The sequence below is a fragment of the Halarsenatibacter silvermanii genome, assembly GCF_900103135.1.
Taxonomy (GTDB): Bacteria; Bacillota; Halanaerobiia; order Halanaerobiales; family Halarsenatibacteraceae; genus Halarsenatibacter; species Halarsenatibacter silvermanii.
Window position 1 is genome coordinate 57672 of sequence record NZ_FNGO01000008.1, and the last position, 56798, is coordinate 114469.

The window sequence follows — 56798 nt, forward strand, 5'->3', positions numbered from 1 at the left end:
TGCTGGTTCGGGTTACGGCGGCGAAATTGAAGTTTTGGTTGGAATGGATGATGCCGGTGATATAGTCGGCATAAACGTGCTTGAGCATTCCGAAACACCGGATCTGGGAGATAGAGTTTTTGAAGATGATTTTAAGGATAGATTTTTGGGATTGGGTTACAATGATCCCATTGAAATCGGAGATGATATTCAGGGCGTGACCGGAGCGACGGTTTCTGCTGAAGCTCTGGCCGAGGCAGCCCGGGAAGCAGTTGATGTCACCTTCGACGCTCTGCGTTCGGGAGAGTACTAATTCCAGGGAGGAATGTTATCAATGGAACTGTTCAGATCAGAATTCTGGCAGGAGTCGAGGAAATATCTGGTTCTGGTGGCGCTGGCTCCCATTCTGGGAGGTATGACTGATATCCGCAGCGCCATCTGGTTGGGCAGTTTGACACTGCTGGCCATCATAGGAGCCGGACTTATAAATATTGCTCTTAAAGGTATAGTTACCAGAAATACCAGGGCTCCTTTCACCGTTATAATTACCATCACTTTAATCTCTCTTTTCCAGATCTATTTAAGCATTGTGGATACAGCACTGCTGGAAGAATTCGGAGTATATCTTCCTCTGATAGCTCTCAATGTGCTGGTTCTGAGGCAGACAGTTCTTTTTGAAGTTGAAGATGCCAGCCGTGAATTCAGAGGCAGCGTCTGGTTTGGGTTTAAACTGCTGGTGCTGATGATCTTTCTGGGCGGTCTCAGAGAACTCTTTCTGACCGGCCAGATAAGTAATATCGAAATATTTGCCAGCGATATAGCTTTCTTTGGAGAACCCGGGGGCATTTTGATAGTTCTCGGTTCTTTAGTCGCGCTTTTCAAAGCTGCTTTTTCTTCCGGGCCTGCTGCTGAAGAGGAGGTAAATTAGGATGGTGGAGTTACTGCAGCTGTTTCTGGGCGGAATTTTCTGGAACAATATAGTACTAAATAATCTTCTCGGATTGACTCCGTTTTTAGTCGAAAGAAAAAGTTCTTTCAGGGATTCGCTGGGAATAGGAATAACTACCACTTTGCTCATGATTTTCCTGGCTATGATAACCTTTATTATCCATGAGCATGTTTTGATACCTTTAGAGCTGACATATCTCAACAACTTGATCTTCGTCCTGTTGATTATGGGATTGATATTCTTTATGAGGATGAGGCCAGAGAATCCCGAAAAAATATATTCCTGGCATTATTATCTGCCTGATATATTTTTTAATGCAGCAGTTTTTGGTATGATTCTTTTGGAGATAGCTGAATGGGAAACTCTAATAGAAGCTGTAGTCAGTGCAGCCGGTTATGGTATTGGTTTTACCGCGCTGCTGCTGATAGTAGACGGTATGAATAATAGAATGGAAAAGACGGCCGCTCCTGAATGGTTAAAAGGTGTCCCTATCCAGCTGATTATTCTGGGTATACTGGCGCTGGCAGTTTCAGGACTGGAAGGGATTTAAAGCTAGATCTTCCTGTTTTCGGTTGGTAAATAGGTGGGCTAAAAAATTACGAGTATCACTTCGTTTTATATCTTCCAGCCATTGTTATCATGATAGTGATCTTATGCGATATATATAGGCTGATAACAGGAAGAACCTTAAATATTTGGAGGTGTTCTATCATGGCTGAAAATGCAGCTGAACTCGAAAAGCTCGAAGATATGGATATCGAGGAACAATCGTTTGAAAAGGGGCTTTATATCCCCCATCACAAATCTTACACCGACGATCTTCCGATCACCAGACTTTCTTATCCCGGCAGGGTGATAATCCCCCTCAATCAGCACATCGGCGAGACGGTAACACCGGTGGTAGAGGCAGGAGAGAGGGTGGAAAAGGGACAGCTGATCGGAGAGTTAAATGAATTTTGGGCTTCGAACGTTCATGCCAGTGTGAGCGGTGAAGTTGCGGCCATAGAAGAAAGACAGATGGCCGGCGGTGATCGGGTTCTTTCCGTCGTCATAGATGTCGATGACGAACAGCAGGAATTTTCTGAAGTTATCAGAGAGGACTGGGAGGATCTCGAGATCGATGAGATGAAGTCCATGCTCCAGAAATATGGAATCGTCGGCATGGGGGGAGCAGCCTGCCCCACTCATATAAATGTGAGCACCGATGACCCGGTTCCCAACCTTATCCTGAATGGCGCTGAATGCGAGCCTTTTCTAACCTGTGATCACCGCATGATGGTGGAATGGGCAGATAAACTTATCAAGGGAGCGAAGATTTTATTCAAAATTATCAAAGCGGATAACTGTTATATAGGCATCGAAACCAATAAGCCCGATGCCATAGAGGTTTTAACTGAAAAGACGGAAGATCTGGAGAACTTTGAAGTGATTCCCCTGGATACCAAGTATCCACAGGGTTATAAGAAGAGTATGATCAAGGCTATAACCGGTAAGGAGCCTCCTATGGGAGCCCGCTCGGCCGATGTAGGCTGCATTGTGAGAAATATAGGAACCACGATCGCCATTTATGAGGCTATAGTCAAAAACAAGCCGCTCTTTGAAAGGGTGGTTACAGTCAGCGGCCCGGAGACTGTACCGGAAGCGGGCAATTACGTTATGCCTGTAGGAACCCCTATAAGGCACGTAATGGAGGCAACCGGAGTGGATATTAGCTCTCTTTCCGGCTGTAAAATAATTCTGGGAGGAGCTATGACCGGTACTGCCGTCAGTTCCCTCGATGTGCCCGTAACCAAAAGCGATACCGGTGTAATTCTTCTGCCGCCCGATATGGCCGACCTGGGACCCTCTCAGGATGAAAAACCATGTATACGCTGTGGTAAATGCGTGGAATCCTGTCCCATGAAGCTTTATCCCAATGAGCTGAGTCTGGCGGCCGAAGCTGAAAATTACGAAGAAGCTGAAAAGCTGCATGCCACCGAGTGTGCTGAGTGCGGAATCTGCAGCTTCGTCTGTCCCTCTCAGCGAAAAGTTGCCGAAGCTATCACCAGTGCCAAGCCTCATGCCAAAAAAATCCGCAGAAATAAATAGAAGCTCTGACTGATTCTTTTGCCTGAGCACTGAAAAGAGGGTTATAATCAGCTGAACCGCCGGACATCCTGCTGTCCGGCTTTTTTATTTGCCTATTTAACAAAGGCCTCTGCTGATGATATAATTCATTATAACTGTATCTGCTGCTGAAGTAATTCAGGTGAGGGGGTAAACCTTTCGATAATAGATGCTCTGGTTGATACTGATTTACTCAGTGCTGGTGGGATTTTCAATCGGATTGATGGGAATGGGAGGGGTTTTTTTAACTCCGGTATTAATTCTGATCATGGATTTATCGCTGTCGGAGATCATGGGGACAGTTCTATTGAGTTTTACCGCTACAGGAATGATGGGCAGCCTGATGTATCATCGTAGAGGCAATATTGACTGGTCGGCAGCACTTTTGCTGGGATCTTTCAGCGCTCTGGGCAGCATTTTTGGCGCCAGTACAAATTTAGCTCTTGATGAAGAGATACTGAAAACAATTCTCGGGCTTTTCCTGGCTGCGATTGGAGTTTTTACCCTTCTGCGCCATAAATTTACTCTGACTTTAGGCGGATTCAACAATATTGAGTCAGCGGTTTTTTCCGTTATAATTTTTTCCCTTACCGGGCTAGGCGTAGGATTTGCCTCCGGTCTTCTGGGGGTGGGCGGTCCGGTTTTACTGGTTCCACTGCTGGTGGCTGCAGGCTGGCCCATTCTTCTGGCGGTGGGAGTGAGCCAGGTGGTTAGTGTCTTTGCTTCTCTTGCGGGGGCTGCCGGATATCTGCAGGCCGGAAGTCTGTCTCCTCTGCTGGCCTTCTGGTTGGCGGGAGGGCAGCTGATCGGTGTGGTTTGCGGCTCCATTTCCGCCCATTCACTGCCAGAAAATAAAATTAAAATTCTGCTCGGCACGGCCCTGATATTTCTGGGATTTTATTTTACCGTTTAAAGATCAAAGTTTCCGGGAGGTTTCTAACATGGTAAACGATGGTGTGAAGGGGATCAGCAGCACCATAAATGAAGTCGTTTCCGGCCGGCCTTCGACGGTGGCCGAAACAGCGCCTGCCAGAAAGAAAAAAAAGGATAAATCCCGGGATAGAGGAGATCTGATCTACCTCTCCGATCTGGCCCAAAACCTGCATGCTCTCATAAAATTTCTGGAAGAGAGGGACTGGCCGGAAGAGCAGAATGGCTTTGATTTTATAATGGAAAAATTTATAGAAAATCCCGATCCTTATCCTGTACCCGAGTTTGTGGAGATGCTGGTGGAATTGAGCGGCCAAAATCCGGGCTGTTTTAAAGAGCTGCTCTTTCAGGCCCGCATGCTGCAGAAAGATGATTACAACCCAATACTCTGGCTGGGCGTTCTTACCAGGCTGTCAAGGTCGGAAGCTGAAAGTTTCATTGAATGCACCGCGGAAATATTCTCGTTTTATGAAGATAAAGATCTGGTCAAAGAGCTTGTGGCTTATATCGAAGAAGTTCGAATAATATTAAACGAGCATCAGTTTCGGGAGGCAGCGGAGAGATCAGCTTTCATAACTTCTGCCTGTCAGCATATCAATTCCGATAAAAAAGCGTAATACATTATAAATAATGAACAATAAACAATGAATAGTAAAATTATATCATTGCTGTTAATGGACTTTTGAACTATTTAATGATACAATGATAAAAAGTATTATTAATAATAAATTTGATAACAGTTCTACCGGGGCTTAAGCTTTTTGTCTGTTCAGTTTTTTAGGCCTTAAAGAAGTTCTTTAGGGGGCTGAAAAATTTGAAATCGGTTTTGATAGTGGATGATGCATCCTTTATGAGGTTGAATTTAAAGAACATACTGGATGAGGATTACGAAATCCTGGGCGAGGCGGAAAATGGAAAAGAAGCAGTGGAAAAATATCAGGAGCTGAATCCTGATATCGTAACGATGGATATAACAATGCCGGAGATGGATGGACTCGAGGCCATAAAAGCTATAAAGGATATCGATCCCGATTCAGATATTGTCGTGGTCAGCGCTATGGGCCAGCAAAAAATGGTCATCGATGCTATCGAAGCCGGGGCGGAAGACTTTATTGTCAAACCCTTTGAAGACGAAAGGGTGCTGGAAGCGCTGCAAAAGTTAGGTTAAAAACTTATTTGAGGAAGCTTCTGCCAGTTTGTTAAGAAAAACAGTACTATTGTATCAGAGCTTTTTTCTCACAGCTCTTTCATTTGCAGATAATATTATGGTAGAATGCAGTATGTCTTATCTAACCAGTTTAAGATTTGAAGTAAATCTTTTCATTTGAGGTGGTTTCTGGATGAATGAATACCTGAATTTCTTACAGACCGGCCTCGATGGCGCCTCTGAAAGACAATCAGCTCTGACCAATAACATAGCCAATGCGGATACTCCTGGCTATAAGCGCGAGGATGTTGACTTCCGCTCTACTCTGCGGGGAAAAATGGAGGGTGACTCTTCCGGCGGCGGTCGAACCGGGCTGAGCAGGACTCATCCTGGCCATCTTGCCGGCAGAAGAACGGAAGAAGCGGGCGCTGAATTCAAACGTTATAAAGAAACTGATACTTCCTATAGGTACGATGAAAATAATGTCGATATCGAAAGAGAAATGGCCGAATTGTCCAAAAATGAAATCTACTTCAGCACTCTCTCCCAGCAGATCAATGCTAAGTTCAATAATCTGGGTACCGTACTGGAAAGAGGTGGATAAACATGTTTGAAAACATCAACACCAGCGCCTCTGGACTGACCGCTCAAAGAACCAGAATGGACGTCATCTCGGATAACATAGCCAATGTTAACACCACCCGGACTGAAGATGGCGACCCCTATCGACGCAAAACCCCTGTTTTTCGCAGTCGAGCTTCCCGGGGGACGGGCAGCTTCTCGCAAATTTTATCTGAGAGAGCCTCGAGTTTTTCACAGAGTGGAGATAGCTCCCGCAGGGGGGTTGAGATAGCCGAGATTGCTGAAGATGATAGCCCCTTCAAAACGATTTATAACCCAGAACATCCTGATGCTGACGACGACGGTTATGTAGAAAAGCCCAATGTTGAGATCACCATGGAGATGGTCGATATGATAGATGCCTCGCGGGCCTATGAGGCAAACATCAATGCTCTGGAAACCGCTGAAAATACCGCTCAGAGAGCTCTCGACATCGGAGGCGCCTAAATAAGGAGTGATGGTCAATGATCGGACCTATTTCTGACAGGCTGGATCTGCTTTCCGGCGGGGAGATTGAAACCACTGAGTCGGAGGGCAGCGAACATCCCATAGACGATTTTGCTGAGCTGCTGGCCAGGAATGTTGAAGAAGTAAATCAAATGGAGAGAAGCGCTCAGGATCTGAGCGAGCAGTTTGCCCTGGGGGAAATAGATAATATTCACGAGGTAACAGTTGCCACCGAGAAGGCCAGACTGGCCCTGCAGCTGACCACAGAGATTCAAAATAGAGTGGTTGAAGCTCATGACGATATAATGAGAATGCAAATTTAGTGAGGTTACAGTGATGTTTGCAAGAATCAGAGATTTTTTCAGCCAGCTCCAGGAGCTCTGGGGAAAACTAAATAACAGAGCTAAAATAATCATAGGGGCTTCTGCTTTTATTGTTTTCACTGCTCTGGTATTTATGATTTTTGTGCTGGGAGATGCCAATTATCAGCCCCTTTTTGAACAGCTGGCTCACGAAGATGCCGGCGAAATAGTCGATGAATTGGAGAATCGAGGAGTGAGTTATCGGCTTGAGGATGGCGGCAGTACGATTTTGGTGCCGGCCGATCAGGTTCACGATATGAGGCTTGCTCTGGCGGGAGAAGGTCTGCCTGCTTCGGGGCAGGTCGGTTTTGAAGTTTTTGATGATGTACAATTTGGTACAACCGATTTCGAAAGAAGGGTAAACTTATATCGGGCCATGGGGGGAGAATTGAGCCGCTCCATCGAGAGTATGGAAGCAATAGCAAGCGCCCGGGTGCAGATAACTGCCCCCGAGGAAAGCCTTTTTGTTTCCGAAGAAAGGCCGGCTGAGGCTTCAGTTATGCTGAATTTGGAGCCCCGACATCAGCTCGATGAAAGTATGGCCCGGGCAATCGGAAATCTGGTGGCCAGCGGTGTCCCCGATTTAAGTCTGGAAAACGTGACCATCGTCGATACCGCGGGCAACATGATCGCGGCCGGTGATCTGGCGGATGGAGATGATTTCAATGCCAGGGAGATCAGCACCAACCAGAGAGAGATGGAACGAGATTACGAGGAGAAATTGACCGAAAGATTGCAGGGGATGCTGACCAGAATTCTGGGCCCGGATAATTTCACCGTTCAGGTCGAAAGCAGAATGAATTTTGACCGCAGAGAACGGGAGAGTCACACATATTTACCCATTATTGATGAAGAAGGGCTGCCGAGAAGCAGAGAGGAACTGAGAGAAATATATTACGGCGGAGAAACTCCTGAGGAAGCAGGAGCCCCTGGTACGGATAGCAATATTCCCGGTTATCTAACCGTGGAGGAAATGGAAGAAGAGGGGTATTACGAAAGAACTGAAGAAACCATAAATTATGAGATGGATGAGATCGTGGAGCGCGAGGAATTTGCTCCCGGCCAGCTGGAACATCTTTCTATTTCTGTAATGGTCGATGATGAGATGGCCGAGGATGATCTGTTAATTCTTGAGGATTCAATTCAGGCTGCGGTCGGTTTTGACCCCGAAAGGGATGACACCATAAATGTTTCCAGTCTGGAATTTGATCGAACCATCGAAGAGGAGATAGAAGCTGCCAGGGCCGAAGAGGAGGCCCAGCGCCGCAGACAGCAGATAATATACAGTGTTCTCATAGTTGCCATCCTTCTGATAACTCTGACAGCAGCTTTAATTCTGCGCAGACGAATGAAAACTTCGGAAGAAATGGCCGTTCCTCAGGGCGCCACCGTCGATGAGATGGTCGAAGATGAAGAGGAAGAAGAGGTGGAGCTGCCCGAAGAGGAGCTTTCCGAAGAGGAGAAAAAAGCCCGCAAGATGCGCGAGGAACTTCATGAAATGGCCGAAGATCAACCGGAAGAGATGGCCGAACTCATTAAAAGCTGGATCATAGAAGAGTAAGAGGTGATATTTAATGCCCACAGAAATAGATGGGCGTAAAAAAGCGGCCATTTTGCTAGTAACCCTGGGATCTGATGTTTCCGCACAGATTTTTGAGCATTTGAGCGAAGAGGAGATAGAGGAATTGACCCTGGAGATAGCCAATCTTCAGGAAGTAGAACAGGAGACCAAGCAGGGGGTTGTCGAGGAGTTTTATCAGATGGCCCGGGCCCAGGACTTTCTTGACAGGGGTGGAATACAGTATGCCCGTGATGTCCTGGAAAAAGCAGTGGGGAAGGAGAGAGCCAAAGATATACTCGGGCGATTGACAGCGTCGCTCAAAGTTCGCCCTTTTGACTCCATCCGCAAAACCGATCCATCTCAGCTGATAAATTTTATTCAGGATGAACATCCGCAGACCATAGCACTGGTGCTCGCCTATCTCAATCCCGATCAGGCTTCAGAAATTTTGAGCTCGCTGCCGGAGGAAATTCAGACCGAAGTCTCCAAACGTCTGGCCACCATGGATAGAACATCTCCCGAGATCATCAAGGATGTGGAACAGGTTCTCGAGCAAAAAATTTCTTCCGTCGTCACCGAGGAATATGCCCGGGCTGGCGGTATAGAATCGATAGTTGATATATTAAACAGCGTCGATAGAGGAACGGAGAAAAATATTCTCGATGAAATGGAGCAGGAAGATCCGGAGCTGGCCGAGGAAATCAGACAGAGAATGTTCGTATTCGAAGACCTGACGCTTCTGGACGATCAGGCCATACAGCTTACCCTGCGGCAGGTTGAAACAGATGATCTGGCCCTGGCTCTAAAGACGGCCAGCGAAGAAGTCGAGGAAAAAATTCTCAGCAATATGTCGGAAAGAGCTGCCGAAATGCTGGAGGAAGATATGGAATATATGGGTCCGGTCAGGATACGAGAAGTGGAAGAAGCCCAGCAGCGCATAGTAAATGTCATCAGAGAACTCGAAGAAAGCGGCGAGATAGTTATAGCCCGCGGCGGGGAGGAAGAAATAGTTGTCTGATTTTAGAGGTTCAAACTCCAGTTCCAACTTAATAAAGTCTTCCAGCATAACCGGGGAGTATCAGTTGAGCGAAAAGGAAACCCGCGAGAGGTATGAAGAAGAAAAAAGCAGAAAAAACGATGAAAATCGGCAGCAGGATGAAAAAAATGAGAAAAGTGAAGAAGCTGAAAAAGCGCTTGAGCAGGCCAGGAGCGAGGCGGATGATATTTTAGAAGAAGCCCGCCAGAAAGCCGATGAGATTATCGCCGCTGCTGAAAACGAGGCTGAAAAAATAAAAGAGCAGGCCGAGGAAGAAGGCTATAAAGAGGGGTATGATAAAGGATTGGCAGAGGGCAGGGAAGAAGCCCGTGAGAACTTGAGAAAGGAACATCAAAAATCTCTGCAGACGGTAACAGAGGCCGCTGCCAGAACGGATGAAAGGCTTGAAAAGGAAGTTCGGGATACTTCGGAGCGGATAGTCGACTTTGCTGTTGATATAGCTGAAAAGATAGTGCAGACTGAAATTCATTTCAATCCTGAAGTTATAGTTCCTATTGTTGAGGAATGTCTGGAGGAAATCAGCTTAAATAATAATGAGATTACCATTCGGGTAGCTCCCGAAGTTGAGGAATACCTGCGGGATCTGGATTACGAAGGCCGGCGGGATACCGAGATCAAAATTGTAGCTGATTCCGGTTTAAAACCGGGGGATTGTCTGGTGGAGACCGACTTCGGCGGTCAGGATGCCACCATCGAAAGCAAGCTCGAAATTTTGCGAGACCAGCTCACCGATGAAGTCAAAAATACCGTGGAGCAGTGATAAAAATGAGCATAATCGATTATGACAGGCTCAAAAGCACCCTGGAAATTTCCGATACAAGGAGAAATTTTGGGCATATAACCCGCGTGGTGGGGTTGATTATCGAATCGCGCGGACCGGAGGTCAGCATCGGTGAGATCTGTCTGATCAAAAATCATGACCGCACCGTGCGGGCAGAAGTGGTCGGCTTTGATGATAACCGGGTGCTTTTGATGCCGATTGGAGATATAAAAGGAGTGAATCCGGGCGCCAGGGTGGTGGCGACCGGCGAAAAGTTCAGGGTGAAGGTAGGAGAAGGCCTGCTCGGCTGTGTGCTGGACGGGCTGGGTCGGCCCGAGATGGGCGAGATAGATTCCCGGAGGGATCTGACAGATGTTCCGGCTACCCGGCAGCCGCCTGACCCCTTAAAAAGACAGCGGATTAGCGAACCCTTAAGCCTGGGAATTCGCAGCATAGATGGGCTTTTAACCTGCGGCCGGGGGCAGAGGATCGGGATTTTTGCCGGGAGCGGTGTCGGCAAAAGTACCCTGCTGGGAATGGCCGCCCGCAACACCGAGGCCGATATCAACGTCATAGGACTTATCGGCGAGCGGGGAAGAGAGGTCAGAGATTTTATCGAAAAAGATCTGGGCGAAAAAGGCCTGGGAAAATCCATAATAGTGGTGGCCACTTCCGATGAGCCCGCTCTGGTCCGTTTTAAAGCTTCTCAGGTAACCACCGCCATCGCCGAATACTTTCGCAATCAGGGGGAAGATGTGCTGCTGATGATGGATTCTCTGACCCGGGTTGCCCGGGCGTTGAGAGAAATAGGTCTGGCCGTGGGAGAACCCCCCACAACGAGAGGATATCCTCCCTCTGTTTTCAACAGACTGCCCCGTCTGCTGGAAAGAACGGGAGCGGGCGAGGAGGGGACCATCACAGCGCTTTATACGGTGCTGGTTGAGGGCGATGATTTTAACGAGCCCATTTCCGATACCGTCAGGGCTATTCTCGACGGTCATATAGATCTCTCCCGGGATCTGGCCTCCCGCAATCATTACCCGGCTGTAGATGTGCTTTCAAGCGTCAGCAGGGTCATGAAGGATATAGTGCCCGAGGAGCATGAAGAATCGGCAGGGGAGTTAAAAAAGCTGCTGGCGGATTATAGAGAATCGGAGGATCTCATCAATATAGGTGCCTATGAAAAGGGCAGCAACCCCGATGTCGACAGAGCTATAGAGCGAATTGATGACATCAATGATTTTTTGCAGCAGGATATAGAAGAGGATGCCAGCTATGAAGGGACCATCTCGCAGCTGAAAAATATTGTAAGTTAGCCGGAGGGTGATCCTGCTTGAAAAAATTTGATTTTGATCTGAAGAAAGTTTTGAAGGTGAGGACTATCAGAGAAGAGCTGGCTCAGGCTGAATTTCTAAAAGCCCGGCAGCAGGCCCGGCAGCTGGAGGATGAGGTCGATAATCTGGCCTGTGTACAGGAGAAAGTTTACGATCATATCAGAAAAAAATCCAATCCTGATCCTGAAATGGCACTGCAGGCCCGCCGATATTTAAAGCATAATCGCCAGGAAATCGATAATCTTCAGGAGAATCTTTCCCAGCAGAAAGAGGTAGTCTATGAGCGGCGGGAGGAATTGAGGAAAAAATCGCAAAAAAAGCAGGCCATGGAAAGGTTAAAAGAGAATCAATCAGAAGTATATTATAAGGAGCTGCAAAAAGACCAGCAGAAAATAATAGATGATCTGGCCCGACATTTTACGGGCAGTCTGGATGAGGACGAAGATGTTTTTCCGCTTTAAGGGGGAAACTGAATGCTGCGCAAATTATTACTGATAGCTATTATATTATCTTTTCTGGCCACGATTTCTTTAGTAGCATTAAATTTTTTCGGAATAATTTCTATAAGATCCTATGCAGAAGACATAGTAACCGGTTTGCCCGTGCTGGAGGACCATGTTCGCACCGGGGAGCAGTATTTTGAATTACAGGGTGAATATGAGGCTCTGCAGGAGGAGCATGCGGAGCTGCAGGAGGAGCATCAGAACCTCCAGAATGATTTTGATGAGCTGGAGGCCGAACTGGAAACAGTCCGCAGCGAAAAAGAAGAACTGGAAGCGCTTTATCAGGAGATGCAGGAAGAGGAGATGACCAGAGAGGAAAGAATGGAACAGCTGGTTAATATCTATTCCAATATGGCGGCGGCTCAGGCGGCGGAAATTTTTGAAACTATGAATCGGGAGCTGGCCGTGGCTATTCTGGCCAACATGGACGATCGCGATGCAGCCGAGCTTCTGGAAAATCTGCCGGCCGATCAGGCGGCGGAGCTTTCAGGAGAATTACAATAGATGAATGATGTTATGTGTAAAAAACAGGCTGAAAATAAAGGGAAGGGGGTGAATAAATGAGTTCGGGAGCTGTCAATATTTTGCAGGGGATGTTCAACGCTTCTCTCGATGCTGATGCCGGCGATCTGGACTCCGAAGCCAGCAGCGATTCTCTATCGGAAAGCCCTGAGGATTTCAGCGAGGTTCTGAGCAAGATTCAGGATAAAAATCCGGAAGCCGCTGACTTTGAGATCGGAGAGCTGGAGGCTCTGCTGGAGGAAAAGGAGATGATTTCAGCAGGAGCCGGTTTTGCAGGACCGCTTGATCTGCTGGAGAGGCTGGTTCAGACAAATGCCATCGATATTGAAATCTCTGAGGGAAAGCTGGTTTTTTCCTCGGAGGAGCTTTCTGACGAGCTGGTCGAGCTGCTCAACGAAAGCGAGATGGATCTGGAAAGCCTTCTGGAGATGAAGGAAGCGAGCTCGGGAAGTTTTCCGGCCCTTCACGGCGAGCTTATGACAGCCGCCAACTTCGCGGAGGAAGAGATCGATGCTCTGCTGGAGGAAACTCTCTTTCGCTTCGAGGACCGCTGGCAGAATCCGGAGAAAATTCGCAGTCAGATCAGGCGGGCCATGAGGTCTGCAGCGCTGCAGGGTGTAGATACCTCCGAGCTGGTGGAAATGTTCGGCGAGCTCGAGCCGGGTGAGGCAGAAAATATGCTTTTCAGGATGATGCTGGTAGAAGCTGACGCCGAAGAAATTTCCGGGCTGGCAGAGAGCGACAAAAATTACATCATGCATGCTCTGCTGAATTCTGAATCGACCGAGGAGTCTTTTTCCCAGCTCAGGGTGGATCAGGATCTGGCCCCTCTGCTGGAGAAAATTGCCGAACATTATGATCTGAGCGATGATCAGGTTGAAAAGCTCATCGACAGGGTCAGGCAGAAGTATGCCGATGGGGAAAACCGCTCGCAGCTATTATCCGAGATGATCGCCAGGCTGGATAGCGAGGCGGCTGATATAGAGCTCGAATCCAGACCGGCCCGACATGCGGCGGAACTCTGGAATGAGGTGCTGTCAGAAGTTTTGAGCCGGGAGCTGGATTACCGGTCAGAAGAGGTCGACATCAAGGAATTTCTCAGGGGATTGGATGATTCCGAATCCGGAAGAGCTGAAATCGACAGCGAGCTGCTGCGCGATCTGCTCTTCGGCGAGGAGGATTCACGTCCGACTGCGAACTGGCAGGAACTCACCGCCGAGCTGTTAAATTTCGATTCTCAGGAGGAAGTCGGCGAGTTTGACCTGGAACTTGATCTGGATCTGGACCCGGACCGGGAAGGATTAAATCCTGCGGATTTATCTGATATACCCGGGACAGCCAGTGATGAACAGCAGCTTAATGCACTGGGAGATTACGAACTGGCCCAGCTGATGATGAGCGGCGGGGCTGAAACTGCAGCTGCCGAAATCGAATCCGACTGGTCGGGCTGGCAGCAGAGCGCTGTGGATCAAATAGTTGAGTCGTTCACACTGCTGCAGGGCCAGGAGCGCGACACCATGCTTTTACAGCTGGAGCCCGAAAATCTGGGCAAAATCGGTATTGAGATCTCGGTGGAAAGCGGTGAAGTGCTGGCTCATCTGGTTGTCGAGGACAGCGCTGTCCGCAGCGAGCTGGAAAATAATCTGGGAACTCTGCATCGCAGTCTGGTCCGCGAGGGCTTTGAGGTGAATCAGATCACCCTGGAAGGCAGCGATGAGGAAAACCCACTGCTCTCCCAGGAAGAAGGCGGACAGCAGCGGGAGGATGATTCCGGAAGTTCTGAGAGAGAGGGCTCTTTCGAGGAGGAATTTTCTTCGGAATGGCCCGGCAGAATATCAAGACTGGATGACTTTGAGAACGGCGAGATCGATGAAGAACTCAGGGGATGGCTCAGGTGGAAGCAGTATCAGTACACCTGGATTTAATCTGTCTGCCTGTTCTCAGGAGGTGAAATAAAAGATGATGGAAGGAACCGTGCCAACACCGGCCGGCCAGGAAGTTGCCCTGGCGGAGGAGGACATGGAAGCGCCGGACGAGATAGACCGCGTAGAAGGCGATGAGCTGGGACGCGATGCTTTTCTGGAACTGCTGGTCACCCAGCTGGGCAATCAGGATCCTCTTGAACCGATGGACAATGATGAATTTATCACCCAGATGGCTCAGTTCAGCGAACTGGAACAGATGGAAAATCTCAATACCACGATGGGAGATTTTGTCGAACGTCAGGAGCTGGCTGAAGGTTCTGCTCTCATAGGCAGAGAAGTAGAAACTGTGCACCCTGAATCGGGCGAAAGCGTTCTCGGTGAGGTGAACAGGATCAGCCGCGAAGACGGTGAAATATATCTGCAGCTGGAAGGTTATGAGGAAGAATTTGCGATGTCGGGAGTAAGCGCAGTACAGGCGGCGGTGGAATAAACCGCATTCCGGGAGGTAATAGCAGTGGATGATAGAATGATGGTCAACCAGCCAATTCAGCGACCTGGATCGGCTCAGCCCACCCGCCAGGATCAGACCGGGCGGGAAGTAGAGGACAGTCAGGCCGACTTTGGCGAAATTCTCGAAAAGAGGCTGGAAGAAAAAGATGATATCGAATTCTCCCGGCATGCCCGCGAGAGACTGGAATCGCGCGGCATTAATATAACTCCCCGCACGCTCAACAGGCTGCAGGAAGGTCTGGAGAAGGCCGCAGATAAGGGAGCTCAGGAATCTCTGATCATGGTGGACGATACCGCCTATATCGTAAGCGTGGAGAACAAAACTGTCATCACGGCCGTAGATGAGGCCAATGTCAGGGAGAATGTCTTCACCGATATCGACAGCGCGGTTCTCATGTAAAGCGAAAAGCAAAAACTGAAAAAATATATGTCGGTTATGGGCTGGACCTCACTGTGAGGAGGCCCGGGAAGTCTGCCGATTGCAGGTTTCCGCCGACAATCACAGGAGGTTAGTATATCATATGATGAGATCTATGTTCTCCGGTGTGTCAGGACTCAGAACGCATCAGGAGAGAATGGACGTAATCGGAGATAATATTGCCAATGTAAATACAGTGGGATTTAAGGGCAGCACGGTAAATTTTGCCGAGATGATGAGCCAGACTCTTCAACCCTCCCAGGCTCCCACCGATGCCAGAGGTGGAACCAATCCCCAGCAGATAGGCCTGGGTGTCGATGTTGCCAGCATAGATACCGATGTAACTCAGGGAAGCTTAGAATCGACAGGAGTTTCTACCGATCTGGCGGTGGACGGCGACGGTTATTTTGCTGTCAATGATGGAGCGCAGGAGTTTTATACCAGAGCTGGAAATTTTGATGTAGATGAAAATGGAGATCTGGTCAGTTCGACCAACGGCTTTAAAGTTCAGGGCTGGCAGGCTGATGGAGATGGCAATATTCCCGAAAGAACTGAGCCCAATATTGAAGATCTTTCCATCCCGCTGGATGATGAGATGGAGGGCGATGCAACAACTGAGGCCAGTTTTTCCGGCAATCTTGACGCCCGCGCCAGCGAGGCTGATGGTACTGAGGATCCCAGCCGAACTGTGACCATGGATGTATATGATTCGCAGGGAGAAAGCCATTCCGTTCAATTTGAGTTCGCTCGAACTTACACCAATGATGAGATATCATTTGAGGGCAGTTTAGGCGAAGATTTGGATGAGTCTGAAAGCGTGGATATAGAAGCCGTAGATGCCCGGGGAGAGACCCATGTGGCGGAAGATGGCATCGAATTTGAGCGGCATGAAGTTGATTTAAGTTATGATACCGAGGATATTGGTGATGAAGTAACTGACCAGGCTCTTGAAGAAGGTGTAGCATATGACGTTGCTGATTTAGAAGGAACTACTGAAGTTCAGACAGCTAATGAAGACCATGATGTTCAAGCCGAATATGCATTACAAAATGAAGATGAAAAATACGTGGCAGTAAGTGCTGATGGAGAAACTTGGACACAGCTTACTGAAGCTAAAGCTACAGATGATTTAGACGCTGCAGAACTTGCTGCTTATGCAGATGATGGAGAAGAATTAAGTGATTTTGAGAATATTGCTGAAATATCTAATGATAACACCGTAACATCAGGTGAAATGACTTTTGATGAAGTAACCTGGACCGATGATGGTATTGACATCCAGGCCACAGCAAATAAAGGTGTTTGGTCTGCTGGAATAAGTGATGATTATGATGAAGATATCAGTTTTAATGATGGGAACGATAAAATATATTTCAGAGAAAGCGAAGAAAATGGAACCGAACTTTATGAAGATTTACTTGAAAATGAAATCGACGATCTCTATATCAACTGGGATCAGATAGATCACGAAGAGCTGGAAATACCCACAGATAATTTTGCCGATCTGGACTTCAGCGGAGAGGAATTCGATGTCAGCTCTCAGACAGATTCAGATATTCAGGATAATGTCTGGGAGGTAAAAAATATTGAGCCTGAGTATGAAGATATTGAGCTGGATGGTGAGGCAATTGAAGAAAATCTTTACACTCACTTCAATAAGGACGGAGGCTTTAGAGGGCTGACTTTTGATCATCCCCAGGAGTATGATAAGACGGATTATGACGAGGGAGATTATACGAGTATCGCTGATTTTGAATGGTCTCAAACCAATGTTAATGAAGGGGCCGATGATTTAAATGTGGAAATGGATTTCTCCGGTCTAACTCAGGCTGCAGCTGATTATAATGTGGAAGGTTCTGCCGAAGACGGTTACGAATATGGGTTTTTCGATTCCTTCGAGATTGATGGTACCGGCATAATTTCTGGCTCCTATACAAACGGTCTTACCCGGGATCTGGGCCAGGTTGCTCTGGCTAATTTCAATAATCCAGCAGGTCTAAATAAAGAGGGAGATAATTTGCTGAGCCGTTCTCAGAACTCAGGAGAAGCTCAATTTGGTCATGCCGGAGCCGCTGGTTTTGGCGACATCGCGCCCGGCACGCTGGAGATGTCCAACGTCGATATGGCCGAGGAGTTCACCGATATGATCAGAACCCAGCGCGGCTTTCAGGGCAACTCCTCCACGATAGATACCAGCGATGAGATGCTGCAGGAGCTGGTTAATCTGGCCAGATAATTTATTCCTGACCGGGAAGTATGTTATGCTGTTAATACAGTAATAGCAGTGCAGGAATAAAGGCTAATGCGGAAGGGAACTTCAGGGTAGATGTGAATCTCTGAAGTGTCAAAGCCTGATGGATTTTGAAAACCAAACAAATAAAGGTCGGGAGGGCATGTGTCTTCCGGTTTTTGAGGGCTATTTTCAGCTCTCCTGGCCCATCATTAAGGGGTTGTTCTGGCATGATCAGGGTCACAAAAATGGGTGGCGAACCGATAATTCTCAATGCCAATCTCATCGAAAACATCAGATCCACCCCTGACACCGTAATCACCCTGACCACCGAAAAGAAGATAATCGTGGAAGAAGAAACCGGGGAAATCATAGAAAGAGTTATCGAATATCAGAGAAAGATTCATAACTCCCACCCCCGCAGACTCAGTGAGGAGTGAATTTTGTGGATATAATCACCATAATAGGAGTAATCTCCGGAATTTCCTTAATTAGCGGCGCCATAATTCTCGGCGGACAGGCTTTTATGTTCGTCAGCCTGGAATCGATCATGATCGTCGGCGGCGGTACCCTGGCGGCTACCATGATCAATTACTCCTATGATAAGCTGGCGAAGCTTCCGGATTTGATACGAATAGCCTTCAGCAAGAATGAGTATGATTCCGAAGAGATCATCCAGCTGCTGGTATCTCTGGCTGAAAAGGCCAGGCGCGAAGGTCTTCTGGCGCTGGAACAGGATGCCATGGAGGCAGATGATGAATTCCTGCAGAAGGGGATTCAGCTCGTTGTCGATGGCACAGATCCCGAGCTGGTGCGCAGCATTCTCGAGACCAAATTGACTTTCATCGAGGAAAGGCACAGCGAAGGCCGGGGAATACTGAGCAAGATGGGGACGCTTTCTCCCGCTTTTGGTATGATCGGAACTCTTATCGGTCTGATTCAGATGCTGGCCGATCTCGATGATCCCACCGAACTCGGCCAGGGCATGGCTGTTGCTCTGCTCACCACATTTTACGGGGCCCTGATAGCCAATCTGATTTTTATCCCTATGGCCGGTAAGCTGGAAACTACCAGCCAGGATGAAATACTGCTCAAAGAGGTTATGATCGAGGGCATCCTTTCCATCCAGGCCGGCGAGAACCCTAGAATTGTGGAGGAAAAACTTCGTGCCTTTCTGGCTGAATCAGAAGGCGAGGAGGAAGAAGAAGCGCAGCCGGCAGCGGGCACCGAGGAGGTGGCCATGGAATAAATGGCTAGGAAAGGCTCCACCAACGATGATGACGGTGGAGGTGGCTCTCCCGAATGGATGACCACCTTTGGAGATATGATGACCCTTTTGCTCACTTTTTTCGTGCTGCTTTATTCTATGTCCTCGATAGACGAGGAACAATTTGAAATCGCCCTCGATTCTATCAGGGAAGGTCTGGGCGTTTTTACCGGCGGCAGAACTATCGCCACGCAGCGCCTGCTCGATGGCGGCGCCATCGGCGAGGGTTTTTCTCCCATGAACATCAGGCTGATGGAGACGCTTATGGGCCAGATCGAACAGTATGTTCAAGAGGAGCAGGTGGACGATGCAGTTTCCATGGAGATGACCGAACGGGGGCTGGAAGTTAGATTTGCTGGAGATATCCTATTTGATCTGGGAGATGCGGAGATCCGCCCGGAAGGTGAAGAAGTTTTAAGAGAGGTCGGCGAGATGATCGAGGAAACCCCCAATGATGTAGTGGTGGAAGGTCATACCGATAACCTGCCTATCAGAACTGACAGGTTCCCTTCCAACTGGGAACTTTCCACCGCCCGGGCTACCACGGTCGCCCGCTTCTTTATCGAAGATATGAACCTTGATTCCGAGAGGTTTTCGGCAGCTGGCTATTCCGAATATAGACCACTGGTGCCCAACGATTCTCCCGAAAACAGAGCTCAAAATCGCCGCGTTGAAGTTATTTTTCTCAACCCTGATTTTGTTCGGGAATCACCGGTTTATGAGCCCGCAGAGGAGCAGCCGGACCCGGGAGCTGAAGAGACCGATGATGACATGGAAACTCCTCCCGGTCCCGAGTTTGAGGACGAATCTCCTGCTCCGGATTTTGAAGATGTGCCGGAGGCTGAAGGTTTTTGATTTTCAATATTTAAGGAGTGAAACTTAGATGGCAGAGCAGAGCAAAATAAAGCGCGCGGGAATGATCCTCGGAATAATATTTTTAGTTGTATTTATTGCAGGAGCAACCAGCTTTGGTGTCCTCTGGTATCTATCCCAGCAGGATGCCGAGGAAGCCGAAGAAGTTGAGCTGGGGCCCACCTATGATCTCGGTGAATACACCGTCAATCTGACCGGTGAGAGCGCATTTCAAATTCTACAGACCAAAATAGTGGTCGAGGTAAGCAGTGAAGAGGTGATAGAGGAGTTCGAGGAGAGATCGCCGCAGGTTCAGGATACGCTCATCAGTGTTCTGCGTAATGCGGGAGATCAGGAGCTGCGGGAGCCCGGCATGCCGGGCATTAAAGAGGACATTAAATCCGCACTAAATGAGATTAGCCGCAACGGCGAAGTGAGGAATGTCTGGTTTACTGATTTTGTAGTCCAGTGAGGGGGGATTTTACGTGGCTGATGCTGACGTACTGGATCAGGAAGAGATAGACTCATTGCTTTCAGCTCTCGACTCCGGCGATGTCGATGTCGATGAGATGAAAGAGGAGGAAGAAGATGCGGTCAAGGAGTATGATTTCAGGCGTCCTGATAAGCTCTCGAAGGAGCAGATGCGGACGCTGCAGATGATCCATGAAAACATGATGAGGCTTCTGACCACAACTCTTTCCACCAAGCTGCGAACAGTGGTCGATTTCGAAGTCGCCTCCATCGAGCAGCTATCCTATGAGGAGTTTACCCGCTCGCTGCCGGAGCCGACCATTATCGGCATTTCAGAGCTGGATCCCCTCTCCGGACAGTTTCTGCTGGAAATAAATCCTGATATAGGATTTGCGATCATAGATAGATTATTTGGTGGATTCGGCCGTCCCATTGAAGAAGGGCGCAGTTTTACCGATATAGAGGAGACGGTGCTCAAAAAAGTCCTCAACTGGTTTTTGAGCACTATGCCTGAAGCCTGGGAAAACATTCTGGATCTAAACCCCCGGCTGCGGGAACTGGAATCAAATCCGCAATTCACGCAGATCGTACCGAGCAATGATATGACAATTATAATCACTTTTTCTGCCCGGATCGGCGAGAGCGAAGGTCTTATCAACATATGCCTTCCCTATATTATGCTCGAGCCGATTGTACCTCAGCTCAGCGCTCAGCAGTGGTTTGCCAGCAGCAGAGAGGAGCAGACGGCCAGGCATCTCGATAAGCTCAAAAAAAGAGTGAGAAAAGCCCCGCTTGAGCTTCAGGTTGAGCTGGGCAGCACCGAGCTTACGGTCTCTGACCTGCTCTATCTCGAAAAGGGAGATGTTGTCAGGATGGACAAAATCACCGACGAGATGGCTGATGTCAGAATCGGCAGCAATATAAAGTATCGCGGCATTATCGGTACCAGGCACAAACATAAAGCTCTCAAGATTATGGAAGTTGTGGAGCAGGAGGAGGGAGATGTGGATGATGAGTGATGAAGGCGGTGGAGATTCGCTCTCTCAGGATGAAATTGACGCCCTATTAGATGACTCCGATGATGATTATGAGGGTGAAAATGGAGACGAGGGCGGGGAATTTTTGACCGATCAGGAAAAAGATGTTATGGGCGAGATAGGCAATATAGCCATGGGATCTGCCGCTACAGCGCTTTATACGCTCATGGATAAAAAGGTGGAAATCACCTCGCCCCAGGTCGAGGTCAGAGAATTTTCTGATATAAGAAAAGAGTATGATAGACCGATAGTTTTGGTCAATGTTGAGTATACGGAGGGACTGGAAGGTTATAATCTGCTGGTTATAAAGCATGATGATGCGGCTATTATAGCCGATCTCATGATGGGTGGAGATGGAACAGATGCTGACGAAGAGCTGGGGGAGCTGCATATCAGCGCTGTGGGAGAGGCGATGAACCAGATGATGGGTTCAGCTTCAACCTCTCTTTCCAAGATCCTGGATCAAAAGGTAAATATCACGCCCCCCGAAGCCCAGTATCTCGAACTCGATGATGTTATTGAACAGGAAAGATTTTTTGATGCTGACGAAGAACTGGTGGTTACTTCATTTCAGCTAAAAATTGGTGATCTCGTCGACAGCGAATTTCAACAGCTGGCACCGGTGAATTTTGTGCACGGCCTGGTAGAAGAGCTCGTGGGAGACGATATGGGCCTTACAGCTAAATCTGCAGACAAGAGTGAAAAGGCTGCTGCGGCAGCGATGGAAAAAATACAGGAGACGCAGAAAGAGAAGGATATGGCAGGAGCGCAGCCGGAAGTACCCGAAAAAGAGACGGTGGAAGAACCCGCCGCCCGGCAGGATAAAACGGCCGCTGCTGCTTCTGCGGCAGGTGCTGCTGCCGGCCAGGCCAGAGATGCCAGAAGCGGCAAAGTTTCCGGGGAAAGAGAAGTTCAAAAAGAGGTGCAGAAAGCAGAATTCCCCGACTTTGAGGAAGGTCAGGGCAGACCGCTCCCCCAGAACATGGAGCTCATAAAAGATGTACCGCTCCAGGTTACCGTCAGGCTGGGCAAATCCAGAATGACAATAGAGGAGATACTGGATCTGGGTGAGGGTTCGATTATCGAGCTTGATAAACTGGCCGGAGAGACGGTTGATCTGCTGGTCAACGGCAAATTAATTGCCAAGGGCGAAGTTGTAGTTATAGATGAAAACTTCGGTTTCAGAGTTAAAGATATAGTCAGTCCGCAGGAGAGATTGAACAATATTTAATCCGGGATGCAGTTAAAGGGGAAATAAAATGGATTACGGTTTTGAGCTGGTCAGGGTTTTCTTTTACCTTCTGCTGGTTTTGGGAATTATATTTTTCGGCCAGAAATACTTTCGCAGATTCATGCGCCGCCAGCAGCAGGGAGAGCACATGCAGATAATTGAGCAGCTTTATCTTTCTCCTAAAAAAAATTTAACTCTGGTGAGAACCAGGGATGAGGTTCTGCTGATTGTTATCTATGAGGAAGGGGTTAAAAAGTTAAATTCCTGGCCCCGGGAAGATTTTGAGCTGGAAAAGGCTGCCGGCTCGATGACCGATGCTGAAGAACAAAAAAGTTTTAGTGAGCGCATTAAGGAACGGCTGAACTTTTACGGTCGTGGTGAAGATGAATAAAACAGCTATAATCACTTTTTTGGTGATCGCAGCTCTGCTTCTATCAGCACCTGCTCTGCAGGCCCAGGAGTTTGAGATACCGGAGGTCAACCTGGAGATCAGCCCTGGAGGAGAAGAAGGGGACGATCTGGTTTTAACACTCCAGATCCTGCTGCTGCTTACTTTTCTTTCGCTGGCTCCGGCCATATTGATAATGGTAACTTCCTTTACCAGAATCATCATCGTTCTTTCTATGATCAGAAACGCCCTGGCTACCAGAACGATGCCGCCCAATCAGGTGTTGATCGGTCTGGCTTTGTTTTTAACCGTTTTCATCATGGCCCCCGTATGGCAGGGAGTCATGGAGGAGGCTGTCACTCCCTATCTCGAGGATGAAATAGGTACGGAGGAGATGATCGAAGAGGGGCTGGTGCCGGTCAGAGGTTTTATGTTCGAACAGGTCAGGGAACAGGACTTGAGTTTATTTTACGAGATGACGGAAATGGACAGGCCGGAAAGCGAGGCAGATGTGCCGACCTATCTTCTGATACCGGCATTTGTGATGAGCGAGCTGAAGACAGCTTTTATAATCGGTTTCATCATATACATACCCTTTGTTATGATCGATATGGTAGTGGCCAGCATTCTCATGTCGATGGGAATGCTCATGCTGCCCCCGGTTATGATCTCGCTGCCCTTTAAAATAATGCTTTTTGTGCTGGTGGACGGCTGGTATCTGGTGATAGAATCGTTGATCAGAACCTTTTAGCGGGAGGTATGGATTATGGAGCCGGGACAGGTCGTAGATATTACCCAAAATGCCCTATATATAGTGTTGATCATGATCGCTCCGGTTCTGGGAGCTGGCCTGTTGACCGGCCTTATAGTGGCAATCCTGCAGGCGACCACTCAGATTCAGGAACAGACGCTGGCCTTTGTGCCCAAAATTTTCGCTGTTTTGATAGCTCTGGGACTTTTCGGTCCCTGGATTCTTTCTACCATGATAGATTTTGTCGAGGAATTATTCGAGAATATACCGGTGTATCTGGGGATGCTTTAAAATATGACCGATTTGACCGAGGTGCTGACAGGTTTTACCTATCTTTTCATTCTGGTGATGCTGCGGTTTGCCGGCCTGTTTTTGATCACTCCGGTTCTGTCCAGCGCGGCCTATCCCCGAAGAATGAAGGTGGCAGCTGCTTTTCTGCTGACCACAGCCACAGCGCCGGTGATATCCGCCCGGTATGACATCGAAGTTCCTGTTAACCTTTTGATTATGCTCGGCGATATCTTCAGAGAGCTGGGCATTGGCTTATTTATAGGTTTCATGGTCCAGCTCGTATTCTCCGCCTTTCAGCTTGCCGGTCAGTTCATAGATTTGAAGCTCGGTTTTATGATTGTAAATGTTTTCGATCCGATCACAGAGGTCACGGTGCCGCTATCCGGACAGCTGAAAAATGCCATAGCCTCGCTGCTTTTTCTGGCTATCAACGGCCATCTGATTCTGATAGAAGCTCTGTATTCGACTTTTGAGACCATTCCTCCCGGCCGCCTGATCGTAGAAGAGCGGGCCTGGGAAATACTTTTCCGACAGGCCGGCGATATCTTCATCATAGCATTTATGATAGCCCTGCCTATTATAGGAACTGTATTTATCGCAGATGTGATTTTTGGATTCTTAGCCCGGTCGATCCCCCAGATCAATATATTTATCGTCGGTCTGCCGGCAAAAATATTTATCGGCTTTTTGATGTTTTTTCTGGCTTCTAATTTGATCTTTGCCTACTATCTGGACGTTTTTGATGAGGTCTTCCGCAATATCAGCAGTCTGCTGGAATATTTTCACTGAAAATATATAGCTCAACTCCAAAAATTCAAACCTGCTGCGGGCAGATTTTGTGGGGGGGAGGATAAATGCCTGAAGAACCGCCCGGAGAAAAGACTGAAGATCCCACGCCGAAACGGAAAGAGGAAGCCAGAGAGGAAGGCCAGGTGGCCAAAAGTCAGGAGTTTAATCAGGCTTTCACCCTGCTGGGCAGTTTTCTGGTTTTATACGTGCTGATGGAGAGCATCATACATTCTCTCGAGTACAGATTGAATGAAGCCTTTACCATGCATGAGGCACCGGTGATGAGCCCCTCCGATGGATACAATATAGTTATGGATTACATGATTTTTGTGGCCGATCTCGTCGCACCTATCATGATCGCTTCAGCGGTAGTCGGTGGTTTGGCCGGTTTTATCCAGGTAGGTCCCCTGATGAATTTCGGGATTATCCAGCCCGAGTTTTCCAAGCTCGACCCCATCAAAGGTCTGAAAAATATCTTTTCTCTTCAGACTCTGGTAGAACTGGCCAAGTCACTGGCAAAAGCTGCCGGCATCGCCTATATAACCTACAGTCAGATCAGTCAGCGCTGGCCGCAGCTGGTAAGATTGACCCATCAGGGGCTGGAGCCGGGACTTGCACTGCTGGCAAATCTGATAGTTCATATCGCCATCAGAATAATACTCTTCCTGATATTTCTGGGAATTTTAGACCTGGCCTATCAGCGCTGGGATCATTATCAGGACCTCAAGATGACCAAACAGGAAGTTAAAGAGGAGAGAAAAGAGCGCGAAGGAGATCCCCAGATCAAACAGGAGCGCAAGCAGCGTCAGCGGGAGATGAGCGTAAACAGGATGATGAGCGATATGGAGGAAGCCGACGTTGTTGTGACCAACCCGGTTCACGTTGCTGTAGCGCTCAAATTCGATCTCGAGGAAATGGAAGCCCCGATAGTGGTGGCCAAAGGAGAGGGACATCTGGCTCAAAGGATCAAAGAGAAGGCAGAAGAGCTGGATATAATCATAGAAGAAAAACCCTCGCTGGCCCGGGCTTTAAACTCCACCACCGAGATAGGCGAACAGATCCCTGTAGAACTATACGAGGCGGTGGCAGAGATTTTAGCCTTTGTCTTCCGCGAAGAAGGCAAATATCAGGGTTGATTAAAACTGTTCAACAGATTATGTTATAACAATCAAAAATATATTTGAGGAGGTTGGGAGATTGGCTACCGGCAGTGAAGCTGGAAGCAAGGCCCCGGAAGCGCGCAATTTCATAGCACAGAACGGGGACATATTATTTGCCCTGTCAGTCGTGGGCATAATAATTATGTTCATCATTCCGATGCCTACGGCTTTCATGGATATTCTCCTGACCACAAATATCACCTTTTCCATGGTTGTCATACTGGTCAGCATTTATACCACGGAACCTCTGGAGGTTTCTGTATTTCCATCGCTGCTTCTTTTTGCCACCCTTTTCAGGCTCGGTCTCAATGTTTCCACCACCCGACTGATACTCGGGCAGGCTTATGCAGGAGAGGTCATAGAGAGTTTCGGAACATTTGTGGTGGCCGGCAATTACGTCGTCGGATTTATAATCTTTTTAATCATCATAGTAATTCAATATATAGTGATAACCAAGGGGGCAGAAAGAGTTGCCGAGGTCGCAGCCCGCTTTACTCTCGACGCCATGCCGGGAAAGCAGATGAGCATAGATGCCGATCTCAATGCAGGGATTATCACCGAGGAGGAAGCGCGCAGACAGCGCGAAAAAATCCGCAAGGAAGCAGACTTTTATGGAGCCATGGACGGTGCCAGCAAATTCGTCAAAGGTGATGCTATAGCAGGTATAGTAATCACCTCGATAAATATTGTCGGCGGACTGGTTATAGGAGTTCTTCAGCAGGATATGGCCCTTGCCGAGGCTGCTCAGACCTATACACTCCTGACAGTGGGAGACGGCCTGGTCAGTCAGATACCGGCCCTGCTGGTATCCTCGGCCACAGGTATGGTGGTTACCAGGGCGGCCGCTGAGGGCAGCATGGGCCAGGATATGTCGGTTCAGTTGACCGGCCAGCCCAAAGCTCTCTGGATAGCCTCCGCAGTGCTCTTTTTGCTGGCATTTGTGCCCGGACTACCCACCCTGCCCTTTCTCGTGCTGGCTTTTCTGGTGGGCGCTGTGGCTTTTATGGTCCGGCGGCAGGTGCAGATGGCCGAAGAGGTCGAAGCCGAAAAGGAAGAAGCAGAGGCCGAAAAAGAGGCCGAAGCGGAAAGAGAGCGCGGTCCTCAGAGGGATGAGCTTTCCGATCTCATCAAGGTAGATCCCATGGAGGTGGAGGTCGGCTACAATTTAATTCCGCTGGTGCTGCCCGAACAGGGGGGCGATTTTCTCGATAGAGTTGCCATGATCAGAAGACAGACTGCTTCGGAGCTGGGCATTATTGTGCCGCCGGTGAGGGTTCTAGACAATCTTCAGCTGGATCCGGGAGTTTACCGGATAAAGCTAAAAGGGGTCGAAATCGACAGATTCGAGATAAAACCGGATCATTATCTGGCCATGGAGTCGGGAATGACCTCTGATGATCTCGAAGGTGTTGAGGCGGAAGAACCGGCCTTTGGAACTCCGGCTATCTGGATTGAAGAAGATCAGAAGGACGAGGCCGAAATGGCAGGTTATACTGTGGTCGATCCTCCTTCGGTTATGGCCACCCATCTGACCGAGGTTATCAAGGATAATGCTCATGAGCTTCTGGGCAGACAGGAAGTAAAAGAGCTTGTGGACAGCTTCGAGGAGGATTACCCCGCGGTCGTCGATGAACTGCTGCCTGATCTTCTGACTCTGGGTGAGATCCAGAAAGTTCTGCAGAATCTTCTCCGGGAAGGTATCCCTGTCAACAATCTTCTGACGATTATGGAAACGCTGGCTGATTATGCTCCCCGGACCAAAGATCCGGATATTCTGACGGAGTATGTTCGCCAGGCTCTTTGCCGGCAGATCACCAGCCAGTATATGGCTGGAGACGGCAAACTCCATGCAGTCAGCCTCGATCCTGAACTGGAGGATAAACTCGATCAGGCTGTCGATACCAGCGATCAGGGCAAATATCTGGCCCTGAAACCGCAGGAAGCCCAGGATTTAATCGGCAAAATTGCCTCCGAAATGCAGCAGCTTCTGGAGCTGGGCTATGATCCTATTTTGCTGACCGCGCCGAATATCAGAAAACCTCTCAAAGAACTCACCCGGCGCTCGCTGGAAAGACTGATAGTGCTATCGTTTAACGAGCTTGAGTCCGATGTGGACCTAGAAATTCACGGGACGGTGAAGTAGCATGAAGGTAAAAAAATATGTGGGCAAAAACATGCAGGATACGATTTTCAAAATCAAGGCTGAACTGGGTTCTGATGCCATTATACTCAATACGCGCAAGTTCAAAGAGGGAGGCTTTTTCGGGTTTTTTGGCAAAGAAAAAATCGAAGTGCTGGCCGGGGTTGAAGAGAACGAGCAGCAGGCTAAAAAAGCAGCTCCGGCCGGAGAAGACGATCAGGTAAATCAAGCAGGATCGAATCGGGATATCGAGGAGCTGAAAAGAAAGATCGATGAGCTCAACAGATCCTGGCAGCAGGACGATTTTGTCCGCAGGCTAGATGATTATTCACAGAAGCTTTACAATCACCTTCTGGAAGAAGGTGTGAAGAAAGAGCTTGTCTGTGATATAATAGAAGATGTATCTTCAGGCGAGGACAATAAGGATAAGCTGGAAATTTTGCAGAGCACGGTCAGAAAGCAGCTGGGCGAAGCGAGGGAGATCGAGATAGAAAATCCTCCCCATACTGTGGCCATGGTGGGGCCTACAGGAGTGGGCAAAACGACCACTATAGCCAAGCTGGCAGCTTTCTTCGCCAAAAACCCCAAAAAGAGGGTCGGCTTGGTTACAGCGGATACCTATCGGGTGGCGGCCGTTGAACAGCTGAAAACTTACAGCGATATAATCAATATACCGCTGGAAGTCGTCTACAGCAAAGAGGAGTTTGCCTCCACGATGGCCGGAGATTTTCGCAACTTCGATATCGTTTTCGTCGACACCCCCGGCAGCAGCTGGGATGACAAGCTGCAGCTGGGCAGAATAGAGGGTATTCTCGACGGAGAACTGCTCGATGAAATCCATCTGCTGCTGAGCCTCAATCAGAAGCTGGAGAATATAAGCAAGGTTTATGAAAGATTTTCCCGCCTGAATCCTGATAGGATTCTGCTCACCAAACTGGATGAAGCTGCTCATCATGGGGATCTTTTGAATATAAGGCTCTGGTGTGACCTGCCCTATTCCTATTACAGTTACGGACAGGATGTGCCCGAGGATTTAAATTCCGCCGATCCCGAGAATCTACTGCCCTATCTGCTGGGTGATTACAATGTTTGATCAGGCCAGTAAACTCCGCAAAATGTTTCCTGACAGCAGCGAGGAAGATGAAAAAGCGGAAGATAGATCTTCCCGCCACCGCTCGCGCGTGGTTTCCATTGCCAGCGGCAAGGGAGGGGTTGGCAAGACCAATATCACCGTGAATCTGGGGCTGGCCCTGCAGAAACTGGATAAGGATGTTCTCATACTGGATGCGGATATGGGCATGGCCAATGTGGATGTGGTTTTGGGAATGACTGCCAGATATCATCTCGGCCATGTGCTTGAGGATAAGTGTTCCATCGAAGATGCTCTTTTGCAGGGGCCTTCCGGCATAACCGTTTTGCCGGGAGCTTCAGGGGTCAATGATTTTATCGATATCGAGATCGACGAGGTCAAAAAGCTGCTCGAGCTTTCTGCCGCCATCGAAGATGAATTTGATTTTATCATAATGGACATCGGGGCCGGGGCTCACAAAGGCGTGGTCAATTTTATCAGGGCGGCTGATGAGATCATGGTAGTTCTGACCCCGGAACCCACTGCGGTGATGGACGCCTACAGCCTTCTCAAGATACTCTCGGATTATGCGCTGTCCAGCAGGTTAAATCTGGTTGTAAACCAGGTTGAAAACCGCAGAGAAGGGGAGAAAGTTACCGAGAGAATGGAGAATGCTATCAGGGAATATCTGGAGATCGATGTGGATAATTCTACTTTAATCCCTTATGACAGCGCCCTCAGAAAATCGGTCAAAAAGCAGAATCCCATGATGGAGATTTATCCCAATTCTAAAGCCGGCAAGGCTTTTTCTCAGCTGGCCGAGATCATGGCCTTTGGAGCTGAAAAGGAGAAGTCCCGGGGGATGAAGGGATTTGTTTACCGGATGCTGGGCTTTTTCCGGGGAAACTGAAGACAGGTCGGCAGGCACCCTTTTGTACAGTCACTTGAGGAGGACATCGCTTAAATGGGACTGGAAAATTTGAATGTCAATCAGGATATAGATCTGGAAGTTAAAAAGGGGCCCTATAAAGGAAATTACGAGAGCAGAGTAGCGGATATCAAAGATGAAGTTATCGAAATTTTGACTCCCTATCGAGAGGGCAATCTGGTTCCTCTTCGTCAGGGGCTGGAAGTTGTGATCTTTTTTGCCGGAGACACAGCAGCCTTTAAATTTATTTCCACAGTTGAAAATAGAAGGAGCGAGCCCGTGCCGGTGCTCTGCCTGGAAAAGCCGGAGGAGGATGACCTGGTAAAAATACAGAGACGCGATCACTTTCGTCTCGAGGCCAGGAAGAAGGTCTGGTATCGTGCTGTTGATGAGGACTGGGAACCCGCAGAGGAAGAATTCAGCGAAACGCATACCCTGGATATCAGCGGAGGCGGAGTCAAAATGCTGGTCCCCCGTGATTATGATGTCGTCGAAGGGGATTTTCTCGAATTGAAACTCGATATCGAGGAGATTGAAGAAGTGTCCATCATTTCCGAAGTCGTAAATAAATACAACCAGCCCAGTATACAGGATAAAAAGCCGCTGGGAATTCAGTTTATCGACATAGACCGTGATACTCGCGATCTGCTTATGGGCTGGATGTTTGAATATCAGAGAAAACTTCGCCGCAGGGGTCTGTTATAAATGTTGAAGAGATTTGTTATCTCTCTTCTTCTGGGAGCGGGAGCCTATATACTGGTTACGATATTGAGCCTGGTCATGTTCCATCCGCTGCCTCTTATTCTGTGGAGAGGATTAAGATTTTTGCTCGGGGTTTTTCTGCTGACATTCATTCTGCAGATTATTTTTTATCTCATCCAGAATAGCAAGGGTGGAAAAGACCGGGGAGAGATCGATTCAACCTCTGCCTCCCGGGCGGCAGAACATTATCAGGACCAGGATAGCGAGGGTCAGGCCGGTCCTGAGGCATCAGAGGTAAGTTCCCGGGAAAGCACCGGAGAGTCAGATTCTGAGCCTGAAACTTCCGAAGAAGAATTCTCTCCTCTTGATCCGCCGGTCATGGAAACAGAGGAGGAGGAATTTTAAGGTGGGTTGTAGTAAATGAGTGATTCTCGTTCCGGCATCAATCGGGGTGATGTGGAAAGTTATTCAGCCTGGCAGAAATATGAGAAAACCGGAGATAACGATGTGAGAAATAATTTAATAAAAAAACATCTATCGCTGGTCAAATACGAAGCCAAGCGCCTGAAAAATCTGCTGCCGGATTTTATTTCGCTGGAAGACCTCGAAAGTTACGGTATCATCGGATTGATTCAGGCCATAGATAGATTCAAAAGTGATGAAGGCGTAAAATTTGTCACCTTTGCCCGTCAGAGGGTAAGAGGAGCTATGATAGACCAGCTCAGAGAGCTCGACTGGCTTCCTCACTCCATGCGCCGGGACTGCAAAAAAATCATGCAGGCCCGGGAAAAGCTCAAGGGGGAGCTCGGTCGCGAACCGGATGAAGAGGAACTGGCCTGCGAAACTTCCCTCTCAAGGGAGAGGGTGAAAAAGCTCGGCAGGTATCTTAACTCCTCGCAGTGGCTTTCGCTTGATTCTTCCCGGGGAGAGTCCACCATGTACGATTTTTTATCCGGGGATTATAAAAGTCCTTTCGAGCATATCAGAGATGCCCGCAAAAAAGAGGTGCTGGCTGAAGCCATCAAAAAGCTGGACGAGGAAGAGCAGCTGATACTCAGCCTTTATTACCGGGATGGACTGACTCAGCAGGAGATAGCAGAGGTCATGGACTTAACTTCCTCCCGGGTCTCCCAGCTTCATAAAAAATCTGTTCAGAAACTCAGAGGCCTGCTCAGTCACGAAAACGAATTTTTGGGGGGCTGAATTTAGAAATGGGTGAAAATAAAAATATAGCCCGGGAACTGGAGCTGGAAGCCAAATCAGAGGATGAGGCCCGGGATAAAGCAATTTCTAAGTGGGAAAAGGATATAGAAGTCGATCCCGATCTGGTTCAGGTTGAGCTCCTCGAGGAGCGCTCCGGGTTTTTGGGTATGGGAAGCAAGGATAATCTTTACAGAATCAGCCTGGATAATAATGAGGCAAATACAGAAGAGATTGAAAAGAAGCTTGAGTATATGGAGGAAGACCTCGCGGTCGATGGGGATTTCGAGATAAATTTCACCAAGGATGGGATTATGCTCCAGTTGATCCCTCCCAGGGGAGAAGGTGATTGGCCCGGTTATTACGATATACGCGAAAGGGTGGAAGAGCTGGGGTTAAAAGAGGTCGACTGGCAGGTTGTTCAGGAACTGCTGGATGAACTCGATGAAGAGGAGGAACAGGAGCCGGTTAAAATTGCTCCCAGGCTTCCCGAACTCGATCAGGATGCTTCGGTGGAGATCGACATTAGCAATGATAAAATGAAAGTCACGCTCGATTATGAGCCCGCCCGCGGCGGAGAGGAGATAACCGTCGAAGAGATTGAGAAGAAGCTCAAAGAAGAGGGTATCGTCCATGGAATTAAAAGCGATAAGCTCGAAGAGATAGCCGGCAGCAAAAAGGAAATCCGTGGAACTGTAGTGGCCGAAGGAGATAAACCGGAACCGGGCGAAGATGCATCCTTGAATTATCTCTGCGAAATTGAAAAAGAGAATATAGGAACAGAGCGAGAGGACGGATCGATAAACTTTTTTGACCGCGATCTGATCACCAATGTTGAACCCGGGGAGGTGCTGGTCAGCCGCGAACCCCCCGTGGAGGGAGAGCCCGGAAAGACGGTGACCGGAGAGGTGGTTGAACCCGAGAAACCGAAAGATGTAAATCTGCCCGCTGGAAAAAATGTCAGAGTTGAGGACGATAATTTGATAGCAGCAGAAGAGGGGCAGGTTGTGAAGAAAAGAAATAAAATTTCCGTATCTCCGGTCTACAAAGTTCAGGGAGATCTGAACCTTGATGTTGGCAATGTGGATTTTGTGGGCAGCGTGGTGATCGCTGGAGATGTGCAGGAAGGTTTTCAGGTGAAGGCAGAGGACGATATCGAAGTGAAGGGTAAAGTTTTTGCTGCGGATCTTGAAGCCGGAGGAGGTATAAAGATCAACAACGGTTTTATAGGCAAGGGAAAAGGCAGCATAAAAGCCGGGGGAGATGTGGAAATTAAATTTATCGAGAATGGAGAGGTGGAAAGCGGCGGCAGTTTAATAGTCGGAGATGCTATAATGCACAGCCGTGTTTCGGCTGCAGAGAAGATAATTTTAAAGGAATCCGGAAAAGGTCTGATCGTGGGCGGCCGGTCCCGTGCCGGCAAAGGAATTGAGGCCGGAGTCATAGGTTCTTCTCTGGCCACCGATACCAGAGTAGAGGTAGGGATCGATCCCGGGCTCAAAGAGAAGCTGGATGAGCTGGAAGGAAAGCTGGAAAAAAACAAACAGAATCTGACCAAGACCAAAAAAGCTCTCAATATGCTGGAAAAACTCAAGGAACAGAAGGGTGAGCTGCCCCAGGACAAAAGAATGATGGAGCTGAGATTGAAGAAGACCGAAAAAGACCTCGAGGAATCGCGACAGGAGATGGAAGAAAGACAGGAAGAGCTCAAAAAGCGGGCCGGCGAGAACAGACGGGGCAAGATTAAAGTGAGAAAAAAAGTGCATCCCGGGGTCAATATTTCGGTTGGAAATTCTTCCAGCTTCGTAAAGGATACCCAGGATAGGACTTCTTTCGTGGAAGAAGAGGGAGAGGTAAGACAAAAACCCCTATAACCCCAGGTGGTGGTTAGCCATGGTCCACCATATTAACCCTTACAATCATCTTCAGGCTTCTCTGGAAATTAACGAGATGATGCAGCAGGAAGAGCTCGATTTTATGCATGAGCAGGGTATGAGAGGGCAGGAGCAGGAAGAGATCAGAGCTGAAAGGCAGAGAAGGGTGAACAAAGAGGAAGAAGTCGATGGTAAGTCTATTGAAGATGATGAAAATCAGGAACAGGATGACAGCAGACAGATCGACGATGAAGATTCCCGGGGTTTTGACGGCCGGGGCGGTAATCTGGATACAAAAGTTTAATTGAGGTGATACACGTGGCAGTAGCCTGGATTTTGCTGGCAGTCGGCCTGCTTTTGATTGCGGCAGGTATATTTACCAAAAAATTCATCCTGAAAACCCGGACTTCCCGCAGTGTCGAGGAGCGTCGGGTGAATCCCTACCAGGAAAAAGGCCTCTCGGTCAGCGATCTTAAGTCTGATCAGACCGGAGGTTTTGCGAAAACTAAACGATCTAAAAACAAAACTCCCAGCAGTAAAGCCGGTAATAGAGCTGCTGCCAGATATCGTCAGACCATGGAAAACGACGGTGTTTCGCAGGATAATAGAGCAGAGAGGAACGGTTCCCGGGATGAAGCTCTGGACCCAAAAAAGGAGAGGCTGAACAGAGTAAATGAAGAGCTGGACGATCTGATCGAGGAGATCGTACAGAGGGAAAAAGTATTGAAAAGAAAAGTTCAAAGTCTGGATCGAGAACAGGCAAAGATAATCAGAAAGGCCAGCTTTAAGGAGACATTCGATGAGGAGTACAATCATTTAAAACAGGGAGGTATCCCGGATCACTATCGTCAGGTCATAGATCTTCATGAAGAGGGGAAAAACCGGGAGGAAATAGCAGAATCTCTGGGCCTGGGTCTGAGAGAGACCGATTTAATCATAAAGATGCATGGAAGTGAGGAAGCAGATGATGATGGTTGATAAAGCCCAGGCGAAGGTAATAATGTTCATTCTGATATCTCTGGGATTGGTATTTTTGCTCTCGGGTGGTTATCTTCTCTATCAGGAACAGTTTCAACCCGAGACCGCTGAAGAGCCCGAGGAGGAAATTCAGGCAGAAGAGGAAGAGGTTTATGAAGAGACCGAAATTTATGATGAAGACGAATCCGGGATGGAAGAGGAGGATCAAACAGCAGAAGAGACCGACGACGAAAGAGTTTTTCAGGAAGTTGATATAGAGGAGCTCGAAGACGAAATGCTGGATGAGGATTGGGCTGTAGAGCTCGATGTCAAAGACAGTGGGAGATTTCCCGCCGATCTTTCCCGAGCTGCTGAGGTTCTTGAGCTTCAGTCCTCGACTTTAAAGCTGGAAAATCTTCCCGAAGAATATGTCAGCGTCATAATTCCTGAAGGTGCTGCTGCTATCCAGGTCGGATATATCCTCGATCAGGCCGGAGTGATGAGTTTCAGTGAATTTAATCGAGTTCAGCTCATGTTCGATATTTCCACAGATATCAGAGCCGGAACTCATTATCTGCCCAGATCAGGCGATAAGTTAGATGTGCTCGAGGAAATACTAATAACTGAAATTTAAGAGAGGGGGTGAACATGATGATAAGAGGCCTTTATACTTCTGCAACAGGAATGGCTGTCAATGAAGCCCGGATGGACACTTTGAGCAACAATATAGCCAATGTGGATACCGACGGCTTCAAAAAAGATAGAAGAATTGTTGAATCCTTCGAGGATGCTCTGCTGCATCGAATACAGGCCGGCGAGCGTCAGGAGATCGGAGGGCTCGGCCCGGGAGCGGGAATCGACGAGAGTTATACTGATTTCAGCCAGGGAGGAATCAAAGAGACAGAGGCAGATCTCGACCTCGCTCTCAACGGGGATGGTTTTTTCGCCGTCGAGACCCCGGAAGGAGTCCGTTATACCAGAAGGGGAAATTTTACCATGGATTCCGACGGGCTGATAGTCAACGATGACGGCTATCCGCTGCTCGGTGAAGAGGGGCCTTTGCAGGTGCTGCCCGGAGAGATAACCACAGTCGATACAGATGGCACGGTATATTCAGGTGGTCTGGAAGTCGATGAATTGATCATCGCCGATTTTGATGATAGGAATCTGCTGGAACAGGAAGGTTATTCACTTTATGCCCAGGCTGAAGCCGAGGAAGTCGAACCGGAAGAATTTGAAGTCAAGCAGGGTTTTGTGGAGAGGTCGAATGTTGAAATTGTTAAGGAGATGGTCGATATGATCGAAGCTACCAGGCATTATGAGACCAATCAGCGTGCCGTCAGGGCTCAGGATGAGACTCTGCAGAGGGCTGTTAATGATATAGCCAGCTTAATGTAAAATACGAGACTGAGACTGGTAATTAAGAGAAGTGAAAAAGAAGTGAAAAATTAAAAGCCCGGGAAGCAAGATGGCTGGACCCGGATGGGAGGCCATCCTGCGATGCCAACCGACAGAGGCATCGCCTCGGAGCTTGTAACTCAAAGGAGGATGGTGTTTTTATGATCAGGGCACTTTATACTTCGGCAACAGGAATGAAGACTCAGCAGACCAATACCGACATTATTTCCAATAATCTTTCCAATGTCAACACGACCGGTTTTAAAAGACAGCGTCCCAACTTTCAGGATCTGGTATATGAAGAGAGCAGACATCCTGGCACCCCCAATGCCATGGGCGAAGAAATACCGGTGGGCACGGAGATAGGACATGGCGCCCGAATTTCAGCCACCCAGAAGCTCTTCACACAGGGCAGCTTCGAGGAGACAGGAAATCCCCTGGATCTGGTTATTGAGGGCGACGGATTTTTCCAGGTTACAATGCCAGATGGCAGCACCGCCTATACCAGGGATGGAGCCTTTAAAATGGACAGCACAGGGAGCATCGTGACAGCAGATGGACATTCCCTGGAACCGCCCGTGGAGATTCCCGAAGATGCCACGGATATCTCGGTAACCAGCGATGGGACAGTGAGCTACAGGATAGGCGGCGAAGATGAGATGACAGAAGCCGGAGAAATTGAGCTGGTTCATTTTACCAATCCGGCCGGACTTTCCAGTCAGGGCCGCAATCTGTTTCAGGAGACCGACGCTTCCGGTCCCCCCATCGCCGGACGCCCGGGCGAAGATGGCCTGGGAACCATCGAACAGGGTTTTCTCGAGATGTCGAATGTAGAGGTTGTAGATGAGATGGTCAATATGATAACAGCGCAGAGAGCTTATGAATCTAATTCTCGCTCAATTCAGGCCTCGGATGAGATGTTACAGACGGCCAATCAGCTGAGAAGATAATTCTGACCCGCAAATTTCAGCCGGAAGGTGGTCGAGATGAAAAACCTTTCAGTTACGATGGTGCTGTTTATGATTATATTGGTTTTCCTGGGGGTTTTCGGATCGGAGAGAATTCAGGCGGCAGAAGCGGTTATACATCTCCCGGAAAGAGCTGAGGTCACCAGTCCTGAAATTTATCTGGAGAACATCGCTGACATTTCTGCTGATGAGGCTGAGAAAGATATTATCCGCAGCATTAAAATCGACAGGTTTACCAATCTGCACAGCAGCAAAAATCTTTCCCGCCGGCTGATAGAACTGCATGTTCGCAACAGCGGCTTTTCCCGGGAAGAGTTTCAAATTACCGGTGCCGAGGAAGTTGCTGTTGAGATCAAAAGCAGGAATATTTCCGAATCGGCAGTTTTTTCGGAACTCAAAGAAAAGATCGAGGGATATTTTTACGAGAGCTCCGAATATTCTCTGCCTGCCGGTGAATTCACCACCACCATCGAACTGAAGAGTGATCCTGAAGAAATTTTGATTCCGGCCGGTGAAGCAGAGGTAAAATTGAGCGGCACCAATTTTGATCGTGGCGGCAGAGTCCAGCAGCCGATCGATGTTTTTATAGAAGGCGAAAGATGGGACAGAATCTTCCTTGAACTCTTCATAGAGCATGAGTTTGAAACCTACAAGCTGGGAGAAAATGTTGAGCGCGGCCAGAGGGTAGACGACGATCAGCTTTTCCAGGAACGGGTTAGAGTCTCTCAGCTGCCCCAAAAACCGATTCTCAGCCTGGAGGACGAACTGGTTCAGGAGGGCGAATATACCAGAGATTACAATGCCGGGCAGATTTTGACCGCTGATATGATGGAAATGCCGATCCTGATCAGGCATGGAGATAAAATCTCAGGAAGAGCCAGCGAGGGCGGTATCAATATAACGGTCACGGTCATAGCCCGGGACAGAGGCAGACTCAGCGATATAATAACTGTGGAGAACAGCATGAGTGGTGAGAGAAAAGAAGCCAGAGTTTTAAGTGAAGATATGGTGGAAATTGTCGATTGATATAAATCGAATTTTTGCCTGCCGGTTCATCGCCGATAAAGCCGGCAGAAACCATAATTGGGGTGAAGCAAATGAAAGTCAAAAACCTGATAGACAGCAGTACTTATAGAAAATCCGCGGGTGAGATTATTCCCGCGCTGATCCTGCTCGTTGCTGTGAGTCTTTTGCTGACATCATCTGTCCAGGCTACATCACTCTGGGAAGATGATGGAACCAGCATGTACAGCGATAAGGAGGTTTTCGAAGAGGGAGACTTGATCACCATAGAGATAGATGAAGCCGCAACAGCCATCCAGGATGCCGACAGCGATATTTCTCGAGAGGCCGATGTGGAGCTGGAGCAGGGAAGAGGACTGCTGGATTTTATAAACCCCTTTTCCACGGGTTATTCAGCTTCGGAATCTTCTGAAGGCATAACTCAGCGCAGCGGTTCCTTAGAAGCTGATATAACTGTGAGGGTGGAGGAAGTTAACGACAACGGGAACCTGAGGGTGATCGGTGATAAGAGTATTACTATAAACGACGAAACCCAGGTTATTCAGCTTTCGGGCATACTCAGAGAGGATGATGTAGCGGCCGATAATACAGCCCAGTCACATCATCTATCCGATCCGGAGATAAAATATGATGGAGAGGGCATGGTGGGAGACACCCAGGATCAGGGTATAGTAAGCCGTCTCTTCAATGCTATCTTTTAACAGAGGTGAAAAGTGATGAAATCTTTATTGGAGATTTCAGGTCGGATAGTGAGATTATTAGCTGTATTTTTGCTGACGGCTTTCTGCCTGACAATTTTTCTACAGCCGGCAGCTGCTGATGATCCGATGGTCACCATCGGCGATATCACCAGAACCGAAGGTGCCCGCAGCAATCAGCTGGTCGGTTATGGACTGGTAACCGGGCTGGGCCGCTCGGGAGATTCGACCCGAAGCCAGGCCACGGTGCAGAGCATCGCCAATATGCTGGGTGAATATGGGGTGGAGGTCAGCCCAGATCAGGTCGAAGGCCAGAATATCGCCGCTGTAATGGTGACTGCCGATCTGCCTCACGATGCCAGCACGGGAGACACCTTAGACGTCCAGGTGAGCGCCATAGGAGATGCTGACAGTCTGGCCGGCGGCATGCTTGTCCGCACCCCTCTGGAGGCTCCGACGGGCGAGGTCTATGCCGTAGCCCAGGGCTCGGTCTCTCTGGGAGGAGAAGAAGGGGAACATCCGACTTCGGCCAGGGTGTCCGGCGGCGGCATCATAGAACGAACCGTCGATTATCAGCTTGATCGAGATGTTTTGGACCTTGCCCTCCATAATGGAAATTTTCGCACCGCCAGCGAGATAGTGGATGAGATCAACGATCATTTTGCCGATCTTTCCGGAGCCGATGAGATAGCCCAGGCAGAACACGAGAGCAAAGTCAGAGTCGAAATTCCTCCAGAATACAGTAATGACGTCGTGGGTTTTATCGCTGAGGTTAACGATCTCGAAGTTCAGCCCACCATGACTGCCAGAGTTGTGATCAATGAAAACGATGGCACCATAGTAAAGGGTCATAATGCCCGCATATCGACTGTTTCCGTAGCTCATAAAAATATGTCTGTTACCGTTTCCTCCGACAGCACCATTCAACAGGGTGAAGAAGAGGAGGAGGCCTTCATAGAAGAAGAACAGGAGATGGAGATAGAGGATGAACAGGAAAATTCAATGGTTGTAGAAGGCGGCTCCAATACCGGCGATCTAATCACCGCCCTCAATGCGGTGGGAGCCGATGCCAGCGACATGGTATCTATTTTGCAGGAGATAGAGGCTGCCGGTGCTCTGCATGCCGAACTGGAAGTGAGGTAAGGAGTCAGTAAGGATTGAAGTTTTTCTATGAAATTGAGGAGGTTTAAAGGATGGATATTGATTTTCCCGCCAATTCTCCGGCCGATCATCAGGAGATATTGAATCAGCAGACCGATAAAGATGACCCTGCCGGGATGATAGATGAGATCGCTGACCGCTCGCAAACCGCCGGAGAAATAGAGGATATTCATGATGAAGAACTGAAAGAAGCTATAAGCGATTTTGTGGGGCTTTTTGTTCAGCAGATGTTCGGTGCCATGAGAGATACCGTACCCGATGATGGATTAATCGACGGCGGTTACGCTGAGGATGTATTTACCGAAAAGCTGGACGAAGAGCTGGCCGGCAGAGGGGCTGCCCAAGCTCAGTTTAAACGCCTGAACGAGACGATATACCGTCAGTTGAGCCAGTGATTTCTGCTCATCTTTTCTGAAAATCGAAAGGAGAGGGCTTTTTTGCTTGATCTCATCCGGCAGAGTTTTCAGAAGAAATACAATCCAGGTTCCGAATCTTTTTTTACAGCTCACATCGGGGTCCATGCTGCCTTTTTTACTATGATGCTGGTGATTTTTTCTATCGGGTTTTCACCGGTCGACCCGGGTACAGCCGCTGCTGCAAATATCGGCGGGAGTGGGGAGCTTCAGCAATTTTATGCTCAGGATGAGCAGATAAGAATAAAGCACGACCAGAATGATCACAGCCGGGAGATAGAGCTGCTGGAAACCTCCCGGGTGCTCGATCCTGAAAGCGGTGAAGCCATTTATCTCGAGCCGGGCAATTACAGAGTTGATTTCGAGCAGACAGGAATGGGTGAAATACACTCTGTGCAGATATTTGCCTCCGATTCTCGCTCCCGGGTTATGACGGTCCGAAAAGAAGCTGAAAGAGCCGGTTTTGCTGCCTTGAATATCATAGGTCCCGATGAGACAGCTGAAGATGATGATCTCTGGCGGCTGCAGGTGGGGGAAAAGCAGGAACGCGATGAAGCCGAGCAGCTGCTGGACAGGCTGCAGGAGGCAGGTTTTCAGGGCTGGATTACCACCACGTCTTCAGAAGAGAGCGGTTTCAAATTTTATTCGCCGGAAGCTGCCGACGGTGAGCAGAAGACTATCGCTGCCGACAGATTGGAGATAGAGGGCGAAATGATGGCTGTCGATGGAATCAGACTAAACGGTGCCGGGCTGATTAAAAGCGGCCCGGAAATAGACGTTCTGGGCTGGATGCCGATTGACAGGGCGGTAAAATATAAAATTTCACCTCTGGCCCGGCAGTATATTCCTGGAGCTGAAGAAGAGGCTCTCAGGGCCCTGGCAGTAGCTCTCAGATCAAGATTTCTCAGCGATTATTTGTACTCCGAAGAGGGGTATCTGGAGCTGGCTGAACTGGGGTCTGAAGCTGAGAGAGGAAAGATCACTGCAGCCTGTAAGTCAGCGGTCTATGCCACCGCGGGTGAGTATTTGAGCAGGAAAAGAGAGCTGATGAGAGGGTATTATCATCCCGACAGTGGAGGAGTTACAGCTGAGCCAGAAGGCCTGCTGGACGAAAAAAGACCCTCTGTTAGGACCGCCAGGGAGGGACTGAGCTGGCAGGAAGATAAATACGCTGAGAAAAATACCTGGACTCAAAACTTCGGGTTGACCTTTATCGAAAACGAGCTGCTCTCGCGTCTTGTCGACTTGAATCCTGATCTGCAGGTTATGCCGTCCACTCTGGAGGAAATAGAAGTTGAGGATAGAGAAGGCTCGGGCAGGGTCTCCAGACTGGTTTTTCACACCGGATCCGGCAGTTTTGTGATAGAAGATGAGGACATTTATGAAATTTTTGCCAAGGAATCCGAGAATTTTGAACTGCCTTCTCTTTTGTTCGAGATAGAAGAATACACTCAAAACGATGAAGTTTATCGATTTCGTCTAACAGGTCGTGGAAAGGGTCATGGAATGGGGCTGCCGCTTTCCTCGGCGGCTTTGGCTGCCCGGGAAGGAACTGACCGCCGGGAAATACTTTCTGTTTATCATGGAGCTGAGATCATCGGACTGGAAGATCTGCTTATAACCGAGAGGGCGGTCGATGCCAGTGTCCAGCTCGGGATAGATTATCAGGAACTCCGGCAGTTTACCATTGAAGGCCGCCGGGTTTTCAACGTCATAGAATTCAACCAGCGCCGTTCTCGTTATGATATGCAGCTTTTTCTGGCCGGTGACAGCATTGAAAGCGGTCCGGAGAGCCTGGCCGGACTGGGTGAGAGAAAGGGAGCTCTGGTCGGCGTGAACGGGGGATATTTCGATTATCAGGGCAGGCCTCTCGGACTTTTATACAGGGAGGGTGAGACTATTTCCACCACTCCGCCGGGTTTATCCCGTACAGCTTTAGCAGGGGATCAAAAAGACAATTTTAACATAGCCAGATACGAATGGTCTGCGAAAATAAGAACAGGTGATATCGAGCTCGATGTATCGGGTGTCAATCGCCCGGCCCGGGATGGCGAACTTACTCTGATAAATGATCATTATGGTGATTTACCTCCCCGCCAGCGCAATGTGGGAGTCGAAGTTCTGGTGGTGGATGATAGGATAAGAGGAATGCACAGAGGACAGCTTTCCTACCCCCTGGAAATTCCTTCGGGTGGCTATTTAATTCAGGCCCGGGGAGAAGCCGCCAGCCGGCTCAGCCAGGCGGAAACCGGAGATCCGCTGGAAATCAGAGAGAATATCAAACCCGAATCGGAGCTGCCCGGAGAGATAGATTTTATTCTCGGCGCCGGTCCGCAGCTGATCGAAGAGGGCTCGGTGAATATAACCTCCGAGGAGGAATCTTTCCAGGAGGATATAGTCTCCGGCAGGGCTCCACGAACAGCTGTGGGTATTACCGAGGACGATAAGCTTCTGCTGGTCACCGTCGATGGACGTCAGCCCGAGCGCAGCATGGGTGTATCTCTGGAGGGACTGGCAGACATTCTGCTCAAGCTGGGAGCTGATGAGGCCGTCAATCTTGATGGTGGCGATTCTTCTTCTATGCTGGTCAGAGGTTTCACCATGAATGTGCCCAGCGGATATAGGGAGGTCAGCAACTCACTTTTGATCGTACCGGAAAACTAAACTAAAGCGGCGGAAAAATTTCCTTGTGAACGAAGCTTTATATATTCGGATCTTCTTGTTATCAGATGATAGATACCGTATAAGATCACTATCATGACAATAATGGCTGGAAGATATAAAGCAAAGTGATACTCGAAATTTTTCGAAACTCAGGTTGAGTCCATGGCCAAAAAATAGTGTCCCCGGCTCAGGAGGTGCCGGGCTGAGCGGGAGCTCAGGGAAGAGATCTCGCGAAGGGAGCGCAATTTTTTGGCCGAAAACTAAACTTATGCCGGGGAAAATTTCATTGTGAACGAAGCTTTATATCTTACAGTACAACTAAATGAGGTTTTTACACACCTATTAGCAACTGAAGACAAGAAGATCCATATATTCCAGTATAATTAAATAGGTTATTTTTGACACACATATTTACCAGCTGCAGTCAGGAAAATCCGTAATAAATAAATATTTTTTAATAAAGGATGGGAAAGATGAAGCCTCTAAACCATGTCAAAAAACTATTGATAGTAAAGACTGCTGTTCTGCTGATATTATTCGCTTTTTTGGCCGGCAATCAGCTTCAGGCTCAAGAAAGACAGCCGGCCAGGCTGGAAAGACTCAATTACAGCATCAATACTGACACCGCAGATATTACCAGCTTGGATATAGAGGCGATCACGTTCGGTCTGGAGTTCAAACTGACCGATATCAATTATCTGGAGACCTCTCTGAGATATGATAACGATGATCTCGACCTGCAGGGCACCTGGCTGATAGATTTTACCGAAGATACACCTCACGATATGAGGCTGAGATTGAATTTGAGCTCCGAGGATGGCCTCGACAGTTTCGAACCGGCTCTAGGAGTGGGAGGCAGGTTTCCTCGAGAAGGTCGAGAACATTATTTTTTCGGTCATCTGGATTATTATTTTGATGTGTCCAGCTCCAGTCTGGTCTATAATGGTGGGGTCGGATATCCTTTAACCTACAACAGCAATATAAAGCTTTCAATCGGTAATGCTTTCTGGGATAGAGATGATCATCAGTTAAATTTCGGCATGGAAATCGAATTTTAAAATTCTGGAGGCAGATTTTTAATGAATGAACTGGAAAAATTCACCGGGGTCAGCGTAATGATCATAGGCGATCTGATAATGGATCAGTTTATTTACGGCCAACCTTCCCGCATTTCGCGTGAGGCTCCGGTATTAATTCTGGATGAAACCGACCGCCGAATCAAACCCGGGGGAGCCGGCAATGCAGCAGTAAACGTATCCTCGCTGGGCGGGGATGCGCATCTGGTTTCACCGACGGGGAATGATAATTCCTGGCGCAGGCTGGCCGGAGTTCTGGAGGAGTATGATATATCCACGGATGGGGTTGAGGTTTCTGACAGCATCTCTTCAGCCGTCAAAACGAGAATTATGGCCGGCAGCGATCAAATAGTCAGGCAGCAGGTTGTCAGAGTTGACAGCCTGGAAGCCGATCTTGTCAGTGATGATCACCGCCGGGCGATTGAGGAATACGTTAAATCGATGATTTCGAAGGTTGACGCTGTGATTTTTTCCGATTATGGACTGGGGCTTTTCAGCGAAGATTTGATCGGCAGACTGCTCGAGATATGCAGAAAGAGCAGCACTCCTTCCATCACCGACAGCCGTTATCAGCTCCTCAAATTTTCCGGAACGACGATTGCGACCCCAAATCTGGAGGAGGCAGGGCGAGCGGTCGGATTTGAACCAAAATCAGATGCGGAGGTACTGCAGGTCGGAAGGCAAATTCTCTCGCAGCTGAAGAGCGAATATCTGCTTATTACCCGGGGCAGGGATGGTATGACTCTCTTTTACAGTGAGGACGATTACGAACATATACCTGTCAGCAATAAGCTGGATGTATACGATGTGACCGGGGCGGGAGACACCGTTGCAGCCGCTGTGGCTGTGGGCATGGGGGCCGATATGGCTGTGGGCAGGGCCGTTAGACTGGCCAACAAAGCGGCCGGGGTAGCTGTTAAAAAAGAAGGTGCTGCTCCTGTTTATCTGGACGAACTGAAAGAGGTTGTATAATCGTGAGCAAAGATGGTATAATGGAACTGGAAATATTGGAGGATTTAATCAAATCCGAATATGAAGATTTCACCGTCGGTTTGACCAACGGATGTTTTGATATCATTCATGTGGGACATACGCGTTATTTGACCGGGGCTAAAAAACTTGCTGATATTCTCGTGGTGGCTCTCAACAGCGATGAGTCAGTGGCCCGGCTGAAGGGTGCTGGAAGGCCGATCATACCTCTTGAGGAAAGAATGGAAATTATATCGACTCTGGAGCCAGTCGATTTTGTCACTTCTTTTCAGGAAGATACCTGCCGCCGAACTATCGAGCTGCTGCGTCCCGATATTTACATAAAAGGTGGAGATTATGATCGCTCCAACCTGCCTGAATGGGAGACGGTGGAAAGGATAGGCGGGAAGGTAGAGTTATTACCGGTTACTGCCGGGAGATCTACCTCTCAAATAATAGATAAAATAATTTCATCTCATCACACATCAAAATGAGGTGATTCAATGGGAGAAACACAGGATATGGAGAAAACAGTCAAAAAAGCGCAGGAAGGTGACGTCAGGGCTATTGAGGAATTGATCGACGATAATATGGATATAGTCTATGCCAAGGCCCGCTATTTTTTCATCAAGGGTCTGGATAAGGATGATGTTATTCAGGAAGGAAGAGTGGGCCTTTACAAGGCCATAAGAGATTATAAGGAGGAAAGAGAAGCCTCTTTTCGCGGTTTTGCCCAGCTCTGCATCCACAGGCAGCTGGTTTCGGCTATAAAAAAGGCCAACCGTCAAAAACATATGCCCCTGAATAACTCGACCTCTCTGGATAAATCGATAGATAAAGGTGAAAATCAGCGGACCTATAACGAGATCATTTCCGATGACGGGGATGATCTTGAGGAATTTTTTATTTACCGGGAGCTGATCGACCTGCTGATGGATGAGATCAAGGACAAGCTGACCGAGCTGGAGCATAATGCTTTCATAAAATATCTGGAGAATAAAAGTTACAGACAGATTTCCGAAGAGCTCGAGGTTAATTTGAAGTCGGTCGATAATGCTCTGCAGCGTGCTCGCAAAAAGATGGATGAGATCAAAGATGAGATAAATTTTCAGGGAGTAGTAGAGTAAGTTGGGTTTCTGGCAGGAACTTTTTCCCGAACCGCCTCTCTGCATAAACTGCGGAGATACCTTTGTATTTTCTTCTCTCCCCAGGCTGTGCAATTCCTGCCTGTCCGAGATCGAGCTGCGGGAGGAGCCCTTTGTCAGAGAGATTGAGGGCTCCGACAGTTTTTTTACCCTGATAAATTCTCCTCTCGTTTACAGAGGTGCTGTTCGCAGCCTTCTGCGCAGCCTCAAATACGATAATTCGCCCGAAGCTGCCCTGCCGCTTGCTGAGATAATGGTCGGCAGCAGCATGCTGGCCAAACTCTTAGCCGGGAGTTCAGCGCTGGTTGTTCCTGTACCGCTTGCCAGTTCCCGTCTGAAAAGCCGGGGTTACAACCAGGCCGCGCTTCTTGCCGGCATTATTGCCAGCAAATTCTCGCTGGAGCTCGACAGAAATATCCTCAAAAGACCCCGGGAGACCCCTCCGCTTTATGAGCTTTCATCTCTGGAAAGAAAAAACGTTCTTTCCGGCGCATTTTCCGTTGATAACTCTCTCAGCTGGAAGCTGGCTGGACGTGAGGTGCTGCTGGTCGACGATATAATCACCACCGGCAGTACACTCAGGGAAGCAGGTTCGCTGCTGGCCCAAAAAGGAGCCGGGAATCTGCTCGCACTCACCGCTGCTGCCGTGGGGAAGCAGGATTACTGATTTTTTTCTAGAACTTCTTATATAAGTGTAACAGGTGCGCTGAATTTATTTATTTTTAAGGCATTGAAAAGGGGGAATTTTAGCCATGAAAGTTATGATTTATGGCAAGAATATCGATGTAACGCCGTCGCTGAAAGAGTATGCCGAGGAGAAAGTGGGCAAGCTGGAAAAGTTTTTCGATAAGGACCCCATGGAGGCTCAGGTCACCCTGGAAGTGGACAAGGAAAGACATATAGTAGAAATAACAGCTCATGTCGGCGGCCTGATTCTGCGGGGCGAAGAAGAGACCGGCGATATGTATGCTTCAATAGATGGCGTTATGGATAAGCTGGAAAGACAGGTGCATAAGTACAAAACCAAAATCAACCGACGTCTGCGGGAAAAACGCCAGCAGGAACAAGAGGAGTACCGGCAAAAACGCACCCAGCAGCTCATGGAAGATGAAAAGGAGCTGATGCCGGAAGAGGTAAAAACCGCGGCTGAAGACGAAGAAGAGGATGGGTTTGATCCGGAAATAGTCAGAACCAAAAGTTTTCCGGTGAAGCCCATGCATGTTAAGGAAGCAGCAATGCAGATGGATCTTCTCGATCACGATTTCTTTGTCTTCACCAATGCTGATACAGACGAGGTCAACGTAGTTTATCGTCGCAACGATGGCAACTACGGCCTTATAGAACCGATTTACAACAACAATAATACGAGATAAATATCATTCAAGAGTATAGCATTTATTTCATCACTCCGGCCGCCGGATTGAGATATGGCGGCCGGATTGAGTTTGTTTTACATAAGTGCTATAATAACATAAATGGACAGATAGATTTAACTAAAATTATCGGTTCTGCCGCTTAGAGCAGATTTTAATTAGGGTGATTTCACTTATGTTGAGCAGTATTTTCAAAAAGTTGTTCAAAAGTTATAATGAAAAACAGCTTGAGAGAATCAAGCCGATAGTTGAAAATATCAACGATCTCGAACCGGATATGCAGGAGCTTTCCGACGACGAGCTGCGGGCAAAAACCGAGGAGTTTAAGCAGAGATACCAGGAAGGTGAAGATCTAGATGACCTGCTGCCTGAGGCTTTTGCAGTGGTGAGGGAGGCCTCTCAACGTTCTACTGATGAGGGTTTCCGCCATTATGACGTACAGCTTATGGGCGGAATAGTTCTGCACGAAGGCAAGATAGCTGAGATGAAAACCGGAGAAGGAAAAACTCTGGCAGCTACCCTGCCGGCTTATCTCAACGCGCTGGCCGGCTCTCAGGTTCACGTGGTAACTGTAAATGATTATCTGGCCCGGCGTGACAGCGAATGGATGGGACAGATATACCGGTTTCTGGGGCTTTCTGTGGGCTGCATCCAGAACGGCATGCCCCCGAAGGAGCGCAAAGAACAGTACGAATGCGATATAGTCTACGGCACCAACAATGAGTTCGGCTTTGATTATCTCAGGGATAATATGGCCTACAGCAGCGATGATCTCGTCCAGCCCGGCCATGAATTCGCCATTCTGGATGAGGTCGACAGTATTTTGATCGACGAGGCCAGGACTCCCCTGATAATCTCGGGTCCGGCGGACGATACCACCGAGGATTATCGCAAGTTCAACCGGGTAATCCCCAGTCTGGAAGAGGGGCGCGATTATGAAGTCGATGAGAAGAACAAGAATGTAACCCTGACCGAAGAAGGGGTGGTCCGGGCTGAAAATCTACTCAATATTGAAAACCTCTACGATAATTCCAATTTCAAGTTGAATCACCGTCTCAATCAGGCTCTGCGGGCCCATACCCTTATGAAAAAGGACAGGGATTATATCGTCAAGGATGGGGAAGTCAAGATAGTCGATGAGTTTACCGGCAGAGTTATGGAGGGCCGAAGATTCAGCGAGGGTCTGCATCAGGCTATAGAGGCAAAAGAAGGCGTAGAAGTCAGAAAAGAAACGCAGACCTATGCCAAGATAACACTGCAGAATTTCTTCCGAAAATACAACAAACTGTCCGGGATGACGGGTACTGCTAAAACTGAAGAGGACGAATTCATAGATATTTATGACATGGAAGTAGTCGTTATTCCCACCAACGAGCCCCTTATCAGGGATGCCATGCCGGATAGGATTTTCCGCACCGAAGATCAGAAATTTAAGGCTGTAGCTGAAGAGATCGAAGAGCTTTATGAAAAAGGACAGCCTGTGCTCGTGGGAACTGTGGATGTCGATAAATCCGAGGACCTGAGCCGGCGGCTGAAAAAGAGGGGAGTCCCTCATAACGTGCTCAACGCGAAAAACCACGAGCGGGAAGCTGAAATCATCAAAGATGCCGGCAAGAAGAAGAATGTAACAATAGCCACCAATATGGCCGGCCGTGGAACTGATATAGTTCTGGGAGAGGGAGTCACAGATCTGGGGGGGCTGCATGTAATAGGAACCGAGCGCCATGAGAGCCGCAGGATAGATAATCAGCTCAGGGGGCGTTCGGGACGTCAGGGAGACCCCGGTTCATCCCAGTTCTTTATCTCTCTTGAGGATGACCTTCTGAGGTTATTCGGTTCAGATAATATATCAGGGATACTCGACAAATTGGGCCTGGAGGAAGGCGAAGCTATCGAGCATAAGATGCTGGATTCCGCTATAGAAAGAGCTCAGAAAAAAGTCGAGGAAAGACACTTCGAAGCCAGAAAAGCTGTTTTGAAGTACGATGATGTGCTCAACAAACAGCGAAAAGTTATTTACGATCAGCGCCAGCAAATTTTAACGACCGATGAAATCGAGGAAAAACTACAGCGCATGTTGACCAGAGTAATCGATGATATAATCGACCAGTATCTTTCTGAAGATCTTCATCCCTCCGACTGGAACGTGGAGGGGCTTCTCACAAAACTCAAGTTTTTCCGCCTTGAGCGCGACTGGGATGAGGAGACAGTCATAGAAAGAGGCAGTGAAGCCGTGCGAGAGGAACTGCATGAGGAGATGGATCAGCTTCTGGAGAACAAAAAGGAAGAGCTGGGCGAGGAAAATTTTGTCGAGCTGGCCCGACAGCTGGCACTTAGGATAATCGATCGAAAGTGGATGTCTCATCTCGATAATATGCAGGAACTCCGTCAGGGTATCGGCTTAAGAGCTTACGGCCAGAAGGACCCGCTGACTGAATTTAAATTCGAATCCTATGAGCTCTTTGAAAACATGAACAGTTCGATAAGAGAGGATATAATCAGCTCGCTGCTGCGCGTGGAAGTCAGGGATAAAAAACAGGCTGACAGAGAATCAAAATCCGCTCAGGATCGAGAGGATCTGGAATACGAAAAGAAAGATGTCATAGCCAGAAAGAACCGCCAGCAGCAGCAAAAATCGAAAGCTGCCGCCAGTTCGGGGACCTCATCGGGCAAGGACAGCAGCAAATCCGAAGACAGCGGTGTAGAAACCGTGGTCAAACCGGACGAGCCCGGTCGAAATGATCCCTGCCACTGCGGCAGCGGCAAGAAATATAAAAAATGCTGTGGGAGGTAATCAATATTGGACGTGAATGAAAAGTACGAAGAGGTCAAACATAAATTTGACGATTTGAGGGATTTATTTTGACCGGGCTCAATTAGAAGCTAAAAAAGAGGAATTGGAAGAGGAGATGAATCAGCCTGGCTTCTGGGATAATAACGATAAGGCCAGCGATAAAGCCAAAAAACTGGACACCATTAAATCGCGCATCAATTTGATCGAAGAGCTGGAAGAAAATCTCGAGGAGAGCCAGGTTCTGCTGGAGCTGCTTGAAGAGGGCGAGGACTCTGTCAGAGGCGAACTCGAGGAAAAGCTGGCACATTTTGATGAATTGTTGAGCGAGGTCAGGCTTAAGCTCCATTTTAACGGTGAATACGATAATCACAATGCGATATTCTCCATTCATCCGGGAGCAGGGGGCACAGAATCCCAGGATTGGGCTGAAATGCTCCTGCGCATGTACGAGCGCTGGTTTGAAAAGATGGGATTTTCCACCCAGACTTTCGATCTTCTCAAAGGGGATGAGGCTGGCATCAAAAGAGTTACCATTCTGGTTGAAGGCGAATATGCTTACGGGTATCTGAAAGGAGAGAGTGGTGTTCATCGTCTGGTTCGTATATCTCCTTTCGACTCCTCCGGAAGAAGACATACCTCCTTCGCCTCGGTGGATGTGCTGCCGGAGATGGATGATGAGCCCGAGATTGATATAGATGAAGGCGATCTGAATATAGAGACCTATCGGGCCAGTGGAGCCGGCGGCCAGCATGTCAACAGGACCGAATCGGCCGTCAGAATCACCCATGAGCCGACAGGAATTGTGGTTCAATGTCAGAATGAGCGCTCTCAGCACAAGAATAAAGCGATGGCCATGAAAATACTGAAGACGAGACTGATGGAATTAAAACGCCAGCAGCAGGCCGACAAGATAGACGAACTCCGCGGCGAACACAAGAAAATAGCCTGGGGCAGTCAGATTCGGTCCTATGTATTTCATCCCTATAACAAGATAAAAGACCACCGAACCGATCTGGAGATAGGTGATGTGGAAAAAGTTATGGATGGGGAGCTGAATGAATTAATTGAGGCCTATTTGCATCATGACAACAAGAGGAAGAATGATGATGAATAGAAAAATTGCCCTGCTGGCAGCCCTTTCCATCCTGCTGTCCCTGATTCCGCTGGCACAGAGATATCAGCTGGAAAGCTCTCATCGAGATGTAGAGGTTATGATCGATGGAGGCGAAGTCCAGGAGATCATAGAATTTGATGATGAAATTTCCTGGGACAGCCTGCAGGAAGCCGGCGCTACCGCAGCTGTCCATCCGGTTTATTCACTGGGTAACCTGATGGAACTGGGTAAAATCAGTTATCGATCAGCGGCTTCACTGCCTGACCAGGAAAAGAGCATCCAGGAATCTTTTGCTGCCTCCGCTGGGGAAACTGCTGACCGGGGGGCAGTTTTCTATTTTCCCGAAGAAATTGAAAATTTAATCAACCCGCAGGTGCTCTCTGCCTGGAAGGATCTCTATGGGGTTCAGACCTTCGCCTGGCAGGGGGGTAGAGCAGTTCATTTTCCTGTCTGGAACGAAGATCTGGAATATCTGGTGCCCGGCTATGAATCCCGCCTTTATGATGAACTCGGGGAAACTGATATGCGGCTGACAGCCCGGCACAGATATCAGCCGGATTCCGAGCTCGATTATCTGCTGCTGCAGGAGATTTCGGAGCTGGACTTTGAAAATATCGTTTTCAGCGGCGAGAGGGTTGTCGGATATCCGCAGGAGACAGACCGCACTGCTGAAGCACTGATAGAGGGTGGTCTGAACTATAAATTCATAGAACCATTTCTGGCCGGCAGAGATGGAGCTCGACAGCTGGCGGCAGCCATGCCGGAGAACGTGATCAGAACCCATATCATGGACAGAGATGAAATGAAACAGACTCCTATCGATACTACTGTCGATCGTTATCTGCGATCTGTCAGGGAGAGAAATGTGCGCTCTCTTTATATCAGAGGCATCCCTCCCTCGGCAGGATTTGCCGGTCGGGGTGGTGAACAGGAGCTGCTGACGGAGACGATAACTTCTGATCTGCAGTCGGCCGATTTTGTGCCTGGTTTCGCTGAACCGCTCTCCGGGGAAGGATTCCCTTCCTTTCATCTCCTGCTGACAAAATTAACGCTGGTCATAACTGCCGGTTTTGTTTTGATATCCGGCTGGCTGCCCCCGGAAAGGGATTATCTGCGCGGGAAAATTTTCGGCCTAATTCCGGCTGTATGTATACTGACAGCTGCTCTGGCTGCCGGTTTTATTTCCTGGCTGCTTCCCGGTCTCCTGCTTCGTCAGTTTACAGCTTTTTTGGCTGCTCTGATTTTTCCCTCGCTGGCAGGTTTGCTGCTTGTCGATATCGTCAGGGGGAATATCGGGTTTATCTCCGGCCTGCTGCCGGCTTTAGCCATCACCAAATCAGGAGGGCTGCTGATCGCTTCAGTCCTGGCCGGGACCGGTTTTTACAATCAGATTCATCTATTTCGCGGTGTAAAAATCTCTTTCCTGATGCCGCTGGTGATTATATTTCTTTATTTTTATACCGGCAGCTCCTCCCGGAAGGCAAAGACAGAAATACTGCAGGAACTGTTCGGCAGAGCTAAAAAATTTATATTAACCCCCATAACCTGGGGCCATATTCTGCTGGGCGGCCTGACAGCTGTGGTGCTGCTGGTTTATATCGGTAGAACCGGCAATCTTCCCTATGTGCCTGTGCCGGCCTGGGAACTGGCCATAAGGGATGCTCTGGAGAGCTTTCTGGGATTGAGACCGAGGTTCAAAGAATTTTTAATAGGCCATCCTTTCCTTTTCCTGCTGCCTTTTCTGGCTGCCGGAAAAGCTCCCGATTACTTCAAGCTGCCGGCTGTGCTTCTGGCGGCTATCGGGCAGATAACAATTGTCAACAGTTTTTCGCATCTGCACACCCCTCTCATGGTAACTATCCAGAGGACAGCTTTCGGTTATCTGCTGTCTCTGCCGCTGGCACTGCTGCTTTTGGTAGCCTATTTTGCATATACAAAGTCCCGGGCGAATTTATCGCAGTGGATGTCGGTTGATCATGATTGAAGTAGTGCTGAGCGGATATTACGGTTTTGACAACATGGGAGATGAGGCCATACTTTACAGCCTGATAACCGGTTTAAAAGATGCGGAAGAACCCTGCCGCATTACTGTTCTCTCCGCCTCGCCCCAGAAAACTGCGAATAGATACGGTGTTGAAGCTGTATCCCGGATGTCCCCGGGGAATGTGTTATCCGCCCTGCGCCGGAGCGATATTTTCATCAGCGGGGGAGGCAGTCTCATACAGGATGCCACCAGTCTGCGTTCGCCGCTTTATTATTTGGGCCTTCTGGCGTTTTCCCGATTTTTTTCGAGCTGCACCGCCTTTGCCTTCCAGGGGGTAGGCCCTCTGAATACAGCACCTGTGAGAATGATGACGGCCAGAGCTGTCAAAAAAGCTGATATCGTTTCCGTAAGAGATGAAGACTCCCGACATCTGTTGACCTCACTGGGACTGGAGAAGGAAAGCATCAGGGTAGTTCCCGATCCCGTTTTTTCGCTCTTTTCCGGGGATAGGCTGGAGGAAGTTGATGCCGGCGGCGAAAACTCCCCCCGGCAGCTCGGTGTGGCGGTAAGGCCCTGGCAGGACGACAGCTATCTCAGCCCATTGACGGAGGGCATAAGTGAATTTTCCCGTGACATCGATGAGCTGGAAATTACCCTCCTGCCCCTGCACAGGGGCAGGGATGAGAAGGCGGCCGAAAAGGTGGCCGAGGGTTTGCGGCAGAGAGAAGGGTTAAATGAAAATATTATATCGGTAAACCTCAAGACTCCTCCCGAACATCCCGCAAAAATATCCGATAAATTTTCCGGGCTGGATATGCTTTTGGGGGTGCGCCTTCATTCCCTGATCTTTGCCACCCTGCTGGGCATACCCTGTGCCGGCATCGAGTATGATCCCAAAATTTCTGCTTTTTTGAACCAGATAGATCTCGAACCGATAGGTACCACCTCCGATCTCAGCTCCCGGGACGTCGAGCTGGGCCTGCGCAGCACGCTTAAACGCAGCGAGATCATATCCGAAAAACAGCAGGATTATGGCCGGGAACAAAAAGAGAAGATAGCCTGCCATCTCGAGGAAATTTTGAGCTCTGTTGAGAAGGGGAAGGCTGATTAAGATATGACACCAGAATCCAGAATAATGGGACTCAAAATAAACCCTCTGACCATGGACCGGACGGTAAAACTTATAGCTGAGAGAATAGAGAATGAGGAGGAGTACAGCTGTCTGCCTGTTTATACTCCCAATGCAGAGATATTCATGCAGGCCCGGCAGGATAAAAATTTTTTGAACATCCTCAACAGTTCATGGCTTACGCTGCCCGATGGAGCCGGGCTGAAATTCGCCTCCCGGCTTTTACCTGATATCGAAAATTTTCCAGCCCGGGTCGCCGGCTGTGATCTGCTCAGAAATCTGCTGGCTGCTGCCGCGCGCAGAGATTTCGATATATATTTTCTGGGAGGAAAACCGGGGATAGCCGCTGAAGCAGCCCGGCGCGCTCAAAAACAACATGATGGCCTGGAGATATCAGGCTGTCATCACGGTTATCTTGACAGAGTCGATGCTGACCGACTTTTGAAGAGGATAAACGGGATAAAACCCGATCTGCTCTTTGTGGGCATGGGAGCACCCCGGCAGGAAAGATTTATCGCAGCTTATCGGGAAAGCTTAAAAGTCCGGGTGGCCGTCACTGTTGGAGGAAGTTTCGATGTTCTTTCCGGCCGGGTTAATAGGGCGCCGGTGGTTTTGCAGAAACTTTACCTGGAATGGCTGTACAGATTTTTAAAAGAACCCGCCCGCTGGCGTCGGATTTTAAGACTCCCTCGATTTATGACTTTAGTATTGGAGGAATCGCTCCGCAGGAGATTAAAAGCCAACTAAAAAGGAAAGGTGGTAAATGTGAAAATAAATATCAGGAAATTTATTTTGGGCCTGGTTATAGTATCGGTTATTGCTGGTGCCGCCCTGTCTCCGGCCGTCGAAGCCGAACAGGCGCAGCTGGATGAGGATATAAAAGAATATGCTTCTATGGAAAATTTCGAAAATATTTTAAATATAATTCAGGAGTATTATGTCGAGGAGGTTGAGGAGGAAAGGCTGCTCAAGGGCGCCATAGAAGGAATGCTCCGCGAAGTTGACCGCTACTCCGGTTATATGACCGAGGAAGAATATCTGGACATGCAGGAGGAGATGGAGGGAGAATACGGCGGTATTGGGATCATTATCACCGTTCGCGACGGTGAGCTTACCATCGTCTCTCCGATAAGTGACACACCGGGCGATGAGGCCGGTCTCAAAGCCGAGGACGTCATAGCTGAAATAGATGGTGAAACCACGGAGGACATGACCCAGCAGAGAGCTGTGGATATAATGCGCGGAGATCCCGGCACCGAAGTTGAGCTGACCATAGAGCGCGGAGACGAGGAGTTTAAACTGGATATCGAGCGGGAACTGATCGATATACCGATAGTCGAGACGGAAATGTATCCAGAGATGGATATAGGTTATATCTCGGTTTCACAGTTCCTGCAGGAGACCGCCGACAAACTAAGCCAGGCTGTTAAAGAGATGGAAGAGGCCGGTAAGAGAGGCCTTATCATCGATTTCAGAAACAATCCAGGAGGAATATTGCAGGAGAGCGTAGAGGTCAGCAGCATATTTGGCGACGACGAAATTGTGCTTTCCATCAAACAGAGAGATGATCAGGAGCACGTTTTCAGGGCCAATCCGGACAGGATCAATACAGAGCTGCCCGTGGTCGTGCTGACCAATCGAGGATCGGCCAGTGCTTCCGAGATAGTTGCCGGTTTCATCAGAGATCAGGATAAAGGCAGGCTGGTGGGTGAGAGCACCTTTGGCAAGGGCAGCGTGCAGAGCGTCTTTCCCCTCGATGATGGATCTGCACTCAGGCTGACCACAGCTCAATATTATACCTCGGGGGAAAACCCCATATATGAAGATGGGCTCGAGCCCGATTATGTCGTAGAATACGAGGATGACCCCATCGAAGAAGAGGATCTGCAGATGGATAAAGCCCTTGAAATTTTATCCAGCTATCTGGAGGAAAACAGCTGGCCTGACAGTGAGGAGTTTGATCTGGAGTAAAAAATTAAGGCCCTTCTCCGTATCAGCTGATCATGGAGAAGAAGTAAAAGTTAAACGCCGATGCGGCTTCAGGCCAGCATAAAGCCGTCAAAAACAAGCAGCTCTGAGTTTTATTTTTGTGGGTAGAAGCAGGAAAATGGTATAGAAATATAGAATGGGTCTCACACACCAACCTCTAAAAAGAAGGAGTGTGAGACCCAATGATTGAACTCATTTTAAGTGTACTACATGGTCAGGATACTTTCAAGGGTGTTGAGGAAGAGTTATTGAAGATACTGCGCAGGAAATTCATAGAACTTTTAGCGGAAGTTCTTGAAGAGTTTGATGAGCGTTTAATGGAGACAAGGGACAGGGAAAGGCTTGAGGTTAAAGGGATAAGAGAGAGAACTATTGTTACTGTTTTTGGAAAGATAACTTTTGAACGCAGATATTATTATGATAATGAAGCAG

At 48.6% G+C, this 56798-nt stretch carries 61 protein-coding genes (1 of these 61 only partly in view); all 61 read left to right on the forward strand.

The features are described 5' to 3' along the window. Nucleotides 1-292, forward strand: partial view of an RnfABCDGE type electron transport complex subunit G gene (locus tag BLT15_RS05730; RefSeq protein ID WP_089759578.1) — the 3' portion only. The gene continues 257 nt to the left of window position 1, outside the view; 292 of the gene's 549 nt are visible here — the last part of the coding sequence; its start codon lies beyond the left edge, outside the window; its stop codon occupies nucleotides 290-292. A 21-nt stretch (nucleotides 293-313) separates the two neighbouring features. Beyond that, the gene (locus BLT15_RS05735; protein WP_159429838.1) at nucleotides 314-907 is read left to right on the forward strand and encodes an Rnf-Nqr domain containing protein; all 594 of its coding nucleotides are present in this window, start codon (nucleotides 314-316) and stop codon (nucleotides 905-907) included. A 1-nt stretch (nucleotide 908) separates the two neighbouring features. Beyond that, nucleotides 909-1478, forward strand: coding sequence for an Rnf-Nqr domain containing protein (locus tag BLT15_RS05740; protein ID WP_089759582.1), 570 nt, complete (start codon nucleotides 909-911; stop codon nucleotides 1476-1478). A 161-nt stretch (nucleotides 1479-1639) separates the two neighbouring features. Then, complete coding sequence (rsxC, locus tag BLT15_RS05745; protein WP_200769702.1) at nucleotides 1640-3016, forward strand: electron transport complex subunit RsxC; 1377 nt, start codon at nucleotides 1640-1642, stop codon at nucleotides 3014-3016. Between the two features lie 196 nt (nucleotides 3017-3212). Further along, a complete protein-coding gene (locus tag BLT15_RS05750) occupies nucleotides 3213-3947 on the forward strand; it encodes a sulfite exporter TauE/SafE family protein (RefSeq protein ID WP_159429839.1) in 735 nt (244 codons plus the stop codon). 28 nt (nucleotides 3948-3975) lie between these two features. Continuing rightward, entirely contained in the window at nucleotides 3976-4581 is a 606-nt protein-coding gene (locus tag BLT15_RS05755) for a hypothetical protein (protein WP_089759587.1), read from the forward strand. Between the two features lie 197 nt (nucleotides 4582-4778). Next, the gene (locus tag BLT15_RS05760; protein WP_089759589.1) at nucleotides 4779-5132 is read left to right on the forward strand and encodes a response regulator; all 354 of its coding nucleotides are present in this window, start codon (nucleotides 4779-4781) and stop codon (nucleotides 5130-5132) included. 172 nt (nucleotides 5133-5304) lie between these two features. Beyond that, nucleotides 5305-5715 carry a flagellar basal body rod protein FlgB gene (gene flgB, locus BLT15_RS05765; RefSeq protein ID WP_089759591.1) on the forward strand — a complete coding sequence of 137 codons (411 nt, stop codon included), beginning with the start codon at nucleotides 5305-5307 and terminating at the stop codon, nucleotides 5713-5715. Next, nucleotides 5712-6179: a flagellar basal body rod protein FlgC gene (flgC, locus tag BLT15_RS05770; RefSeq protein WP_089759593.1), complete on the forward strand. Its 468-nt coding sequence runs from the start codon at nucleotides 5712-5714 to the stop codon at nucleotides 6177-6179. The genes flgB and flgC overlap by 4 nt, the downstream gene beginning before the upstream one ends. Before the next feature lie 17 nt (nucleotides 6180-6196). Beyond that, nucleotides 6197-6502: a flagellar hook-basal body complex protein FliE gene (fliE, locus tag BLT15_RS05775; RefSeq protein ID WP_089759595.1), complete on the forward strand. Its 306-nt coding sequence runs from the start codon at nucleotides 6197-6199 to the stop codon at nucleotides 6500-6502. 13 nt (nucleotides 6503-6515) lie between these two features. Further along, nucleotides 6516-8102, forward strand: a complete 1587-nt coding sequence (fliF, locus tag BLT15_RS05780) for a flagellar basal-body MS-ring/collar protein FliF (protein WP_089759597.1) — start codon at nucleotides 6516-6518, stop codon at nucleotides 8100-8102. 13 nt (nucleotides 8103-8115) lie between these two features. Then, nucleotides 8116-9120 (forward strand): flagellar motor switch protein FliG, encoded by a 1005-nt coding sequence (gene fliG, locus BLT15_RS05785; protein WP_089759599.1) that lies wholly within the window; start codon nucleotides 8116-8118, stop codon nucleotides 9118-9120. Continuing rightward, on the forward strand, nucleotides 9113-9919 hold the full coding sequence (locus BLT15_RS05790; protein WP_089759602.1) for a FliH/SctL family protein: 807 nt from the start codon (nucleotides 9113-9115) through the stop codon (nucleotides 9917-9919). Before fliG ends, BLT15_RS05790 begins: the two co-directional genes overlap by 8 nt. A 5-nt stretch (nucleotides 9920-9924) precedes the next feature. After that, nucleotides 9925-11235: a flagellar protein export ATPase FliI gene (gene fliI, locus BLT15_RS05795; RefSeq protein WP_089759604.1), complete on the forward strand. Its 1311-nt coding sequence runs from the start codon at nucleotides 9925-9927 to the stop codon at nucleotides 11233-11235. A 17-nt stretch (nucleotides 11236-11252) separates the two neighbouring features. After that, the gene (gene fliJ / locus BLT15_RS05800) at nucleotides 11253-11714 is read left to right on the forward strand and encodes a flagellar export protein FliJ (RefSeq protein WP_089759606.1); all 462 of its coding nucleotides are present in this window, start codon (nucleotides 11253-11255) and stop codon (nucleotides 11712-11714) included. A gap of 12 nt (nucleotides 11715-11726) precedes the next feature. Further along, nucleotides 11727-12260, forward strand: a complete 534-nt coding sequence (locus BLT15_RS05805; RefSeq protein ID WP_089759608.1) for a magnesium transporter MgtE N-terminal domain-containing protein — start codon at nucleotides 11727-11729, stop codon at nucleotides 12258-12260. 56 nt (nucleotides 12261-12316) lie between these two features. Next, nucleotides 12317-14203 carry a flagellar hook-length control protein FliK gene (locus tag BLT15_RS05810; RefSeq protein ID WP_089759610.1) on the forward strand — a complete coding sequence of 629 codons (1887 nt, stop codon included), beginning with the start codon at nucleotides 12317-12319 and terminating at the stop codon, nucleotides 14201-14203. A gap of 34 nt (nucleotides 14204-14237) precedes the next feature. Beyond that, nucleotides 14238-14693, forward strand: a complete 456-nt coding sequence (locus BLT15_RS05815) for a flagellar hook capping FlgD N-terminal domain-containing protein (protein ID WP_200769704.1) — start codon at nucleotides 14238-14240, stop codon at nucleotides 14691-14693. Between the two features lie 24 nt (nucleotides 14694-14717). Next, a complete protein-coding gene (locus tag BLT15_RS05820; protein WP_234985521.1) occupies nucleotides 14718-15113 on the forward strand; it encodes a TIGR02530 family flagellar biosynthesis protein in 396 nt (131 codons plus the stop codon). A 121-nt stretch (nucleotides 15114-15234) separates the two neighbouring features. Then, nucleotides 15235-17367, forward strand: a complete 2133-nt coding sequence (locus tag BLT15_RS05825; RefSeq protein WP_089759612.1) for a flagellar hook-basal body complex protein — start codon at nucleotides 15235-15237, stop codon at nucleotides 17365-17367. 224 nt (nucleotides 17368-17591) lie between these two features. Further along, nucleotides 17592-17801 carry a flagellar FlbD family protein gene (locus tag BLT15_RS05830; RefSeq protein WP_089759614.1) on the forward strand — a complete coding sequence of 70 codons (210 nt, stop codon included), beginning with the start codon at nucleotides 17592-17594 and terminating at the stop codon, nucleotides 17799-17801. A gap of 5 nt (nucleotides 17802-17806) precedes the next feature. Then, a complete protein-coding gene (locus BLT15_RS05835) occupies nucleotides 17807-18610 on the forward strand; it encodes a motility protein A (RefSeq protein WP_089759616.1) in 804 nt (267 codons plus the stop codon). Continuing rightward, nucleotides 18611-19483, forward strand: coding sequence for a flagellar motor protein MotB (locus tag BLT15_RS05840; RefSeq protein ID WP_089759618.1), 873 nt, complete (start codon nucleotides 18611-18613; stop codon nucleotides 19481-19483). 28 nt (nucleotides 19484-19511) lie between these two features. Then, nucleotides 19512-19952, forward strand: a complete 441-nt coding sequence (locus BLT15_RS05845) for a flagellar basal body-associated FliL family protein (RefSeq protein ID WP_089759620.1) — start codon at nucleotides 19512-19514, stop codon at nucleotides 19950-19952. Between the two features lie 13 nt (nucleotides 19953-19965). Beyond that, nucleotides 19966-20970 carry a flagellar motor switch protein FliM gene (gene fliM / locus BLT15_RS05850; protein WP_089759622.1) on the forward strand — a complete coding sequence of 335 codons (1005 nt, stop codon included), beginning with the start codon at nucleotides 19966-19968 and terminating at the stop codon, nucleotides 20968-20970. Further along, nucleotides 20960-22219: a flagellar motor switch phosphatase FliY gene (gene fliY / locus BLT15_RS05855; RefSeq protein ID WP_089759623.1), complete on the forward strand. Its 1260-nt coding sequence runs from the start codon at nucleotides 20960-20962 to the stop codon at nucleotides 22217-22219. Before fliM ends, fliY begins: the two co-directional genes overlap by 11 nt. A 28-nt stretch (nucleotides 22220-22247) precedes the next feature. Continuing rightward, nucleotides 22248-22610, forward strand: a complete 363-nt coding sequence (locus tag BLT15_RS05860; RefSeq protein WP_089759625.1) for a FliO/MopB family protein — start codon at nucleotides 22248-22250, stop codon at nucleotides 22608-22610. Continuing rightward, nucleotides 22603-23358 carry a flagellar type III secretion system pore protein FliP gene (gene fliP / locus BLT15_RS05865; RefSeq protein ID WP_089759627.1) on the forward strand — a complete coding sequence of 252 codons (756 nt, stop codon included), beginning with the start codon at nucleotides 22603-22605 and terminating at the stop codon, nucleotides 23356-23358. The genes BLT15_RS05860 and fliP overlap by 8 nt, the downstream gene beginning before the upstream one ends. 15 nt (nucleotides 23359-23373) lie before the next feature. Then, a complete protein-coding gene (gene fliQ, locus BLT15_RS05870; protein WP_089759628.1) occupies nucleotides 23374-23649 on the forward strand; it encodes a flagellar biosynthesis protein FliQ in 276 nt (91 codons plus the stop codon). A gap of 3 nt (nucleotides 23650-23652) precedes the next feature. Then, nucleotides 23653-24438: a flagellar biosynthetic protein FliR gene (gene fliR, locus BLT15_RS05875; RefSeq protein ID WP_089759630.1), complete on the forward strand. Its 786-nt coding sequence runs from the start codon at nucleotides 23653-23655 to the stop codon at nucleotides 24436-24438. 65 nt (nucleotides 24439-24503) lie between these two features. Further along, nucleotides 24504-25574, forward strand: a complete 1071-nt coding sequence (gene flhB / locus BLT15_RS05880; protein WP_089759632.1) for a flagellar biosynthesis protein FlhB — start codon at nucleotides 24504-24506, stop codon at nucleotides 25572-25574. A 61-nt stretch (nucleotides 25575-25635) separates the two neighbouring features. Next, nucleotides 25636-27741, forward strand: a complete 2106-nt coding sequence (gene flhA, locus BLT15_RS05885) for a flagellar biosynthesis protein FlhA (protein ID WP_200769705.1) — start codon at nucleotides 25636-25638, stop codon at nucleotides 27739-27741. A 1-nt stretch (nucleotide 27742) separates the two neighbouring features. Beyond that, nucleotides 27743-28831: a flagellar biosynthesis GTPase FlhF gene (flhF, locus tag BLT15_RS05890; protein WP_089759634.1), complete on the forward strand. Its 1089-nt coding sequence runs from the start codon at nucleotides 27743-27745 to the stop codon at nucleotides 28829-28831. A gap of 22 nt (nucleotides 28832-28853) precedes the next feature. Then, nucleotides 28854-29717, forward strand: coding sequence for a MinD/ParA family protein (locus BLT15_RS05895; protein ID WP_234985522.1), 864 nt, complete (start codon nucleotides 28854-28856; stop codon nucleotides 29715-29717). A 54-nt stretch (nucleotides 29718-29771) separates the two neighbouring features. After that, entirely contained in the window at nucleotides 29772-30440 is a 669-nt protein-coding gene (locus BLT15_RS05900) for a flagellar brake protein (protein WP_089759638.1), read from the forward strand. Beyond that, the gene (locus BLT15_RS05905; protein WP_089759640.1) at nucleotides 30441-30842 is read left to right on the forward strand and encodes a hypothetical protein; all 402 of its coding nucleotides are present in this window, start codon (nucleotides 30441-30443) and stop codon (nucleotides 30840-30842) included. Nucleotides 30843-30857: 15 nt separating this feature from the next. Next, nucleotides 30858-31640: a sigma-70 family RNA polymerase sigma factor gene (locus tag BLT15_RS05910; RefSeq protein ID WP_089759642.1), complete on the forward strand. Its 783-nt coding sequence runs from the start codon at nucleotides 30858-30860 to the stop codon at nucleotides 31638-31640. 8 nt (nucleotides 31641-31648) lie between these two features. Continuing rightward, nucleotides 31649-33511 carry a flagellar assembly protein A gene (locus tag BLT15_RS05915; protein WP_089759644.1) on the forward strand — a complete coding sequence of 621 codons (1863 nt, stop codon included), beginning with the start codon at nucleotides 31649-31651 and terminating at the stop codon, nucleotides 33509-33511. A gap of 19 nt (nucleotides 33512-33530) precedes the next feature. Beyond that, entirely contained in the window at nucleotides 33531-33815 is a 285-nt protein-coding gene (locus tag BLT15_RS05920) for a hypothetical protein (RefSeq protein ID WP_089759646.1), read from the forward strand. Nucleotides 33816-33820: 5 nt separating this feature from the next. Then, nucleotides 33821-34489 carry a DUF6115 domain-containing protein gene (locus BLT15_RS05925; protein ID WP_143423025.1) on the forward strand — a complete coding sequence of 223 codons (669 nt, stop codon included), beginning with the start codon at nucleotides 33821-33823 and terminating at the stop codon, nucleotides 34487-34489. Further along, nucleotides 34458-35102 (forward strand): hypothetical protein, encoded by a 645-nt coding sequence (locus BLT15_RS05930; RefSeq protein WP_143423026.1) that lies wholly within the window; start codon nucleotides 34458-34460, stop codon nucleotides 35100-35102. Before BLT15_RS05925 ends, BLT15_RS05930 begins: the two co-directional genes overlap by 32 nt. A gap of 17 nt (nucleotides 35103-35119) precedes the next feature. Continuing rightward, entirely contained in the window at nucleotides 35120-35866 is a 747-nt protein-coding gene (flgF, locus tag BLT15_RS05935; RefSeq protein WP_089759653.1) for a flagellar basal-body rod protein FlgF, read from the forward strand. A 161-nt stretch (nucleotides 35867-36027) separates the two neighbouring features. Continuing rightward, on the forward strand, nucleotides 36028-36816 hold the full coding sequence (gene flgG, locus BLT15_RS05940) for a flagellar basal-body rod protein FlgG (RefSeq protein WP_089759655.1): 789 nt from the start codon (nucleotides 36028-36030) through the stop codon (nucleotides 36814-36816). A gap of 36 nt (nucleotides 36817-36852) precedes the next feature. Continuing rightward, a complete protein-coding gene (gene flgA, locus BLT15_RS05945; protein ID WP_089759658.1) occupies nucleotides 36853-37860 on the forward strand; it encodes a flagellar basal body P-ring formation chaperone FlgA in 1008 nt (335 codons plus the stop codon). 71 nt (nucleotides 37861-37931) lie between these two features. Further along, a complete protein-coding gene (locus BLT15_RS05950) occupies nucleotides 37932-38558 on the forward strand; it encodes a flagellar basal body L-ring protein FlgH (RefSeq protein WP_089759660.1) in 627 nt (208 codons plus the stop codon). Nucleotides 38559-38573: 15 nt separating this feature from the next. Further along, a complete protein-coding gene (locus BLT15_RS05955) occupies nucleotides 38574-39698 on the forward strand; it encodes a flagellar basal body P-ring protein FlgI (RefSeq protein ID WP_089759663.1) in 1125 nt (374 codons plus the stop codon). A 50-nt stretch (nucleotides 39699-39748) separates the two neighbouring features. After that, on the forward strand, nucleotides 39749-40111 hold the full coding sequence (locus BLT15_RS05960; RefSeq protein ID WP_089759666.1) for a rod-binding protein: 363 nt from the start codon (nucleotides 39749-39751) through the stop codon (nucleotides 40109-40111). A gap of 42 nt (nucleotides 40112-40153) precedes the next feature. After that, complete coding sequence (locus BLT15_RS05965; protein WP_089759669.1) at nucleotides 40154-42793, forward strand: phosphodiester glycosidase family protein; 2640 nt, start codon at nucleotides 40154-40156, stop codon at nucleotides 42791-42793. Nucleotides 42794-43266: 473 nt separating this feature from the next. Next, nucleotides 43267-43851: a hypothetical protein gene (locus BLT15_RS05970; RefSeq protein ID WP_089759672.1), complete on the forward strand. Its 585-nt coding sequence runs from the start codon at nucleotides 43267-43269 to the stop codon at nucleotides 43849-43851. Between the two features lie 21 nt (nucleotides 43852-43872). Beyond that, entirely contained in the window at nucleotides 43873-44841 is a 969-nt protein-coding gene (locus BLT15_RS05975; protein WP_089759675.1) for a bifunctional heptose 7-phosphate kinase/heptose 1-phosphate adenyltransferase, read from the forward strand. A gap of 2 nt (nucleotides 44842-44843) precedes the next feature. Further along, nucleotides 44844-45332: an adenylyltransferase/cytidyltransferase family protein gene (locus tag BLT15_RS05980; RefSeq protein WP_234985523.1), complete on the forward strand. Its 489-nt coding sequence runs from the start codon at nucleotides 44844-44846 to the stop codon at nucleotides 45330-45332. 9 nt (nucleotides 45333-45341) lie between these two features. Continuing rightward, the gene (locus BLT15_RS05985; RefSeq protein ID WP_089759678.1) at nucleotides 45342-45965 is read left to right on the forward strand and encodes a sigma-70 family RNA polymerase sigma factor; all 624 of its coding nucleotides are present in this window, start codon (nucleotides 45342-45344) and stop codon (nucleotides 45963-45965) included. A 1-nt stretch (nucleotide 45966) separates the two neighbouring features. Next, nucleotides 45967-46650, forward strand: a complete 684-nt coding sequence (locus tag BLT15_RS05990) for a ComF family protein (protein ID WP_089759681.1) — start codon at nucleotides 45967-45969, stop codon at nucleotides 46648-46650. Nucleotides 46651-46735: 85 nt separating this feature from the next. Continuing rightward, a complete protein-coding gene (gene hpf / locus BLT15_RS05995; protein ID WP_089759683.1) occupies nucleotides 46736-47356 on the forward strand; it encodes a ribosome hibernation-promoting factor, HPF/YfiA family in 621 nt (206 codons plus the stop codon). Between the two features lie 175 nt (nucleotides 47357-47531). Continuing rightward, nucleotides 47532-50150 carry a preprotein translocase subunit SecA gene (gene secA, locus BLT15_RS06000; protein ID WP_234985524.1) on the forward strand — a complete coding sequence of 873 codons (2619 nt, stop codon included), beginning with the start codon at nucleotides 47532-47534 and terminating at the stop codon, nucleotides 50148-50150. A gap of 12 nt (nucleotides 50151-50162) precedes the next feature. Beyond that, a protein-coding gene (gene prfB, locus BLT15_RS06005; RefSeq protein WP_427854223.1) for a peptide chain release factor 2 occupies nucleotides 50163-51264 on the forward strand; the annotation gives its coding sequence in 2 pieces (ribosomal slippage) (nucleotides 50163-50210 and nucleotides 50212-51264; 1101 coding nt in all). Next, on the forward strand, nucleotides 51233-53248 hold the full coding sequence (locus tag BLT15_RS06010) for a DUF5693 family protein (protein ID WP_143423027.1): 2016 nt from the start codon (nucleotides 51233-51235) through the stop codon (nucleotides 53246-53248). Before prfB ends, BLT15_RS06010 begins: the two co-directional genes overlap by 32 nt. Beyond that, nucleotides 53241-54359: a polysaccharide pyruvyl transferase CsaB gene (gene csaB / locus BLT15_RS06015; RefSeq protein ID WP_089759689.1), complete on the forward strand. Its 1119-nt coding sequence runs from the start codon at nucleotides 53241-53243 to the stop codon at nucleotides 54357-54359. Before BLT15_RS06010 ends, csaB begins: the two co-directional genes overlap by 8 nt. Nucleotides 54360-54362: 3 nt before the next feature. Next, nucleotides 54363-55124: a WecB/TagA/CpsF family glycosyltransferase gene (locus tag BLT15_RS06020; RefSeq protein ID WP_089759691.1), complete on the forward strand. Its 762-nt coding sequence runs from the start codon at nucleotides 54363-54365 to the stop codon at nucleotides 55122-55124. A gap of 9 nt (nucleotides 55125-55133) precedes the next feature. Then, nucleotides 55134-56348, forward strand: coding sequence for a S41 family peptidase (locus BLT15_RS06025; RefSeq protein WP_089759693.1), 1215 nt, complete (start codon nucleotides 55134-55136; stop codon nucleotides 56346-56348). 200 nt (nucleotides 56349-56548) lie between these two features. Further along, a partial coding sequence (locus BLT15_RS06030) for a UPF0236 family transposase-like protein (protein WP_200769707.1) occupies nucleotides 56549-56798 on the forward strand: 250 nt, incomplete at its 3' end.

What these genes read in the sequence shown, in the direction of transcription:
- BLT15_RS05915 (WP_089759644.1), top strand. Translation starts at nt 31,649, where the DNA reads ATGGGTGAAAATAAAAATATAGCCCGGGAACTGGAGCTGGAAGCCAAA.
- flgF (WP_089759653.1), top strand. Translation starts at nt 35,120, where the DNA reads ATGATAAGAGGCCTTTATACTTCTGCAACAGGAATGGCTGTCAATGAA.
- fliQ (WP_089759628.1), top strand. Translation starts at nt 23,374, where the DNA reads ATGGAGCCGGGACAGGTCGTAGATATTACCCAAAATGCCCTATATATA.
- flgB (WP_089759591.1), top strand. Translation starts at nt 5,305, where the DNA reads ATGAATGAATACCTGAATTTCTTACAGACCGGCCTCGATGGCGCCTCT.
- BLT15_RS05950 (WP_089759660.1), top strand. Translation starts at nt 37,932, where the DNA reads ATGAAAGTCAAAAACCTGATAGACAGCAGTACTTATAGAAAATCCGCG.
- rsxC (WP_200769702.1), top strand. Translation starts at nt 1,640, where the DNA reads ATGGCTGAAAATGCAGCTGAACTCGAAAAGCTCGAAGATATGGATATC.
- flhB (WP_089759632.1), top strand. Translation starts at nt 24,504, where the DNA reads ATGCCTGAAGAACCGCCCGGAGAAAAGACTGAAGATCCCACGCCGAAA.
- BLT15_RS05905 (WP_089759640.1), top strand. Translation starts at nt 30,441, where the DNA reads ATGTTGAAGAGATTTGTTATCTCTCTTCTTCTGGGAGCGGGAGCCTAT.
- csaB (WP_089759689.1), top strand. Translation starts at nt 53,241, where the DNA reads ATGATTGAAGTAGTGCTGAGCGGATATTACGGTTTTGACAACATGGGA.
- BLT15_RS05955 (WP_089759663.1), top strand. Translation starts at nt 38,574, where the DNA reads ATGAAATCTTTATTGGAGATTTCAGGTCGGATAGTGAGATTATTAGCT.
- BLT15_RS05840 (WP_089759618.1), top strand. Translation starts at nt 18,611, where the DNA reads ATGGCTAGGAAAGGCTCCACCAACGATGATGACGGTGGAGGTGGCTCT.
- BLT15_RS05740 (WP_089759582.1), top strand. Translation starts at nt 909, where the DNA reads ATGGTGGAGTTACTGCAGCTGTTTCTGGGCGGAATTTTCTGGAACAAT.
- BLT15_RS05805 (WP_089759608.1), top strand. Translation starts at nt 11,727, where the DNA reads ATGCTGCGCAAATTATTACTGATAGCTATTATATTATCTTTTCTGGCC.
- BLT15_RS05830 (WP_089759614.1), top strand. Translation starts at nt 17,592, where the DNA reads ATGATCAGGGTCACAAAAATGGGTGGCGAACCGATAATTCTCAATGCC.
- BLT15_RS05735 (WP_159429838.1), top strand. Translation starts at nt 314, where the DNA reads ATGGAACTGTTCAGATCAGAATTCTGGCAGGAGTCGAGGAAATATCTG.
- flgA (WP_089759658.1), top strand. Translation starts at nt 36,853, where the DNA reads ATGAAAAACCTTTCAGTTACGATGGTGCTGTTTATGATTATATTGGTT.
- BLT15_RS05845 (WP_089759620.1), top strand. Translation starts at nt 19,512, where the DNA reads ATGGCAGAGCAGAGCAAAATAAAGCGCGCGGGAATGATCCTCGGAATA.
- fliY (WP_089759623.1), top strand. Translation starts at nt 20,960, where the DNA reads ATGATGAGTGATGAAGGCGGTGGAGATTCGCTCTCTCAGGATGAAATT.
- BLT15_RS05985 (WP_089759678.1), top strand. Translation starts at nt 45,342, where the DNA reads ATGGGAGAAACACAGGATATGGAGAAAACAGTCAAAAAAGCGCAGGAA.
- BLT15_RS05920 (WP_089759646.1), top strand. Translation starts at nt 33,531, where the DNA reads ATGGTCCACCATATTAACCCTTACAATCATCTTCAGGCTTCTCTGGAA.
- BLT15_RS05970 (WP_089759672.1), top strand. Translation starts at nt 43,267, where the DNA reads ATGAAGCCTCTAAACCATGTCAAAAAACTATTGATAGTAAAGACTGCT.
- hpf (WP_089759683.1), top strand. Translation starts at nt 46,736, where the DNA reads ATGAAAGTTATGATTTATGGCAAGAATATCGATGTAACGCCGTCGCTG.
- fliG (WP_089759599.1), top strand. Translation starts at nt 8,116, where the DNA reads ATGCCCACAGAAATAGATGGGCGTAAAAAAGCGGCCATTTTGCTAGTA.
- BLT15_RS05910 (WP_089759642.1), top strand. Translation starts at nt 30,858, where the DNA reads ATGAGTGATTCTCGTTCCGGCATCAATCGGGGTGATGTGGAAAGTTAT.
- BLT15_RS05815 (WP_200769704.1), top strand. Translation starts at nt 14,238, where the DNA reads ATGATGGAAGGAACCGTGCCAACACCGGCCGGCCAGGAAGTTGCCCTG.
- fliR (WP_089759630.1), top strand. Translation starts at nt 23,653, where the DNA reads ATGACCGATTTGACCGAGGTGCTGACAGGTTTTACCTATCTTTTCATT.
- BLT15_RS05860 (WP_089759625.1), top strand. Translation starts at nt 22,248, where the DNA reads ATGGATTACGGTTTTGAGCTGGTCAGGGTTTTCTTTTACCTTCTGCTG.
- fliP (WP_089759627.1), top strand. Translation starts at nt 22,603, where the DNA reads ATGAATAAAACAGCTATAATCACTTTTTTGGTGATCGCAGCTCTGCTT.
- BLT15_RS05960 (WP_089759666.1), top strand. Translation starts at nt 39,749, where the DNA reads ATGGATATTGATTTTCCCGCCAATTCTCCGGCCGATCATCAGGAGATA.
- fliI (WP_089759604.1), top strand. Translation starts at nt 9,925, where the DNA reads ATGAGCATAATCGATTATGACAGGCTCAAAAGCACCCTGGAAATTTCC.
- BLT15_RS06020 (WP_089759691.1), top strand. Translation starts at nt 54,363, where the DNA reads ATGACACCAGAATCCAGAATAATGGGACTCAAAATAAACCCTCTGACC.
- BLT15_RS05930 (WP_143423026.1), top strand. Translation starts at nt 34,458, where the DNA reads ATGGAAGTGAGGAAGCAGATGATGATGGTTGATAAAGCCCAGGCGAAG.
- fliF (WP_089759597.1), top strand. Translation starts at nt 6,516, where the DNA reads ATGTTTGCAAGAATCAGAGATTTTTTCAGCCAGCTCCAGGAGCTCTGG.
- BLT15_RS05810 (WP_089759610.1), top strand. Translation starts at nt 12,317, where the DNA reads ATGAGTTCGGGAGCTGTCAATATTTTGCAGGGGATGTTCAACGCTTCT.
- flgG (WP_089759655.1), top strand. Translation starts at nt 36,028, where the DNA reads ATGATCAGGGCACTTTATACTTCGGCAACAGGAATGAAGACTCAGCAG.
- BLT15_RS06010 (WP_143423027.1), top strand. Translation starts at nt 51,233, where the DNA reads ATGACAACAAGAGGAAGAATGATGATGAATAGAAAAATTGCCCTGCTG.
- fliE (WP_089759595.1), top strand. Translation starts at nt 6,197, where the DNA reads ATGATCGGACCTATTTCTGACAGGCTGGATCTGCTTTCCGGCGGGGAG.
- BLT15_RS05825 (WP_089759612.1), top strand. Translation starts at nt 15,235, where the DNA reads ATGATGAGATCTATGTTCTCCGGTGTGTCAGGACTCAGAACGCATCAG.
- BLT15_RS05975 (WP_089759675.1), top strand. Translation starts at nt 43,873, where the DNA reads ATGAATGAACTGGAAAAATTCACCGGGGTCAGCGTAATGATCATAGGC.
- BLT15_RS05900 (WP_089759638.1), top strand. Translation starts at nt 29,772, where the DNA reads ATGGGACTGGAAAATTTGAATGTCAATCAGGATATAGATCTGGAAGTT.
- flhF (WP_089759634.1), top strand. Translation starts at nt 27,743, where the DNA reads ATGAAGGTAAAAAAATATGTGGGCAAAAACATGCAGGATACGATTTTC.
- BLT15_RS05895 (WP_234985522.1), top strand. Translation starts at nt 28,854, where the DNA reads ATGTTTCCTGACAGCAGCGAGGAAGATGAAAAAGCGGAAGATAGATCT.
- BLT15_RS05755 (WP_089759587.1), top strand. Translation starts at nt 3,976, where the DNA reads ATGGTAAACGATGGTGTGAAGGGGATCAGCAGCACCATAAATGAAGTC.
- secA (WP_234985524.1), top strand. Translation starts at nt 47,532, where the DNA reads ATGTTGAGCAGTATTTTCAAAAAGTTGTTCAAAAGTTATAATGAAAAA.